A 55,754-nucleotide genomic window follows, 5' to 3' on the forward strand; every position below is an offset into this window, starting at 1 on the left:
AAGAAGCGCGCGCACCCTGTGTTTGAAGGGCAACTCGGGATCCTGCTGCAGGGACAGGCCACTGTCAGCCCGGGGGCTGCCGGGGCTGACGCTTCGGATGCCGGACCCGGCGGCGGGGCACCCGGCAGCGGGGACACGCCCGACGGCGGCGAGGCACCTGAGGCAGCCCCCTCGCCGGGCGAGCCGGAGACGCTGGGACGCTATGACGCCGTCGTCGGTTCCGACTCCGGTACGCCCGAAATCCTGGGCCGGGGCTTCCTGGCCGTCGTGTCGATCGACCGGGTGACGGGCTAGCGACCGGTCACACACAGCGCGTGGCCACAAGCCGGCGACCGGTCACAAGGTAGCGGCGGACGCCTGCAGTTCTTCCCGCGGCACCGGCCGGTCCGCCGGGATGAGCGCTGCGGCGATCACCACGGAGCTCGCCGAGGCCCAGGCCTGCGGCCGGCAGCTCGCGGGGAACGGCACGGGCGTGCGCATGGTGTCCGAGCCGTGGCCGCCAAAGAGCTCCGGCAGCCGCCAGTCGTTGGCCTCGGCCACCTGCAGCAGCCCGGCAGCGAGCTGCGCCGCTTCATCCGGGAAACCGTCGGCCAGCATGCCGCTGATGATCAGCGCTGTGTCATGGCTCCAGACGGCGCCGGCGTGGTAGCGGGTGGGCCAGTAGCCGCCGTTGGTGGTGGACAGCGTCCGGACGCCGTAGCCGGAGAACATGGTGGGGTCCATGACGCGACGCACCACAATCCGCTGCTCGTCCTCGTTCAGGATTCCGGTGCCGAGCAGGTGACCCATGTTGGAGGTCACGCCGTCCACCGGGCGCTTGTCGGCATCCAGGGCAAGGGCGGGGTACGGCCCCAACTCGTCCTCGCACCAGAACTGCGCGCGGAACCGTTCGGCCATGCCGGCCGCGTAGTCGCGCCATTCCTGCGCGCCCGGACGTCCGAAGGCGTCGAGGATCTCCGCGCCCACCACTGCGGCCTCGTAGGCGTAGGCCTGGACCTCGGCCAGCGCGATGGGCCCCTGCGCCAGTGAACCGTCGTGCCAGCGGATGGCGTCGCCGGAGTCCTTCCAGCCCTGGTTCACCAGGCCCTGCCCGGAGGCGTCGAGGTATTCCAGGAAGCCGTCCCCGTCCAGGTCGCCGTGGTCCCTGAGCCACTCGAGCGCGTCCTCGAGGTTGGGCAGGAGTTCCTTGACCTCGGCGTCGGGCATGCCGGCTTTCCAGGCATCGTGCAGGAGGCAGATCCACAGCGGAGTGGCGTCAATGGTGCCGTAGTACACCGGCGGCAGGCGCAGGGCGTGGCCGCTCTCCGCCATGGTCAGGACGGTCCGGCGGACTTCATGCAGGATCTTGCCCGGCTGGACTGCCGTGGTGTGGTCTGTTTCGGTGCCCTGCCGGCCGGCGAGCGCACGCAGCGTTCCGCCGGCAATTGCCGTGTTGATAGGCAGCAGCATGCGCGCCGCGATGATGGAATCGCGGCCGAACATAGTGAAGAACCAGGGCGCACCCGCCGCCAGGAACGTGTCATGCGGATGCGAGTAGTGCGCCAGCCGCAGGCTGTTGAGGTCGCTGACGGACCGTTCCAGGAGGCGGCTGAGCCGGGGATCGTTCGATGCCGGAGCGGCGATGGGTTCACCGTCAGGGGCCAGCATCGGAGAATCCGCATCCGTCAGGTCAACAGACCACTCCAGCTCCACGGGTAAACCGGGAGCCACCTCCACGGCCCAGTCGATGGTTACGGTGCTGCCGTCCAAGCTGACCGTTCCGTTGGCCGCCGTCAGCGCCAGGGTGGTGTCCTGGTCGCGCCAGGACCATGTGGTCCCCTGCGGTTCCACGGGGGCGCCGCCACGGCCGCCCTGCTTGATGTTTTCCATGGTGGTGTTGTCCGCGCCCAGGGTCAGCCTGACCGTCAGCGATACGGGTTCCCGCATGGCGGACTCCAGGCGCAGCGTCTCACCCACGCGGCCGGAGCAGCCGGTGAGGGTCTCCGTGTCCTCACCGTGGCGGATGCGGCTGGACCGGGCCGAGCGTGTGCGCACCAGCGAGAGCAGGGGGTCCGCCACTTCGGCGTCCGCACGCACGAAGTAGATGTAGTCGGTTTCCTTGGAGGACCGCAACTGCGTGGACACCCACTCGGGCTCGCGCCCGTCCACGGTGAGGACGGCAGTGTTGAGGACGCGGTCGTCGCCGCAGTAGATCCCCTGGGCGCCGGTGTGGCGGACCTGTCCATGAGCGTCGGACCACGCCTGGATGGGGGCACTGAAAACGCCGGAAAGATTGTGCAGGTATGGCTGTTCAGAGGCCACGGTAAGACAACTCCTGTGCTGCTGGGTGTGGGGGCGGAGGCTGGCGTCCGCTTTACCGGGCGAGAACCTGGGCGCACAGATTTGATCGATCAAATTTGTGCGGTTAAATCGTCTCACACGTTAGTGTGAGACGGAAAAGACGGCGATTCGGCAGCCCTGCCGGGACGCCCGCCGGCCACTGCCTGCATTCCAAACCGTCCAGTACCGCGCCCTAAGGAGCCCCATTTGGCCCGGCCCACCCTCGCCAGCCTGGCCAGAGAACTCGCCGTATCCCGGCAGACCATCTCCAATGTGCTGAACGCTCCACACAAGGTCAAGCCCGCCACCCGGGAGCGCATCCAGGCGGCCATTGAGGCAGCCGGCTACCGGCCCAGCGCCGCCGCCCGGCAGCTGCGCACCCAGCGTTCCATGAACTTCGGCATGCGGCTCCTTCCCGCGACGGATGGTATCAACGGCGCCGTGCTGGACCGCTTCCTGCACGCACTCACGGAAGCGGCACAGGCGGCCGGCTACCGGCTGACGCTGTTCTGCGCGGACTCGGACAGCGACGAAATCCGCCAGTATGAAGAACTGCTCGACGTCGCCGGGCTGGACGGATTCATCCTCACCTCCAGCACACCGGACGACGTGCGGACCCGCTGGCTGCAGGAACGCGGCACACCGTTCGCCGTCTTTGGCCGGCCCTGGGACGCCGCCGGCGGCCTGACCGCGGCAAGCCACTCCTGGGTGGACATTGACGGTGCGGCAGGAACGGAACAGGCCGTCCAGATGCTGCTGGCGCAGGGCCACTCCAGGATCGGTTTCCTGGGCTCGTACACGGGTAATCCTGTGGGCGCAGACCGCCGCCGCGGCTGGCTGCGCGCCATGGACGCGGCGGGATACGGCCGGGATGTGCCCGGCCTCAGCGTGGAAGCGGAAGAAACCGTTGCTGGCGGAGCATCCGGTGCGGCCCTGCTGGCCTCGAGGGGCGCCACGGCCATTGTTTGTTCCAGCGACTCACTGGCCCTCGGGGCCGCGGAGAAGCTCCGGAAGTTACGGCCCGGCACTGCGCGGCCAGCCGTCGTGGGCTTTGACAACACTCCCGTGGCGGCCGCACTCGGCCTCTCCAGCGTGGCCCAGCCTGTGGAAGAGGCCGCGCGCCACATGATCCGCGTGCTGACCCACGAGCTGGCCGGCGACGGGACCGGCGCGGCTTCGAACCCGCCCGCCGCCCCGCCGGAAAGGCAGCTCCTCCTTGCCCCGCACGTAGTGGAACGGGTCCCGCTGCCGCTCGCGGCAAACGGCAGCAGTCCGGCCTAAAACGGGGGCCTTGCCGTTTCCCCGTCAGTGCCCTAATGTCGCCAGCTACCAGCTGAATCTCTGGAGCCGATCATGAGCGACAAGGAATCCGCACCAGCCTCGCGCGACGCCCGCCCCGCCGTCCATCCGGTCGCGCCCGGCCCCCACACCGCCGCAGTCCAGCGCACCACTGCAGTCCAGCGCACAGGCGCAGTCCATCCAGCTGCTCCGCTCGTCGCGATCGGCATAACCTGCGGCATTGCCTGGGCCGCAGGATTCCGCAGCTACATGGTGGAGCTTGTGGGCCCGGCCTCCACCTTCAGCTGGTGGGGAACCTTCGGCGCGATCCTCCTGCCCGGGGCCATCGCTGGCGGTCTCCTGGGCTGGGCGGAAGCACTCCGGCGGGCAGGCGGCCGGCGCGGATGGCGCTGGCTTGCCCTCGCGCCGCTCGCGTTAGCCATCGCCCCGCTGATCATGCCCGGCGCGGTTGCCGCACTCCTCACCGAAGGCCTCGGCGGCGGCGCAATCGCAGTCTCCCTGATGGGGATCGGCGGCGGCTATGCTTTGTCCCGTCGCGGACCCCTCTGGGCAAGGCTCGTCTGCGGCCTCGTCAGCGCAGCCCTCGCCGCGGCACTCGTCCTGGCCGGCCCCGGGATCGCCGGCGCCCGGCTCGCCTTCACTGAACCGCGCGGGGCGTGGTTTGCCGTCCTGACCGCATCGTTCATCGTTGTGCTGGCCCTCGCCTCGTCGATCCCGCACCGGACCGCCCGCTCCGGTGACCACACCACCCCTGACCGGACCGCCCCTCACCGAACCACCCCTGACCGGACCGCCCCTCACCGAACCACCCCTGACCGGACCACCCAGCCCCCGTGAGCTTAGCCACCAACGGTGGCCCCCGCCGTCGGGCATTGCTACGCTGGGACCAAGGTTCCCCTTCGGAACCTCCGGACGACGGTTCAGTACCCGGCACGCGACAAGACTGGCCAAAGGATCTGTCATGTCGTGGTTAATCCTCATCCTCTCCGGCGCGCTCGAGGCCGTGTGGGCCGCAGCGCTGCACAAGACGTCCCGGGCCAAGGGCCTCCGGCGCATCCTGCCCGCCACAGTCTTCCTCGTCTCAGTCATCGCCAGCACCGGCGGGCTGGCCCTCGCGATGCAGTCCATCCCCACCGGCACCGCCTACGCGGTGTGGGTGGGCGTCGGCGTCGTGCTCACCTCCGCCTACGCGATCGTCAGCAAAGTGGAACGCGCGACGGCGGCACGGCTGCTGCTGCTCGCCGGGATCGCCGCGTCCGTGGTGGGCCTGAAGGTGGTGGCGTGATGACCAAGAACGCGACTGCCTGGCTGGTCCTGCTCGCTTCCGCCGTGCTGGAAGCCGTGTGGGCCACCGCCCTGGGGCTGTCCGACGGCTTCTCCCAGGCGCTGCCCACCGCCGTCTTTGCCGTCACCGCAACCCTGAGCATGGCGGGACTGGGGATCGCCGTGAAGTCGATTCCGCTCGGGACCGCCTACGCCGTGTGGGTGGGCATCGGCGCCGCTTTGACCGTGGGCTGGGCGATGGCCACCGGCGTCGAGCCCGCCAACCCGCTCAAGCTGCTGTTCATCGCCGGGATCGTGGGCTGCGCGGCGGGGCTGAAGCTGCTGCCACAGGAGCAGGCCCGGTAGAGCCGCGAACCACCAGATCGGACGCCAGAACCACCGGCGAGCGCGTGGAATGTTCGCCGGCAATTTCGGCTGCCAGGGCATGGACGGCGGCGTGCGCGATCGCAGCGACGGGCTGCCGGAGCGTGGTCAGCGGCGGATTCGTGAGCGCCATCAGCGGTGAATCATCGAAACCGACGATGGACACGTCTTCCGGCACGCGCAGCCCCCTGGCCTGGGCCGCCCGGATGGCGCCCAGCGCCATCACGTCGGACGCGCACACGATGGCCGTGTGGCCGGAGTCCAGCAGCTCATTTGCCGCACTCTGGCCACCTTCCACCGTGAACATGCTGGTGGCCGTGTGCGGTTCCGGATCCTCAATGCCCAGGTACTCGGCGAGCGCGGCGCGGAATCCGGCCAGCTTCTGCCTGCTGGGGATGAAGCGGTGCGGGCCGATGGCGAGGCCGACTTTCCGGTGCCCCAGGCTGGCAAGGTGCTGCACCGCGGTGCTGATGGCCGCGGCGTCGTCATTGGACACGGAGGCGGCCGGCAGTTCCGGGCGGGCGCCGTTGACCAGGACGAACGGAATGCCGCGGCCGCGCAGCCGGTGGTAGCGCTCCAGGCTGGCCTGGCCGTCGGCATGTGAGCTGCAGATGAAAATGATGCCGGAGGCCTCCTGCGCCACGAGCATCTCGATGTACTCGTCCTCGGAGCGTCCCCCGCCGGGCAAAGCACAGAGGACCGGGATGAAGTCCTCCTGGGACAGGAGCGACACGACCGTTTGCGCGATTGCCGGAAAGATCGGGTTGGTCAGGTCCGGGACGATGATCCCCACCTGGCCGCGGGTGGTGCTGCGTGCGCGGTCCGGGCGCTCGTAGCCGAGGTCGTCCATTGCTGCGAGTACGGCCTGCCGCACCTCGCGCGACACGCCCTTGCGGCCGTTGACCACCCGGGACACCGTGGCGATGCTGACCCCGACCTTCCGGGCCAGGTCCTCCAGCTTGGGTCGCTCCGGGGCGGCCGGATCTGCGCGGCCCGCTGTCGTGCTCATAAGGCTCCTTCACCGGAACGGCTGTCCGGAAGTCATGGTGTCTTCCAGTGTACGTAAACGGCACGTCGCATTGAATGAAAACAGAACGCTCTATTTTCAGTAAATGGTTGACGTGCGTCACAGCAGGTCCTTAGGCTCGTCGGTATCCCCGCTCACCGCCGATGCCGTTCTGGGGCATTGCCAAGGAAGGTCTCCCATGATTCGCCACTCCCGCCCGCCCGGGTCCCCGCCCGCCCTCAACAGGAAACTCCTGGCAGCGCTGGCCGCGGCCTGCGCTGCGCCCCTCACCCTGGGCGGCCTTGCCCTCCCCGCATTTGCGGACCACACCGCCAGTCCGGCGGCTGTGGCGCTGGTGGGTTCGCTGCAGTCCGAAATCGGCTGCCCCGGAGACTGGCAGCCGGAGTGCGCCGCCAGCAGGCTGCTGCCGGTGGACGGATCCGCAACCCTCTACCGGGCCACCTTCGATGTCCCCGCCGCCACCTACGCCATGAAGGTCGCCCTCAACAATTCTTGGGACGAGAACTATGGGGCCGGAGGAGCGGCGGGTGGCGGCGACATCGTCCTCAACGCGCCGGGAGGTCCCGTGACGTTCACGTACGATCACGCCAGCCACGCCCTCACCGACGACGTTCCGGATGCGCTGGGAGCCGACGCCGGCGCGCACTGGCTGACGGCGGACACCATCGCCTGGAAGGCTCCGGCGGCCGAAGGTACGCAGTACCGGCTCTACAGCGCGCCCGACGGCGGCCTGGCGGTTGCGGACGGACAGGTCACCGGCGGCTCCTCCCTCCCGCTCGAGCGCAATGCCGACGGCCTGGACGCCGGGCTGGCGGCCAAATACCCGCATCTGGCGGGCCTTGCCTCCCTGCGGCTGACGGAAGCCGACGCGCTCCGGGCCAAGGAACTGCTCAAGGGCCAACTGCTCGTGGCCGCCGTCGGGGCTGACGGCAAGGTCACGGCCGCTACCGGAGTCCAGGTCCCCGGCGTCCTGGACACCATCTACCCCGAAGCGGCGGAGCAGGAACTTGGGCTGACCTGGCAGGGCAAGCGTCCTCAGCTTTCGCTGTGGGCACCCACGGCCCGGAGTGTCACCGTCCACGCCTACGCCGCCGGCTCCGGCGGCGAGCCCGTGGCCAGCGTGGCCATGAAGCCCGCCGGCGACGGCGTCTGGTCCGTCACCGGGGACAAGGACTGGAACGGCGCCTACTACCTGTACGAGGTGGAGGTCTTCGTCCCGGAAACCGGCAAGGTTGAACGCAACCTCGTCACGGACCCGTACAGCGTGGGCCTCTCCGCCAACTCGGAACGCAGCCTCTTCGTCGACCTCGAGGACAAGTCGCTGGCACCGGCAGGCTGGGCCAAGCTGCAGAAGCCCGCGCTCAGCAAGCCGGAGGACCTCTCCCTCTACGAGCTGCATGTGCGCGACTTTTCCATCACCGACGACTCCGTTCCGGCCGGGCACCGCGGCACCTACAAGGCGTTCACCAACACTGGCAGCAACGGCATGAAGCGCATGCAGAAACTGGTGGACGCCGGGATGAACGCCGTCCACCTGCTGCCCGTCAACGACATCGGCACCATTGAGGAGCGCCGCAGCGAACAGCGCGAACCGGCCTGTGACCTGGCCGCCCTTCCCGCCGATTCCGAGGAACAGCAGGCCTGTGTCGCCGAAACGGCGGCCAAGGACGGCTTCAACTGGGGCTACGATCCCCTGCACTACACAACACCGGAAGGCTCCTACTCCACCAACCCGGACGGGGCCACCAGGATCACGGAATTCCGTGAAATGGTGGCAGCCCTCAACACCACCGGCGCGAGGGTCATCCAAGATGTCGTCTACAACCACACCTCGAGTGCCGGCCAGTCCGGGAGCAACAACCTCGACCGGATCGTGCCGGGCTACTACCACCGCCTGAACGCCGTCACCGGGTCCCTGGAGACGTCCACGTGCTGCGCCAACACAGCCACTGAGAACACCATGATGGGCAAGCTCATGGTCGATTCCCTGGTGACCCTGGCCAGGACCTACAAGCTGGACGGCTTCCGCTTCGACCTCATGGGCCACCACTCAAAGCAGAACATGCTGGACGTCAGGGCGGCCCTCGATCAGCTGACCCTGTCCAAGGACGGCGTGGACGGCAAGAACATCACCCTGTACGGGGAAGGCTGGAACTTCGGCGAGGTGGCCAACAACGCCAGGTTCGTCCAGGCCACCCAGGCAAACATGGCCGGGACGGGCATTGGCACGTTCAACGACCGCCTCCGCGACGCCGTCCGCGGCGGAGGCCCGTTCGACCCCGATCCGCGGGTCCAGGGCTTCGCTTCCGGACTGTTCACGGATCCCAACGATTCGCCGGCCAACGGCACCCGGGAACAGCAGAAAGCCAACCTCCTGCTCGCCCAGGACCTGGTGAAGGTGGGCCTGACCGGCAACCTGAAGGACTACTCGTTCATCGACCGCACCGGCGCCACGGTCAAGGGCGCGGACGTACCGTACAACGGCGCCCCGGCCGGGTACACCAGCGATCCGCAGGAAGCCATCACCTACGTGGAAGCCCACGACAACGAGACGCTGTTCGACGCCCTCGCCCTGAAGCTCCCGCAGGACACGGCCATGGCAGACCGCACACGGATGCAGACCCTCGCGCTCAGCACCACCGCCTTCGGCCAGGGCATCTCCTTCTGGCACGCCGGCGGCGAATCCCTGCGCAGCAAGTCCCTGGACCGCAACAGCTACGATTCCGGCGACTGGTTCAACGTCCTGGACCACACGGATGCCACCAACGGCTTCGGCCGCGGCCTGCCGCCCAAGGCTGACAACGAGGACAAGTACGGCTACATGCGCCCGCTGCTGGCGGATCCGGCCCAGAAGCCGGTGTCCGCGGAGATCGCGGAAGCCCGCGGACGTGCCGCGGAACTGCTGCAGATTCGCAAGAGCACACCGCTGTTCCACCTCGGCGAGGCGGCGCTGGTGCAGCAGAAGGTATCCTTCCCGGCCGGTGGCCCGGACCAGGCCCCCGGCGTGGTGGTGATGCGCATTGACGACTCCGTCGGGACGGACGTGGACCGGAACCTGCGCGGGCTCGTGGTGGTGTTCAACGCCTCGGACGAGGCCACCAGCCAGACGGTGGCCGGTACCGCAGGGGCAACCTTTACCCTGCACCCGGTGCAGGCCGGCGGCATCGATTCCGCGGTCAAGACGGCCACCCATGACACGGCGTCGGGGACGTTCACCGTCCCGGCCCGCACCGTGGCGGTGTTCCAGGCAAAATAGCCGCGGATTAGGCTGGTGCCCATGGCATCTTCCCCTCCGGACGCGCTCCGGCATCCCGACGTGACGGCGGCCGTAGCGGACCTGCGCGGCCGCCTGGCGACGGGGAGCCGGATACTTCTCGGCATCACGGGCTCGCCGGGGTCCGGGAAATCGACCTTTGCGGCCGCCCTGTACACCCTCTTTGGCCCGGACGTTGCCGTGGTAGTGCCGATGGACGGCTTCCATCTGGGCAACGCGATTATTGAGGGCACGCCGCTGCGGCAGCGCAAGGGGGCCATCGACACGTTCGACGTCGGCGGTTACCTCTCGCTGCTGCGGCGGCTGGCGCGCCGGGATGAGGCAGTGGTTTACGCGCCGGATTTCCGGCGCGAGATCGACGAACCGGTGGCGGCCTCCATTGCCGTGCCGGCCTCGGTCCCGCTGGTGATCACCGAAGGGAACTACCTCCTGGCGGACCGCCCGGTGTGGCAACAGGTCCGGGCGCAGCTGGACGAGGTCTGGTTCATGGATACTTCCCCGGCTCTTCGCCTCGATCGGCTGGTGGACCGGCACGTGCACTTCGGTATGGCCCGGCCTGCCGCGGAGGAATGGGCCGCCGGTTCCGACGAGGCGAACGCCCGGCTGATCGAATCCACCCGCGGCGCGGCGGACCGGATCATTCCCTGGTCCTAGGGGTTCCCGTTCGTTGAACTGCTGGCCGGCCGGAGTTTCCCTACGTCTTATTTCCGCGGCAAGCGGCCCAAGGCCGCGCAGCCCTGTTAGCCTGCTCCCTAGGATCACCGGACCATCATCGGGTCTCAGCCGGTGGCTGGATCCCCCATGGTTCCTGGACGCAGAGGACAACAGCACATGGATGCGCACGCGCCGGGCGATGCTTCAGGAACAGCCGCCACACCACCGGAGGACCCCGCAACCGGAGCTGCCCCGTCGGGGCGGACCTGGAGCCTCCGGCGCGAATGGTCCAGGGCGTTCCTGCTCATGCTCGCGGCACTGCTGATCGGCGCCGTCGTCACGATCGTGGGCGTGCGCGGCCTGATGGACCAGGTGCAGGAAACATCCGGCCGGCTCCAGCTCGAGCTCGAAAAAGTCGAGGCCCTGCGGTCAGCCCTCGACGGCCACGAGCAGCTGGGGTACCAGCTGCTCTCCAACGCACCCGTGGACCGCTCCGCGTTCCTCCGGCAGCAGGAGGAGGTTTCCCGCCTCTTCGAGGACGTTGGCGCGGTTCTCCCGGCTGAAACGGAAGTGCGGGAAACGATTGCCGCCGCCCGGCAGTCCTGGCAGGAAGCCTTGACGGAACGTGGCCTGTGGGGCAGCCAGGTGCTTTCGCTCCGGGGCAGCCATGTGGAGGAGACCCCGGCACTGGCCGCCGCCAGCGCGGAAGTCCGCACCCGGCTGGCGGACATCCGCCGCTACTCCCTGGCGGAAATGGACAGCGGACTCGAGCACAGCGCCGAACTCGAACGGTTCCTGTTCATCGCGCGCAGCATCCTGTTCGTGGTTGCGGTGGGTGCGACGGTGTACTTCCGCCGCAGGATGGTCAAGGACCTCATGCGCCCGGTCGGGAGCCTGCACCAGGGGGTCCGCAAACTGCGGGCCGGCAACTACAAACACCGCATCGAGGTCTTCCGCCGGGACGAACTCGGCGAGCTGGCGGACGCGTTCAACGGAATGGCCGCCGCTGTCCACAGCAGCCATGAGGCACTCACCCACCGGGCGACGCACGACCCCCTCACCGGCCTGGCAAACCGGGCGGCCCTGATGGAACGCCTCACCGCATCCTTTGGGGCCGGAAACACCCGCAGGAAGGGGAACGAGGGGCTGCTGTTCATCGACATCGATGACTTCAAGGAAGTCAACGATTCGCTGGGACACGAGCGGGGTGATGCGCTGCTCATCCAGCTGGCCGCCCGCCTGAAAGACTGCGTGCGCTCCGACGACGTGGTTGCCCGGCTCGGCGGGGACGAATTCGCGATTGTGGTGATGGATGACGACGACGGCTCCGTCACCGCCGCGATCGCCGAACGGATCCACGCGGCGTTGCGCGCACCGTTCTTCGTCGGCGACGACCGCCTGACCGTCACAGCCAGCATGGGTGCGGCTCAGCGCCGTCCGGAAACCACAGACGCTGCCGAACTGCTGCGGCAGGCGGACTTCGCGATGTACGTGGCCAAGCACGGCGGAAAGGCCCGGTTCCAGCCTTTTGACGCCGAGGGCTACGACCATATGACGTACCGCGCCGCCCTCAAACGGGACCTGGCCGCCGCGGTGCCCGCCGGCCAGCTCCGCCTCGAATACCAGCCCATTGCCGACCTGACCAGCGGAGCCATCCTCGGGTTGGAAGCGCTGGTGCGGTGGGAGCACCCTGCGCTGGGGCTGCTGGGGCCGTCGGAGTTCATTCCGCTCGCCGAGGAGACCGGCGACATCGACGCCGTCGGCTGCTGGGTGCTGGACAACGCGAGCCGTCAGGCGGCCAGCTGGCGGACATCCCTGCCGCACTGCGAAGGGCTCTGGATTGCCATCAACCTCTCCACCATCCAGCTACCCAACCCGCGGAACCTGGCCGCCATCACACGCATCCTTGCCGACCCCGCGGCGCAGGCGGACAAGGTGGTGCTCGAAGTCACCGAAACAGCGCTTGCCGGCAGCACGGACGGCGGGATCGCCGCGCTCAAGTCCTTGAAGGAAACCGGTGTGCGGGTGGCGATCGACGACTTCGGGACGGGGTATTCCTCGCTGAGCTCCCTGGCAGTGCTGCCGGCGGACATCCTCAAGATTGACCGTTCGTTCCTTGGGCGGCAATCGTCCGAGGTGCAGTCGGCGGCGATGCTCGAAGGCATTCTCGGGCTGGCCCGCATGCTCTCCCTTGAAGTGATTGCCGAAGGGGTGGAGGAGCCCGGACAGCTGGCCCTCCTTCGTGCCCTGGATTGCCGTATGGGCCAAGGCTACTTCCTGGCCCGGCCGGGTTCCGCCGAGGCGATCGAAACGCTCCTGGCCTCGGGTGCCCGACTTCAGCCCGGCCCGGCGGTGCTCGAGCGCGCCGTCGATTGATAAGGAATACTGGCCTTCCCGCGGGAGTTCTTGGCTAGGACGGCACTTCCCGGAATACGCAAAGCAGCGAATTGGAGACCCCCATGGCACCGGCACCCGCACCATTAGTCCACCTCGGCGACGGCTTGAACGTCAGCCCGTTAGGGTTCGGCGGCATGGCCCTCACCCCGGTCTACGGCGAAGTGGACCAGGGTGAAGCCCTGCGCACCCTCCACCATGCCGTCGATGCGGGCGTCAGCTTCATCGACACCGCGGACATCTACGGTGGCGGCAGCAACGAGGAACTGATCGCGCAGCTTCTGAAGGAACGCCGGGGCGAAGTGCAGCTGGCCACGAAGTTCGGGCTAGTGGGCACTCCCGCCAGCGGCTACACCGACGTCCGGGGAGACGCCGCCTACATCCGGCAGGCAGTGGAAGCCAGCCTCCGGCGCCTGGGCACCGACACCATTGACCTGTACTACATGCACCGCCGCGACCTCCGCGTTCCGATTGTGGAAACCGTGGAGGCCATGGCGGCGCTGGTGCAGCAAGGCAAGGTGCGGCACCTCGGCCTGTCAGAAGTGACGGCAGAGGAACTGCGGGAGGCCAGCACCGTCCACCCGATCGCCGCGGTCCAGAGCGAATGGTCCATCTGGAGCCGCGATGTGGAACGCAACGTTGTTCCCGCGGCAGCCGCGCTTGGGGTGGGGTTTGTGCCCTATTCGCCGCTGGGCCGGGGATTCCTCACCGGCACAGTGGACGCTTCAAAACTCGGGAGCGGCGACTTCCGCCGCAATATCCCCCGCTTCGCCGCTGACGCGGCGGATGCCAACCAGGGCGTGGTGGCCGCTGTGCAGGCCGTCGCCGGCGAGCTCACCGTCGCCGGCAAGCCGGCGACCCCTGCCCAGGTGGCTCTCGCCTGGCTGTTTGCCCAGGGCAAACGGCTCGGCCTGCCCGTGGTTCCCATCCCGGGCACGCGCAAAGCGGAACGGATCGACGAGAACCTGGGTTCGCTGGAGCTTGACTTCACTGCCGCGCACCTGGAGATGCTCGACGCCGCTGCGGACGCCGTCGTCGGCTCCCGCTCAGCGGACCCCAACTGGGTGTCCCAGGGCCGTGAGTAGCGCCTCCGTAGACTGAAGCCCATGGATTCCCTCATTCACGACCTGCGTGACATCACCATCCGCCGGATTTCTGTCAGCGAGATGGACAACAACGTGTATCTGCTCACCAGCAAGGCGTCGGGCGCGCAGCTCCTGATTGATGCGGCCGATGACCTGGCCGCCATCCAGGGGCTGCTTGCCGACTCCGCCGCGGACACCGCCGCGACGCCGAAGCTCGCGTTGATTGCCACCACCCACCAGCACTGGGACCACGTCCGTGCGCTGCCGGCCCTGGTGAAGGCCACCGGGGTGAAGACGGCGGCCGGGACGGATGACGCCCCGGAGCTGCCCGTGCCGGTGGATGTGCTGCTGGATCACGGGGACGTCGGCAACTTCGACGGCTTCGACGTGACAGCTGTGCACCTTCGCGGCCACACACCGGGGTCCGTGGCGCTGGTGTACCAGGACCCGGCAGGCCCTGCGCACATCTTCTCCGGCGATTCGCTGTTTCCCGGCGGAGTGGGCAACACGCAGAAGGATCCGGCACGCTTCCACCAGCTGATCACCGATGTCAGCGAGCGGCTGTTCGATGTGTACCCGGATGACACCGTGGTGCACCCGGGCCACGGCAAGCCCACCACCCTCGGCGCGGAACGCCCGCACCTTGGGGAGTGGCGCGCCCGCGGCTGGTAGGTTTCAGGCTGACGCTGCGCTTCGTGATTTACGCTGCGCTAAATGCCGGTCGCTGCGGATATACCCGCAGCGACCGGCATTTTGCGTGTCGCCCGCTACTTTTGGTAGCGAAAACGCGAGCTTAGCGGCTGCGGCGTTCGTTCGACGCCGGAGCTGACGCACGGCGCGGGCCGCCGCTGCGTGCCGGACGGCCTTCACTGGAACGGCCGTTGCCGCCGCCGGAGTAGGAACCGCCCGAGGTGCCGCCGGTGTTGGAGGACCAGACTGCGGCGTTGCCGCCGGCCGAGCCGGACTTGCTGCCGGCAGCGGCGCGCTGGCCGGTTGCCGGACGTCCGCTGCGCTGGCCGCCCGTTGCTCCGCCGGTGCGCGGTGCACCACCGGTGCGGGGAGCGCCGCTGCGCGGTGCACTCGTGCGGGTTGCGCCGCCGCGGGCGTCGCCACGGGCGTCGGTTGCACGTGCGTCAGACCCGCGGCCGGCCGATGCACGGCCACCTGCTGCGGGAACGTCATTGTGGTGCGAGTACGCAGTGGCACGGCCGCGGCCGCGCGCATTGCGGCGCTCGGCGCGCTCGGCGTCGGCGCGGTCCTGGTTCTTTTCCGCCACGCGCTCAGCGGCGTTGCGGGCAGCGGCCTGGCCTTCATAGGCCACGGCGCGTCGCTCGGAACGCGGAAGATCCGTGCGGGGAGCCTCAGTCGAAACCCGGCCGCGTCCGCCACGTCCGCCGCGGCCACCCGCGGTGGGTGCAGCCTGCGTGGTGCGGCGTGCGCGCTTGCGTTCCGCGTTTGCTCCGGTGGAGGTGCCGCCGCCCTGGTTGGACTTGGCAGCCAGCAGTGCGGCGCGGGTGCGCGGATCGATCTTGTCGGCCATTTCGCCCACCAGTTCTGCAACCAGCGGGGAGTTGGCGGTGACGCGCTCGAAGTTGACCTCTACGCCGGCAGCCTTCATGAGCTTCTTGACGTCGGACTGCTGCTCCGGGAGCGTCAGCGTGACCACGGTGCCGTCGGAGCCGGCGCGGGCCGTACGGCCTGAGCGGTGCAGGTATGCCTTGTGCTCCGTGGGCGGGTCAACGTGGATCACCAGTTCGACGTCATCCACGTGGACGCCGCGGGCGGCGACGTCCGTGGCCACCAGGACGCGGACGTCGCCGGAGGAGAACTCGGCGAGGTTGCGGTCACGGGCGTTCTGCGAAAGGTTGCCGTGCAGATCGACGGCGGGAATCCCGGCGTCGGTCAGGGTCTTGGCCAGCTTGCGGGCGTGGTGCTTGGTCCGCATGAAGAGAACGCGACGGCCGGCACCCGAGGCGAGCTCGACGATCAGCTGCTTCTTGACGGTCTGGTCGTTCACCACCAGCACGTGGTGCTCCATGGTGGTCACCGCGGCCTGCGGGTCGTCCACGGAGTGGGTCAGCGGGTTGGACAGGTAGCGCTGGACGATCTTGTCCACGCCGTTGTCCAGGGTGGCGGAGAACAGCAGTCGCTGGCCCTGGCTCGGGGTCATGTCCATGAGCTTCTTGACCACCGGCAGGAAGCCGAGGTCCGCCATGTGGTCGGCCTCATCCAGCACGGTAACTTCAACGGCTTCGAGGGTCAGGATGCGCTGGCGGATCAGGTCCTCCAGGCGGCCCGGGCAGGCGATGACAATGTCGACGCCGGCGCGCAGCGCCTTTTCCTGGCGTGCCTGGGAGATGCCGCCGTAGATCACGGTGGTGTTCAGGCCCATGGCCTTGGCCATCGGCTCGATGGTGGCGTTGATCTGGGTGGCCAGCTCGCGGGTCGGCGCAAGGACGAGGCCCATCGGGCGGCCGGGCTTGCGGAAGTGCTTCGCTTCCCGCTCAGCGAGTCGTGCTACAAGCGGGATGGCGAAGGCAATGGTCTTGCCGGAGCCGGTGCGGCCGCGGCCCAGGACGTCGCGCCCGGCCAGGGTGTCCGGGAGGGTCTTGACCTGGATGGGGAACGGTTCAACGATCCCTTGGGCGGTCAGCGTGTCGGCGAGTGCTTTAGGCGTGCCGAGGGCAGCAAAAGTAGTCATGTGTTTCAAGGTCTTTCAGGCGGTATCCGTGCGGATATCGGCCCCGGTGCCGGTTGGCCCAGGGGTTCGCCGAAGAAAAGTCAGGTGATCAACCGGATTGCTGCCAACCTTGCGGTAGCGGCGGACGGGACCAAATGGAACGCGTTCATCGACGCAGGATGTGCCTCTCACATGAAAAAAACCCACTCCCTGCCGGACAAATCCTTGGGGGGATCCGGTTGATGAACCGAAGCTGTTCAACCGAATACAAAGTGGGCATCACTGCACATCAAGTTCCACCAGTCTAGCATCCGCGGGCCACCCGCCCGAACGGGCACTGACCGGGGCCTCGCTGTCCCCGCTCCGGCCTTCACTTCAGCAAGCACCGCCATGGCGGACCCATCCGGATCCGCTTTGGCTCCGAATCGCAACGGGAAGATCTACCTGAAAGGACATGCCATGGGACTGGAAGACAAGGGACGCAACGTCGTCATCCACCATCTCGGAGGTGTCGAGAACCAGTCCGGCCGGCTCAGCCGGCTCGCCAGCTATGGACAACCCGGCAGGGAAAGTCAGGCGGATCAGGCGGGGGCAAAGCCCGAGGAAGCCGCCGAACCAGCTCCAACAACAGACTACACTTGATGCCTTGAGGCTCGACGTTTGTCGAGGACCAAGCGACCCGGACTGCGGCTGCGCCGTGTTCCCGGGCGATAAAAACGGGGCGGTCCCGCCATCGCCGTTCAGCCCGGCACCGAGCGGGAGAATGCCCTTTCCCACTCCGGCGACAAGTCCGGGCTCAGCAGCGCCCGCCGTCGTCATTCGACAGTCCCGACCGCCGCAACCGGCCGCAGCCCCCCCGCCGGAGGGCCCGGAACCGGACCTAATCTTGATTCACCCCAACTGTTACCTACGTCACATTGTGGCGGCTCCGTGCAGACGGCGGCGCAGCATCCTGCCTGCAGGGCAGGCCGCAGCGACGCAGTCAGCCTGAGACAAGGAAAGAAGCACAGATGTCTGAACGCACCACCACGGTTGCCCGGAACACTGCAACGGAACCCACCAGCGGAGGCCACAGCCAGGAACCGCACCTTGCCCGCGCGCTGAGCAACCGGCACATCCAGCTGCTGGCCATCGGCGGCGCCATCGGCACAGGCCTGTTCATGGGATCCGGCAAGACCATCTCCCTCGCCGGCCCGTCCGTCATCTTCGTCTACATGATCATCGGCTTCATGCTGTTCTTCGTGATGCGCGCCATGGGCGAACTCCTGCTGTCCAACCTGAATTACAAATCCTTCAGCGACTTCGCGGGAGACCTCCTGGGCCCCTGGGCCGGATTCTTCACCGGCTGGTCCTACTGGTTCTTCTGGGTGGTCACCGGCGTGGCGGACATCGTGGCAATTGCCGGCTACGTGGACAAGCTGGCCCCCGGAACCCCGCTGTGGATCCCCGCGCTCATCACCCCCGTAGTGCTGATCCTGCTGAACCTCCCCACGGTCAAGGCCTTCGGTGAAGCCGAATTCTGGTTCGCCATCATCAAGGTGGTGGCCATCCTGGCGCTGATCGGCACCGGCATCGTCATGATCGCCACGAACTTCACCTCCCCCAACGGCGCGGTGGCCAGCCTCGCCAACATCTGGAACGACGGCGGCATGTTCCCGCACGGCATGTTCGGTTTCATCCTCGGCTTCCAGATCGCCATCTTCGCCTTCGCCGGCATCGAACTCGTGGGCACGGCGGCAGCTGAAACCAAGGACCCGGAGAAGAACCTCCCGCGGGCCATCAACTCCATCCCCGTCCGTGTGCTGCTGTTCTACGTAGGCGCCCTGGTGGTCATCATGGCGGTCAACCCGTGGCGGACCATCGACGCCGCCAGCAGCCCGTTCATCGGCATGTTCACCTTGGCCGGCCTGGGCATCGCCGCCGTGGTGATCAACCTGGTGGTCCTCACCTCAGCGGCCTCCAGCGCCAACTCCGGCATCTACTCCACCTCGCGCATGGTCTACGGCCTGGCCCAGGACGGCAACGCCCCGAAGGCCTTCGGCAAGCTGAGCATCCGCAAGGTTCCGCAGAACGCCCTGTTGTTCTCCTGCATCTTCCTACTTGCCGGCCTGGTGCTGCTTTACTCGGGCGACTCCGTCATCGGCGCGTTCACTGTGGTCACCTCGGTGGCGTCCGTGCTCACCATGTTTGTCTGGTCCATGATCCTGATCAGCTACATCATGTTCCGCCGCCGCCGTCCCGAGCTGCACGCGGCCTCGAAGTTCAAGATGCCCGGCGGCGCCTTCATGCCGTACGTGGTGCTGGCATTCTTCGTGTTCATGCTCGTGGCGCTCGCCCAGGCCGAGGACACCCGCCTCGCCCTGGTGGTTGCTCCCGTGTGGTTCCTGATCCTGGGCGCGGCCTGGTACGTCAACCGAAAGACGCCGCTCCAGCAGGCACGGATCGTTGAGTGGAAGGCCGAGTCTGATTCGGACAAGGCGAAAGTCAACGCCCTGAACTAGGACGATTTCCGTGCCGCAACCCGCGGCGCAACAACAACAGCGACGACGGCGATGGCGACCGTGAGGGCGAAGACTCCCGCGAAGGAGGCGCCCGAAACTCCGCCCGCCGTCGTCGTTGTTGTTCCCGCTGTTGTTCCCGATAAAGCAGTGAACACGATCCCGGTGGTGGCAAGGGCCAGCGCGCCACCGAGCGAATCGGAGATGGACATGGCCGAGCTGTTGAAGCCCTCGGTGTCCGGCGTGGACATGGCCAGCGTCATGACGCTGAGCCGCGGATACATCAGGCCCATCCCGAAGCCGGCGGACATCCAGCCGGCAATGGCGACGGCGGCCGGCCAGCCCAGCACCGTGGTCACCAGGGCAAGCACGACGGCGGCAAGCACCATCACCGACCCGGCCTTCATCGCCCGGAGGTTGCTGAGCTTCCCGCCCATCCGGCCCTGGACGGCCGAGGCGCCGGCCCACGCCAGGGCGCCGCCGGTGAGGGTCAGCCCGGCAAAAGTGGGCGAATAGGCGTACCGCTCCACCAGCAGGTACGGAAGGTAGACCTCCGCGCCGAAGAACGCCGCGGAGACAAGTCCCCGGGCCAGGATGACGCTCGGCAGGCCGCGGCGGGCAAGAAGCGTGCCGCGCGGCACCAGCGGACGCACCGCCACAAAAGCGATCACGACGGCGGCCGCCGCCAGGAAGGCTCCGGCGCCGGGAACCTGCGCGGAAAGGTTCAGGCCGAGCACGGCCAGCGCCGCGACAGCGGCCCAGGCGAGTCGGCCGTAAGACCAACGCCCCGGGTCCGAGCTGCCCGCAGGGGCGCCGCGGAGTCCGCGCAGCGCGGGCACGATCATCAGGAGCGCCGGAACCACCAGCCCCACCACACCCAGGAACACCCAGTGCCAGCTGGCCGCCTGCGCCACGATTCCGGCCGCGAAGGGTCCCACCAGGGAAGGAATGACCCACGCCGCGGAAAACGCGGCGAAAATCTTCGGGTGCAGCACGGGCGGATAAACGCGCGCCACCACAACGTACAGCGCAACGGTCATGGCGCCGCCGCCCAGTCCCTGCACCAGGCGCCCGGCCACCAGGACGGCCATGCTTCCTGCCGTCCCGGCGATCAGCAGCCCCAGAACGAACAGGGCCACGGAGGCGTACAGCGGTCCTACAGGGCCGCGCCGGTCGGACCAGTTGCCGGCCGCCACCATGCCGATCACGCCGGTGGCCAACGGCCCGGCGAAGGCCAGCGCGTACAGGCCGGCGCCGTCCAGTTCGCGGCTGACCAGGGGCATGATGGTGGTTACGGCCAGTGACTCAAAGGCGGCCAGGAACACCAGGGCACACGCGCCGGACGTCACGAGCAGGTAGTGGCGGTGCAGGATACCTGCAGCCTCAGGGGCGGCGGCTGGGGCGCTACGTTGCACGATGGTGGCCTGATCAGTCGTTTCGGATGCGTGCCTGCCATTAAACACCTCAGGCCGTGATGTCCGGGGTCATCCCGAACATCACGGCCTGTGCTGCGCGCCGGGAACCCGGCCGAGCGGGAACTATGGCGTTTGGCTTTCTGCCGACTTGGCCTTGGTAGTGAAAGGCAGGAGCAGTCGGGACTGGTGGGCGGCGTCGCGGTAGATCTTATGGGTCACGGGCCGGCCCACGGGGAGGTGGAAGGCGTCCGGCGGGAGCAGCGAATTGTGGTGGTCGGCCAGCGGCTCGGCGTTGGACAGTTCCACCGTCAGTTTGAAGCCCGGCCCGAACGTATTCGCGAACGGGAAGAGTCGAAGCACGTATTCCCCGATCTGCCCCGGTTCCACGGGCACGGAACGGGTGTGCGGGTGGTACGGGTTGCCCTCGGTGGTGCGCTCATCGAGCTCCCGGTGCGAGGCCTTGAGGTATCCGCTCGTGGAGAGCTCGCGCTTGCCGTTGGGGGCGTAGTAAGCGACGAAGGCTAAACCCGCAGCCACTCAACCCGGCAGCCACTCCCCGGGAAACTAGGCATCCAGCCCCAGGCCGGCGGACGGAACCACCGCTCCGGTGGCCGTCGAATCCGGGTTGAGCATCCAGCCCACCCTCTTGGCGGCGCTCAGCACCACAACGCTTTCGGCCAGCTCGATCCCCGGGATCCGTTGCTGGAGCGCGAGCTCGGCGTTCATCACGTCCGCCAGGGAGTGCAGCCACATGACGATCACGAAGTTGGTCCTGCCGGTGGTGGAGGCGGCAAGCCGGACATTGCGGAACCCCCGCAGCTCGGCCCCCGCAGTGTCGTGCTGGCCCGGCGGCACGTTGGCGAACCACTGGCACGTGACCGGGTAGCCGGAGTACTTCTGTGCCATTTCGCAGCGGAAGGACAGCAGCTGGCTGGCCAGCAACCGGTTCAGCTGCCGCTGGACTGTGGCCGGACTGCGCCCGAGGCCGCGGGCGATCTCCGCCGCGGTGGCCCTCCCGTCCTGTGCGAGGAACGGAATCAGGTCAAGATGGCTCTGCGGCAGCGGAGCACCCACCACGGCGGGCGGTGCCGAGCCGGACGCCTCCGGCCCGGCGAGCAGCCTGAGGGCGTTCTGCTGCGCCTTGTCCAGGACATTGAGCCGCCAGGCATAGCCGCCCACGTGCAGCCGCGTGCAGAGCGCGGTCCGATACTTGAGGAGGCCGGGGATGTCCTTTAACTGCGGCACCACCGTGTCGCTGAAATAGGCAAGCGTAGGCGTGATGACCGTCAGCATCAGGTCGCGGTTGCTGGCCGCTTCCTCCACCGTGACCACTTCCGGCATGGCGGCGAGCGCGGCGGTGACGCCGGCGCGCTGCCGCATCTCGCAGTCCACGTCCACCAGCGCCAGGCACATCTGTTTCGGATCGCCGATCAGGTGGGCCGTGGTCCAGGCGGCGCCGGCCTCCCTCAGCCGGTCCCAACGGGCCGCCAGCGTCGTGGCATGCACGCCCAAAATTCCGGCGGCATCGGACCAGCTGATCCGCGGCGCTATCTGCAGCGCGTTAATGATGCGGAGATCGTCCTCGCTGACTTCCATCCGGACACATCCCCTTCCCACCGCACGAATCCTGCACAATCCATCATAGTTTTGATTTTTTTCAGCTATTTTCCTCCTTGTGAACCAGCTCACTCCAGAATGGATAGCAGGTCACTTACCAATCGTTCGGGAAGTAGGAAAACATATGTCGATCACCGCCGATGCCAAGGAGCTGCAGGGCGAAATCGCCCGGTTCCGCCACGAGCTGCATCGGGAGCCGGAGATCGGCCTGGATCTGCCCCGGACCCAGGAAAAAGTACTCAAGGCGCTGGAAGGCCTGCCGTACGAGATCACCCTCGGTGAGAGCACGACGTCGGTCGCTGCTGTTTTGCGCGGCGGAGCGCCGCACGCTTCAGCCGAGAAGCCGGCGGTCCTGCTCCGTGCCGACATGGACGGCCTGCCCGTCCAGGAACGCACCGGCGTCGACTTCACGTCACGCATTGACGGCGCCATGCACGCCTGCGGCCACGACCTCCACACGTCCATGCTTGCCGGCGCCGCCCGCCTCCTGGCCGACCGCCGCGAGCAGCTGGCCGGCGATGTTGTCCTGATGTTCCAGCCTGGCGAGGAAGGCTTCGACGGCGCCTCCCACATGATCAGCGAAGGCGTGCTGGACGCGGCGGGCCGGCGCGTGGATGCCGCTTACGCCATGCACGTGTTCTCCGCCCTGGAACCGTACGCCCAGTTTTGCACCAAGCCCGGCGTCATCCTGAGTGCGTCCGACGGTCTCTTCGTCACCGTCCTGGGTGCCGGCGGCCACGGCTCCGCGCCGCACTCCGCGAAGGACCCCGTCACGGCGGTTGCCGAAATGGTGACAGCCCTGCAGGTGATGATCACCCGCCAGTTCAACATGTTCGATCCCGTAGTCCTCACCGTCGGCCTCCTGCAGGCCGGCACCAAGCGCAACGTCATCCCTGAATCCGCGCGCTTCGAAGCCACCATCCGCACGTTCTCCGACGCCTCCCGGGAACGGATGATGACGGCCATTCCGGTCCTCCTCAAAGGAATCGCCGCAGCCCACGGCCTCGAGGTGGACGTCGACTACCGTTCCGAGTACCCGCTCAGCGTCACGGATGAAGACGAGACGCACACCGCCGAAAAGACCATCCAGAAGCTCTTTGGCGACTCCCGCCTCACCCGCTGGGCCACCCCGCTCAGCGGGTCGGAGGACTTCTCCCGGGTGATGGCGGAGGTGCCCGGCACGTTCATCGGGCTCAGCGCTGTTGCCCCCGGCGCGGACCACACCGCCACCCCGTTCAACCACTCCCCCTACGCCACTTTCGATGACGGCGTTCTCTCCGACGGCGCGGCGCTCTACGCAGAGCTGGCCGTTTCCCGCATCGCAGCCCTCGCGGCTGCAGGCAACTGACCTTCCCTTCACTTTTGGAGCCCCACATGACTTCCACCGTAGGCATGCCAGCCGAGGTCCAGGTTCACAAGTCCCACCTCCGGACCCTCATCGGCACCGGCATCGGCAACGCCGTTGAATGGTACGACTGGGCCATCTACGCCACCTTCTCACCGTTCATCGCCAGCGCACTGTTCAGCAAGGCGGATCCGACGTCGGCCTTCCTGGCCACCCTGGCGATCTTCGCCGTCGGCTTCGTTGCCCGCCCCTTCGGCGGCTTTGTCTTCGGCTGGATCGGTGACCGGATCGGCCGCAAGACGTCCATGACGTTCGCCGTCGGCCTGGCCGCCCTCGGCAGCCTGCTGATCGGCGTCGCCCCGACGTTCGAGGCTGTCGGTGCGTTCGCGTCCGTAATGCTGCTGGTGGCCCGCCTGATCCAGGGCCTGGCCCACGGCGGAGAGCTGCCGTCGTCGCAGACCTACCTTTCCGAAATGGCCCCCAAGGAAAAGCGCGGCTTCTGGGCAACCCTCATCTACACGTCCGGCACCGCCGGGATCCTGGCCGGAACGCTGCTCGGCGCCATCCTGTCCAATGTCCTGAGCACGGCCGACATGAACGCCTGGGGCTGGCGCATCCCCTTCCTGATCGGCGGCGCCCTGGGGGTCTACGCCCTGGTGATGCGGGCCCGGATGAAGGAAACCGAAGCCTTCGAGGCCGAGTCACCCACGGAAAAGCACGAGCCGATGTGGCCGCAGATCTGGCGGCACCGCAAGCAGGCCCTGCAGGTCATCGGCCTGACGGTCGGCCTCACCGTGAGCTACTACATCTGGGGCGTGGTGGCACCGAGCTACGCTGCCACCGCCCTGAAGATGGACCGCGGCGAAGCCCTCTGGGCCGGCGTCATCGCCAACATCGTGTTCATCGCCGCCCTGCCGTTCTGGGGCAAGCTGTCCGACCGCATCGGCCGCAAGCCGGTCCTGATTATGGGCTCCGCCGGTGCCGCCCTGCTGCACTTCCCCATGACCTGGCTGCTGAAGGACTCCCCCTGGCAGCTCGCCGTCACCATGTCCGTCATGCTGTTCTTCATCGCCGCCAGCGCCGCGATTGTCCCGGCCGTCTACGCGGAGCTCTTCCCCACCAAGATCCGCACGGTCGGAGTCGGCGTCCCCTACTCCATCTGCGTCGCGGCCTTCGGCGGCACGGCCCCGTACCTGCAGACCTGGCTGGGCACCATCGGGCAGGCCAACCTGTTCAATGTTTACGCGGTGCTCCTGCTGCTGATTGGCATTGCGTTCGTCTTCACCATCCCCGAGACCAAGGGCAAGGACCTGACGCACTAACTCCCGACGGCGGCTCGGCCGCCTGACACGAACACCGGCGGGGGCCGGGCGGAGCTGCCGCCCGGCCCCCGCCATTGGCGCGTCTGGGAGAATTGGCATGCCCGACGCATCGCGGCATCGTAGCGGGATGCACAGCCTGATCTGCTTACAATCAACCGACAGTCATCTAACAAGGGAACCATGAAGAAACTCACCACGGCCCTGCTCGCCGCCGGGCTCATCATCTCCGCTTCCGCCTGTTCGGCACCGGAAAAACTGACCACGGCGGAAACCTGCGACCGGCTCAAGATCGTTGTGACGGATTCCAGCGCCAACGCCGGCAAGACCGGGATGGTCATTCTGGGCAACCGGCTTCGCCCGATCGTGACGGGTGCCTCGGACGAGCTGAAGCCGGCGGTGCAGGCAATCCTGGATTATGCGGATGAGTCTGCAAAGGAGAACCCGGACGCCGACAAGGTCGCCGAGCTGCAGGCCGGCTACCAGAAGGCCGGCGCCACGTTCGGGCAGCTCTGCACGTCGTAACCCTTCCGCACGCATGACGCTCAAGCGTTCCCGCGAACTCGAGGGATTCCAGCGCGTCCTCATGACCATGCAGGCCAACCCGGCGTTCGAAGACGTCAACCGGGACACCGGGCTCGCCATCACCAGGTAGCACCGCGGTATTGAGTGCGGCAGCCGGCCAGGCCACGGCACCGCTTTGCGGCAGGCTAGCCCCCGGCTCCGATTTCGCGGTTAACGGCCGGCATGATTTCGGTGGCCAGCAGTTCGATGGAACGTGCGGTCTCGGCGAACGGCAGGCCGCCGAGGCCGATCTGCGCCATGTACCGGCTGTTGCCGAGGGTTTCGTGTATTTCCAGGAGCTTCTCAATGACCTGCTGCGGACTTCCGACGAGCAGCCCGCCGCCCGGTTCACTCCAGTCATCAAAGGTGGCGCGCGGGAAATGGTCCACGGCGCGCGGCATGTTCTGCTCGAAATAGGCCCGGTAGTGCGGGTAGAAAGTGTCCCGTGCCTGCTGGGAGGTGGGGGCCGCGTAGAAGTGTCCGCCCACGCCCACGGGCAGGGCGCCGGCGTCGTGGCCGGCGTCGGTGGCGCTCTGGCGGTACAGCTCCGCCAGGCGGCGGAACCGCTGCGGACCGGACAGGAGCGCAATGAACAGGGGAAGGCCCAGCCGGCCGGCCCGGACGAAACTCGCCGGCGTTCCGCCCACGCCAACCCAGACGGGGAGCTTTTCCTGGATCGGGCGGGGCGAAATGTCCATCCCGGGCACGCTTTGGGTCAGTGTTCCCCGCCAATCCAGGACGGCGTTGTCCCGCAACTCGAGGAGCATGCGCAGCTTCTCGTCGAAGAGCCCGTCGTAGTCCTCAGTGCTGTGGCCGAACAGCGGGTAGGACTCGATGAAGGCGCCGCGTCCGGCGATGATTTCGGCCCTCCCGTCGGAAATCAGGTCCAGCGTGGCGAACTGCTCAAAGAGCCGCACGGGGTCCTGGGTGGACAGGACCGTGACGGCGGTGCTGAGCCGGAGGTTGGTGGTTTCGCGGGCGATGGCTGCCAGCACAATCTCCGGGGCGGAGAGGGCGAAATCCCGCCGGTGATGCTCACCCAGTCCCAGGAAGCTGAGGCCCGCCTGGTCCGCCAGCTTGGCCAGCTCAATGATCTCGTGCACCCGCTGCCGGGGTGAGCGTGCGCTGCCGGTGTCGATGTTTCGGGAAAGCTCACCAAAAGTGAAAATGCCAAAGTCCATGCTTGGTTGAACATTCAAGTTACTGATTTCATTCCAGTTACCGCGTGTGACGCCTCGTGACCTTCTCAGCGGCCGTGGCCGCCGATGCGGGCTCCCGGATGACGCTTTGAGTCACTGCATTAACGCCGGTGAACAAGCGCGTCGGGAGCCGTTGTTTGCGCCGAAGTCCGGCCCGTAATCTCAGTGCAATCGCCTGCTGACCGGTGCTGTCACCCTCCGCAGGTAGCGCCGCAATCGTGAAGGAATCCCCATGTCATCGCATCAGAACCCCGAAGGATCCACCCGCATCGTTGCGGGACAAACGCCCAAGCCCCAAAACTCCGCAGGAAAGCGCAAGCGCGCCCTCGGCATCGGCATCGCCGCAGGCCTCGTCGCGCTGATAGCCGGCGGCGCCGCAGTGGCGTCGAACCTCAACCGCAGCCCCGAGGCGCAGCCGGCGGCCGCAGCTGCCGCCGGCACGCCCGCCGCTGAACTAAAGCTGGGCTATTTCGGCAACGTCACCCACGCCCCGGCACTGGTGGGCGTCAAGCAGGGTTTCATTGCCAGGAGCCTGGGCGGGACCAAGCTCAGCACGCAGGTGTTCAACGCCGGCCCGGCCGCGATCGAGGCCCTGAACGCCGGTGCGATCGATGCCACCTACATCGGCCCGAACCCGGCGATCAACTCGTTCGTGAAGAGCAAGGGCGAGTCCGTGAGCATCATCGCCGGTGCCGCGGCGGGCGGCGCGCAGCTGGTGGTGAAGCCGGAGATTGCCGCCGCGGCGGACTTGAAGGGCAAGACCCTTTCGACGCCGCAGCTGGGCGGGACCCAGGACGTGGCGCTGCGCGCCTGGCTGGCCGGGCAGGGCTACAAGACCAACACGGACGGCAGCGGGGATGTGGCCATCAACCCCACCGAGAACGCCCAGACCCTGAAGCTGTTCCAGGACGGCAAGCTCGACGGCGCGTGGCTGCCCGAGCCCTGGGCCTCCCGGCTGGTGCTGCAGGCCGGCGCCAAGGTGCTGGTGGACGAGAAGGACCTGTGGGACGGGTCCCTGACCGGGAAACCGGGCGAGTTCCCCACCACCATCCTGATCGTGAACAAGAAGTTCGCAACCGACCACCCGGACACCGTCAAGGCGCTGCTCAAGGGCCACGCCGAATCCGTGGCCTGGCTCAACTCCGCGGCCGCGGACGAGAAGTCCTCCGTCATCAACGCCGCGCTGAAGGAAGCCTCCGGCGCTGAACTGAAGGCAGATGTCATCGAGCGGTCGCTGAGGAACATCGTCTTCACCGTGGATCCGCTCGCCGGAGCCTACAAGAAGCTGCTCGAGGACGGCGTGAAGGCCGGCACCACCAAGGAAGCCGACATCAGCGGCATCTTCGATCTCACGGCCCTGAACAGCGTCACCGCCGAAACCGGCGGCAGCAAGGTCAGCGCCGCCGGACTCGGCAAGGAGTAGCAGGGAACGAGCGGCCGCATCGGCTGTGGCCAGCGCCTTGGAACCGAACACGCTAACCGCCGATGTAGCGGTCCCGCCCGGCCCGGTAGCCGAACACTGCGGCCAGCGCCCCGACGACGAGGAACAGCACGCCGGCGGCCGCGAAGGAGCCGGTGCCCTGGTGCAGCTGGCCCACCATCAGGGTGCCCGTGGAGCCGAGGCCGTAGCCCACTCCCTGCATCATGCCGGACAGGTGGGCCGCCGTGTGGCCGTCCCGGGTCCGCAGCATGATCATGGTCAGGGCCACGGCGGTCAGGCTGCCCTGGCCGAGTCCCAGCAGGCCGGTCCACACCCAGATGAAGTCCAGCGGCCCGAAGATGCTCAGCGCGAACCCGCCGCCGGTCATGAGCGCCACCACCGTGTTGATGGCCCGCTGGTCGCGGAACCTTGCGGCCAGCGCCGGCGCGAAGAGTGAACCGAGCATCTGCAGGACGATGGAGGCGGAGACGATCAACCCGGCCGTGCCGCCGTCCACTCCGCGTTCCCGCAGGATGGGGGCCAGCCAGGCGAACACGCTGAAGGACATCATGGCCTGCAGCACCATAAAGATGGTGACCTGCCAGGCCACCGCGGAGCGCCACACGTTCACGCCGTCGGCCACGGCCTGGTGCCGCGGGTGCCGCTGCCGGACGGCCAGCGGAAGGAACAGCACAAGGACGACGGCGGCAGGCAGCGCCCAGAACCACAGCGCCGCCGTCCACTCCCCCGATGCGGCGAATACCGGGTACGTGAACCCGGCGCCCAGGGCGGCCGAGGCGCAGATGGCCGTGGTGTAGAGGCCGCCCATGAGTCCCAGCCGGTGCGGGAAGTCGCGCTTCACCAGCCCGGGCAGCAGCACGTTGCACAGGGCGATCGCCGCCCCGCAGGCAGCTGTCCCAGCCAGGAGTGCGGGCAGGTGGCCGGCGCCCGGCAGCTCGAACGGACGCAGCAGCAGCCCGGCAGTGAGCACAGCCATGGCTCCCAGCAGTACCCGCTCGGCACCGAAACGCCGGGCCAGGACGGGCGCCAGCGGGGCGAATACCCCCAGCAGGGTCACCGGCACGGTGGTGAGGACCACCACCGCCCAGCCCGGCAGGCCGGCGTCGGACCGTATTTCCGGGAGCACCGCGGCGAAACTGGAGAACACCGTCCGCAGGTTCAGCCCGATCAGCACCAGGCATGCTCCGAGGTACACCAACCCGCGGCGGCTGCTGACGCGGGTGGGCTCGGCCGCGGGAAGCTCGTCAATCTCGGCGTCCACCAGCGTGCCGGAGGTGTCGCTCCTTGCCCGCCCCGGGGCTTTGGTCTTCGCGGGATCGCCCGCCGGATCGCCCGCGGGTTTGCTCCCGGGTTTGCTCGCGGCGGCGTTCTTGGCTCGGTTCGTGGCTTCGGTCACGCGCCCCATTCTCGCAGGAGTTATCCACATAGGTGCCAATCCCCGCGGCGGTCCCGACCGCCGCCGCTAGGACGTGCTGACGATCAAGTAACGCTCGTCCGTGATCTCCTTGCCCCACAACGCCGGGTCCCCCAGCATGGTCACGGCGGCGTGCTTACGGTGGCAGCGGACCAACTCCAGGCAGCGTTCGGCGGATATTCCGGCACCGGTCCCCCACAGGCCTTCCACGAGGATCATGGTGCCCGAACCGCGAAGCAGCCCGGCCCAGCGGGCCAGTGCCGCGTCCGGATCCGGCAGCGCCCACAACACGTGGCGGGCAAGCACCGCATCGAAGGAGCCCGGCGCCAACGCCGGCGCAGACGCGTCGCCCACCACGAACTCTGCGGGCACTCCCGCGCCCGCAGCCTTCGCCCGGGCGAGGTCCACCATGTTCCCTGACAGGTCCACGCCCCGCACGCGGTGCCCGGCACCGGCCAGCAGCAGCGAAAGACTGCCGGTCCCGCAGCCAAGGTCCGCCACCTCACTGCCGGGTTCCGGAATCAGCGGCAAAAGCAGCGCCTCCCATGCTCCGCGGACGGCGGGGTCGGTTAGACCGTGGTCCGCCTCGTCGTCGAACGTCTCCGCCTGGTTATCCCAATAGCTGCGCACGGCATCAGTCATGCGGGACAGTCTGGCACGTCCGGCACCGGAAAAACTCAACTATTCTGGAAGGGATGAGTGAATCCCCAGAAACCCCTGAGCCTTCCGCTGCCCGGCCGCCGGACACAGCCGCTGAATCAGCGCCAGGGCAGCCGCAGGCCCCCCGCCCGGTGACCCCCGGCACGCAGGCTTCGTTCGGTACCTACGGCGGCCGGCCCGTCAGCTTTGTGCGCCGCGGAACCCGTTTGCAGGGCCGCCGGCAGGTGGCCTGGGAGGAGCACTCGGACCGCTGGGCGGTCGACGTCCCGCGGCACATCGCCAACACGTCCGTGCACCCGGACTACGTGTTCGACGCCGAGGCGGAGTTCGGGCGCAAGGCGCCCCTGATCGTGGAGATCGGCTCGGGCCTTGGCGATGCCGTCTGCCACGCGGCAGAAGAGAACCCGGACTGGGATTTCCTGGCCGTGGAGGTGTACACCCCCGGGCTCGCCAACACCATGATCAAGATCAACAGCCGCGGGCTCAAGAACGTCCGCGTGGTGGAAGCCAATGCGCCGGAGGTCCTCGCCACCATGCTGCCGGCAGGATCCGTTAGCGAGGTCTGGGTTTTCTTCCCCGACCCTTGGCACAAGTCGCGCCATCACAAGCGCCGCCTGATCCAGCCCGAGTTCGCCGAGCTCGTTGCCACCGCCCTCAAGCCGGGCGGCCTGTTCCGGGTGGCCACTGACTGGTCCAATTACGCCGTCCATGTCCGCGACGTGATGGCCGGCTCGGACCGTTTCGTGAATCTGCACGACGGCGAGCGCAGGGGTCCCGAAAGCCCCCTCACCCAGGTGTGGCAGTCCGGCGTCGAGTCCCTGGTGGGCGGCGCTCCGGTCAAGGAGGGACGCGCCCCGGTAAGCACCGAACACACCGGCCCCAACGAGGGCGTGGACGAAACCGGCGGCTGGGCACCCCGGTTCGAGGGCCGGATCCGGACGAGCTTCGAAAACAAGGCCCACGAAGCCGGCCGTCTCATCTTCGATCTGTGCTACCGGCGGTTATGATGCACCATGGCCTCCGCCCAGCCCTCCGCGGCTCAACCTGCCCCGCTGCTCCGGCCCGCTGATTCACGCGGGCTGGCGGCTGGCATCACCAGCCTCGTGTGCGCAGTGCTGGCACCGGTCGCAGCAATGGTGGGCCTGTCCACGTTCATCATGGCGGCGGCCGAGCCGCTCATGGCAAACGTCCCGCTGCCGGACACCAGCGGCTACTGGATCCTGCTGATGATCCTGGTGGGCCTGGTGGCGGGGCTGGTCCTGACCTCGGTGATCACCGGAATCGTGGCCATCAGGAGGTCGGACCGGATGAACGCCGCGAGGATCACCGGCATGCTCGGCCTCGCTTTTACTGCCTTCAACCTGGCGGGCGGCATGTGGACCTGGACCGGTTTGGCCGGGCCCTGGCCCCTCCTCGGCTAGGTCCGGGCTTCGGGCCAGGCAGCCGTGCCCGACGCGGCAGCCGTGCCCGGCGCGGCGTCAGTTGACCTTGATGGTGCCGACCACCTCTTTGAGCAGGCCGATCCGCGGCTCAAGCTTTGGGTCGACGTACGGCCAGATCACCACAACGCCGATGAACCGGTCTTTTTCCCAGACGCCCACCGTGGCGGCCGCTTTCGCGTCGCCCCGCGCGTCGTCATAACCGACGACGACGGCGTAGGCGGCTTTGCCGGGAAGGTTCAGTTCACCCTCGGTCAGCAGGCTGCCGCCGCGCTCGTCAAGATAGTGGGCCGACATCAGGTGGGCCCAACCGTTGGCCTCGGCCGGACCTTCAACGGAGGTGTCGTCCTTGATAACGGTGACAAGTACGTCCCCCAGCAGCCCGTACTGCTCTGTGTTGGGGCCGGCGGTGGAATCGTCCAGGACCAGGGTGTGCTCGGGGAAGTCCGCCGTGAAACCGAGCGGGGATTCGATATGGAGTGTCATGGCTGGTAGTTGCTCCTTCAGCGGTAAGTCAGTGTGTGCAGGGCAGGCTGTGTGTCTGGCGGGCGGCGGCACTACAGCCGGGACAGCCGGGTGTCGTTCGGGACCTTCTGATAGGTGCTGACGTTCGTGCTGACCTGGTTTTCCGTGCTGACCTTGACCTCACCGGCCTTGACGTCGAACCCTGCCTCGTTGGACGCCGTGACCACACTGTTCACCTGGATGGTGGCCGATCCCGCCTCGTAGAGCCTGGCCGCGTCCCGGGCGGCTGCCGCGTCGTTCCCGAGTGCCACGTTCTTCATGTAGCTGTCGATCACGGCGCTGTTTTCCGGTGTGTAGTCGACGTCGATCTTGACGGTGCCCTGCGTGCCGGCTGTCACGCTGGATTCGACGTTCCCCGCCTTTACATCCATGCCCTCCTTGACACCCTGCGCCACGGTACCTTCCAGGGACAGGGACACCGAACTGAGGTTGTTGTCCCGGTCCATGTTCAGCTCCAGGCCACCCTTGCCGGAGGCTTCGAACGTCCGCCCGTCCAAGTCCAGGTTGCCTTCGGCTGAAACTTCCACGCTGCCCTTGGACGTCCCGTCGCTGAGATTCTTTTCATAGGCCAGTTCCAGCTTCGCGGAGCCCGCGGCATCGGCGGATTCGGCCCCGGCCTCAAAGCTCAGCGAGCCCTTGGCTTTGTCCTCGTGCCCGTTCGAACCGTTGTCCGAGGCGGCCTCGTTCAGCGTGTCCAGGATGTAGTCGGGCGGGTTGCCGGCCACGTCCTTGATGTCGCCCACGCTGTCCGGGGGGAGGTCCGCATACATCTGGTTCCGGGCCGCCATGGCCTCTTCGATGCTGTCGAAGGTGTACTCACGGGCTACTTCGCCCGTGAGCGTGGCACCGGCCGACCCGGAGGTGTCGTTCACGCCCAGGCCCATGTTGCCGTAGACCTTCACGGTGGCAGAGCCGTCCGCGTTTTCCACAACCTCCGTGCCCACCTCGGCACCGCCGTGGACCCACAGGACGCGGGCTTCGATGGAGGCCTTCCCTGTCTCCGTGTAGACCGGGATGTCTTCCTTGGCCAGCTCCAGGAGGTGCTCCCGGGCCAGGTCCTGGGCCGACTCCGGGATCCCGCCGTCCATGGCCATGAGCTCCTCGGCCAGCGGACCGTCCGGGCCCTCGCCCTCGATCAGGTACTTCCTGTCCGCGGCGGAAAGTCCGTCCCACCACTTGGCCTGTTCCTCCGGGGTGGCCCCTGCCATCGTGGCCAGCTGGCCCTGGAGCTCCGCCCGGTGTTCGGCGGCCTCACGCGCAGTCTCGAGCTTTTCCTGCACCCAGTTTTTCATCTGCTCGAACAGGCCGGACAGCCCGCCCTGCCCGCCACTGGTGCTGCCCGAGCCGGCCGCCGAGGACCGTTCCTGCTCCGCGGCGTTCTGGAGCAAGATCTTCGAGTTCTGCCGGAGGCTCGCCACCACCCGCTCGATGCTGGGGCGGTGGCTTCCGGTCCACTCCTGCCGGAAACGCTCGCCGTCGCTGCCTTTCCAGGGTGCCGCCAGGATCTGGCTCTGCAGCGAGGACGCCCTGCTGCTGAGCAATGAAGCGGCCTTATCTGCTGCCTTGGCCAAGGCGCGAAGCTGACTGACGTCAGCACCGTAAAAGGTCATGGTGTCTCCCCGGAAGAATGATGCAGCTGCGACGGTGGCGGCTGGTCCATATCGTGCCATGTCGCACCGAGCGGTGCCATGGGCATCACTCCCCATGCCTCCCGCCCGCAGCAGTCCGTGCCGGGGCCGGCATCTGTTCGGAAGCCGGATCCCGTGGCACGATTGGGCTCTAACACGCACGGCGGGACATCCCCGCGGCAAAGAGAACTGCACGAGGATCCGGACATCAAAAAAGAACTGAGAGAGGCCGCTGACACGGCCGAGGAAGTCACCAATTCGCGGCCACTGGAGCTAATGGCCCGTGCCGGATTCGCCGTCAGCGGCATCCTGCACTTCCTGGTGGGTTCCATTGCCATCCGCCTGGCCATGGGCGGGCAGGGCAAGGCGGACGTCAGCGGCGCCGTGCAGGAACTGGCCAGCCAGCCGGCCGGTCCCATCCTGCTGTGGAGCAGCTTCGCCGCCTGCGTTGCCCTGGCCATCTGGCAGACCAGCGACGCGATTTTCGACTACAGCCACCTGCCGAAGCGGGACAAGGTTCTCCGGAAGCTCAAAGCAGCAGGCCAGGCTGTGGTGTTTGCCGCGTTCGCCGTCACGCTTGCCTCGTTCGCGATAGGCACCGGGAAAGACAACAGCCAGTCCACGAGCGACTTCACCATTGCACTGATGAAGGCCCCCGGCGGCGTGGCACTGCTGATCGCCATTGGCGCCGGGGTTGCCATCACGGGAATTGTGTACGGCATCCGCGGTATCCGGAAGTCGTTCGAAAAGCACCTCCGGATGCCTCCGCCAGGCGCCATGCGCACCACCGTCACCGTCCTCGGTGTGGCGGGTTACATCGCAAAGGGTTTCGCACTGCTGCTGGTGGGCTTGCTGATCGTCGTCGCCACCGTTCAGTCGCATCCGGAGGAATCCACCGGACTCGACGGCGGCCTGAAGGCCCTGCGGGACCAGCCGTTCGGACTGTACCTGCTCGCCGCCGTCGGAATCGGGCTCATCTGTTACGGCGTGTTCCAGATGGTGCGGGCCAAACTGGCCAAGATGTAGCCTCCGGCGTTCGCCCGGCTAGGGTGGACGCATGCCCCAGGTACGCGCCGAACGCTTCATCCGCCTCGATCCGGAGACCGCGTTTGCGTTCTCCCAGACCACCGGCGACTTCCGGCTGAAGTGGGATCCCTTCATCTCGGCGCAGGGGTGGCTGGACGGCGCCCGGGCCGCGGGCAAAGGCGTCCGCACCCGCACGGTTTCGAAGATGGGGCTGGTGATGGTGAGCGAATACGTCTCCTACGCACCGCCCCGGAACGTGGGAATGACCATGGTGTCCGGGCCGTGGTTCTTCGGCAACTTTGGCGGCGGGTGGCGTTTCACCGCGGCCGACGGCGGCACCCGGGCGGTGTGGAAGTACACCTTTTCGTGCCGGCCGGCGTGGCTGCGGCCCTTGGCGGAGAGGATCGGCAGCTGGCTGCTGGGCCGCGAAATCGAAAAACGCATCGAAGCCTTCGCGCGGGCGTGCGAGGATCCGCAGCTCGTTCAGGAGTTCCGCGCCCTGCGGCTTTAAGGCCGCCCGCCCTCGAGGGCGGCCCGGACGCGCTCCCCGATGCCCTGCAGCCGACTCAGGGGCTCGGTGGCATATACCAGCCGCACGTACCGCGGTGCCACGTCCTGACCCCACGCCGTCATGGGCGTGGCGGCTATCCGGCCCACGGCCAGGAGCCTCCGGGACAGTTCCGGCGCCCGCATGCCCAGGGCCTCCGCGTCCAGCAGCAGCGACCAGCCGCCCTCAGGCACCACAACGGGCAGCCCGGCCAGCTCCTCGACCACCAGGTCCCGGCGCGACTGCCATTCGCGCACCGCACCGGCGATCCCGTCATCGCTGTTGGTCAGTGCCGCGAGGACGCCGGCCTGGTTGAAGCCGCTGGCCACGGCAGTGTTGTAGATCGCGGCGAGTGCCACGTCTCCCATCACTTCCAGTGGGCCGGCCACCCAGCCCACGCGCCACCCGATCATGCGGTAGTTCTTGGAGACGCCGCCCAAGGTAATGGTGTGCGGGGCCAGCTCCGGGAATGACGCCGGATGCCGGTACGGCAGGCCGTCGAACAGGATCCGGTCCATGGCGGCGTCATAGAGCAGCCAGCAGTCCGCGTGCAGGCAGGCGTCCCGCACAGCGCCCCATTCGGCGTCGTTGAGCACGTGCCCGGTGGGCATCGCAGGGCTCATCAGCAGGATGGCGCGGGTTCGGGCGGACACCGCAGCGGCCAGCCGCGCCGGGTCGAGGCGCCAGCGCCCGCCGGAAACCATCAGCGGGACGAACACCGGCACCGCCCCTGCCAGCCGGACCCTGTTGACCATGCCCGCATAGGTGGGATCCGTGACAATAACTTCGTCGCCGTGGTCCACCGTTGCCAGGAGTACGCTCAGCATCCCGGCGAGCGCGCCGCCCGTAATCACCACCTCGGAGCGCGGATCGTAGGCGAGCCCGGTCTGCTGCCGGAGCCGGTGGGCCACGGCCTGGCGGAGGGCCAGCGTGCCGGTGAAGGGGAGCCAGCTGTTGGCGGCTTTGTTTCCCACGGCCTCCCTGGTGGCAATGACGGCCGACGGCGGCGGCGCGATGTCCGTGTCCAGGTTCTCCATGCGGAGCACGTCGGGATCACCACCGACGGCGGCTGCCACCTTATCGATGCCGAAGGGCTGAATCCGGGCAAACCGCCCGGTCCTGCCGCGGACCATGTGCCCAGCCTCCCACCGGGCGCAGGGTGCGTCAATGGGCCCCGGACGAGCCGTCCACCATGGAAATGACGGCCACGGTCTGCTGCCCCTCGGTGCGCAGTTCCACGCTGCTGATCCGGCTGATCTGGGTGGGTGTGGCCCCGGTGATCCTGGACCGGCCCCCGGGCGTGGCTGACCAGCTGGAGGCCCGGTCCTCGGAGCCGTCCCGGCCTATGACCCACAGGGACAAGGTCCCCTGGGTGGGCAGGCTGGTGCCGGAAAACGACACCTCGGTCCCCCAGGCCTTCTTCATGAGGGCAAGCTGGACCTGGAGTCCGCCGGGGGCCTCCACGGAGTAGCTGGCGTCCGGCCGGGGCGGCTGGTTAAACAGCGGCGCGGCCAGCACTCCCAGCGCCAGGCACGCGGCGGCCACCGCGCCGACGAACGCCGCCCACCGCCGTCGTGATTTCCTCCGACGGGCCGCCAGTTCGTCCAGCAGGGCAGCGGGCTCCGCCGCGGAAGCCACTGCCCCCAACGCAGTGGCCTCCGGTGTTGCCGGCGCCGCGGAGGCGGGCCCGGTCAGGGCGACGGCGTCGGCAACGGGAAGGGCGTCCAGCAGTGCCGGCAGGCTGGCGAGTTCGTCGAGCTCGCGGCGGCAGTCCGCGCACCCGGCCAGGTGCTGCTCGAACCGCGACACGTCGGCCGGCTCCAGGCCGCCCAGCAGGTAGGCCCCCAGCAGGTGGTGCATTTCCGCACTGCTCACCGCTGCACCCCCATTTCGTCAAGGATGGTCCGCAGCGCCCGCACCGCGTAGAAGGCGCGGGACTTCACCGTCCCGGCCGGGATGTTCAGCTCCGCGGCTGTTTCCGCGACAGTGCAGCGGCGGTAGTGCAGTGCCACCAGGACGTCCCGGTGTTCGGTGCTCAGCCGCAGCAGGGCTTCCTCCATCAGCACGCGGTTGAGCAGCTCATCAACCCGTTCGGTGGCTTCCGCCGGGTCCGCCACGTCCCGCTCCGTCGCTTCGATGGGACGGCGCTGGGCCTTGCGGTAGTTGTCGATCATGATGTTCCGGGCGGTCCGGAAAAGGTAGCTCCGCAGGCTCCCGGTGATCTCCGGAGCCTGCTGCCAGACACGGAGCACGGTCTCCTGGACCACGTCGTCGGCGAGCTGCGGATCCCGGGAGGCGCTCAGCACGAAGCGCCGCAGCGCCGGGCCGTGCTCCCGGTAGATCGCCGCTACCACGTCCTCATCGAGCGGCATCCCCGCCCCTCCTGCCGTGCTGATGGTCCCCTGCATTGTGTGTGCTGCCTCGTGCTGCTTCGTGTGCTGCCGCCGGGCAGGACGCCCGCTGTTCCCCCGTTACGACGCCGCCCGGACCCAAACGGTTCACCGGCCCCAATGGCACCGTCCCAAAGGGTTCGCAGCCGCCGGCGGTTCACCGGGCAGCCGTTTGAACCATTCTGCGTCGTTGGACGTCGTACCGGATAGCGCCTGGCCGCTTGGCCGGCACGAATCCAAGGAGCAGGACATGAAAAAGCAATGGGGCATCGGCCTGTCCGTGGTTGCGCTGGCCGCGGCTCTCACCGGCTGTGGCGGCGGCACCGGAACAACGCCCACCACTGCGGCGGGTACGACGTCGGCCTCCGTCCCCGCGGAAAGCTCCGCCCCTGCGGGAACCTCGTCGTCTCCGGTCCCGGCGGGCGCGGCTGAACTGAAGACGGCGTCATCGGCCGCTGGCCAGATCGTGGTGGACGCGAAAGGCATGAGCGTCTACTTCTTCACCAAGGATGTGAAGGACTCCGGCACCAGCGCGTGCACGGGCGCGTGCATTGCCGCGTGGCCGCCGGTCCTCACGGAATCGGCCGCACCCGCTGTTGAGGGCGTGACGGGCACCGTCGGAACCATCTCCACACCGGAGGGGAAGAAGCAGGTGACCATTAACGGCCTGCCGGTGTACTACTACGTCAAGGACAAAGCCGCCGGTGACATCACCGGCCAGGGCGTCGGCAACGTCTGGTATCTCGTGGACCCGGCGGGCGGGATGGTGCAGGCGGCCGCCGGAGGGTACTAACCGCCGCTGTGGCCGGGACTCGGCAGGTCGACCGGGGGCGTGGGCACCAGCCCGGACGGGTCGGGACTCACCGGGGACGTCGGCAACGGCTTCCCGGAAGGCAGCTGGCCTGACCCCGGGAGTGAGCCCAGGTCCCGGGGATCGGGCTTGGGCAGGTTGAGTTCCGGCGCGTGCGTCTGGCTTGGCGACGGGGAGGCCGGCTCGGCCGGCGTCCCCTTACCGGGCTGTACGCCGGGCACGGAACTGCCTTCGGCAGGAGAAGGTGCCGGCGAGGCGGGTGTGGACGCGGGCGAACCCGGCACCGTTCCGGCGGGATCCGTGGCAGGCTGGCCGCCCGTTTTTCCCCCGCTTCCAGAGGTCATGGTTCCCACCACCAGCGTCACCGCGTGGCCGACGTTTCCCAGGGCGTGGCGGAAGTTCTCATCGGAAGCTGCAGCGGCGGCACCGCCGGCAGCCAGGGCCGCGGCAACCGTGAGGGCCGTGAGCGGCAGGCGGCGTTTGCGCCGCCGCCGGGCAGCGAGTTCGTCGATGACCGGTTCGTCAACCGCGGGTTCCGGGGTTGCGGTTGCGTGGACAGCCGGCGCCAGGGCGAGCGTGGCGACGGGGACAGTAGCCGGTGCGGCGGCCCGCGCCATGAGTACGGCCACTGCGGCGGACGGCCGGGGGCTGTCCGCCGCCAGGGCACGAAGTTCCAGCAGTACCGGGCGGAGGTCTGCGGCATCGTCCATGCCGGCGTCGGCCAGCAGGTCGTCGATGATCTGCTGGTTCCGGGATGAGGAGGTGTCACTCATGATCTGCCTGGCTTCCTGTTGAGGCGCGTTCCCTGAGGGCGCTGAGCGCCCTGCGATGCAACTGTTTGACTGCTCCCGGGGTCCTGCCCATGATCTCGGCGGCTTGTTCCACGGACAGGTCCGCGACCACCCGGAGGGCGAGGACTTCCTGGTGGTCCGGGCTGAGCCCTTCAAGCAGGGCTCCTGCCCCGCCGCCATTCGCCTTTGCCAGCGCCAGTTCTTCGGCCGACGCCGTGCTGCGCGCGTCAAGCTCGGATTCGTAGGGGCTGAGCGTCGGGGTGCGCTCATTGCGGCGGTAGTGGTCCACCATCCGTGCGTGGGCGATGGAGAAGATGAGTGACTTGGCGCCCTGGAGCCCGCCGCGCAGGCCGTCAAGCTTCGGATAGAAGGCAAGGAACACGTCCTGGGTGACCGCTTCCGGGTCATCCACGCCGCGCGCCCTCAGGTACCCCAGGACGGCGCCGGAGAACTTTCGGTAGACAAGGGTGAACAGCACGGCGGGGTCGGCCCCGTCCGTGTGCACGTATTCATCTGCCCAAGTGTCGAGCACCCTGAGGCTCCTCCATCCTGCGGGGCACGGTCACATATCTTCCGGGTTCGGAAGGCTGCGGACCGGCCCGTGTTGCACCGCGGGACTCCTGCCAACGGAAGGAGTCCCGCGATCCACCATAGGTAACTGCGTTACGGACGGCCAGCCGAGGTGGGCAGTTCCGGGAGCTGGGTGGGGACTTCGGCGGGGATCTCCGGGGCGGCCGGAACAGCTGCCTGGGTGGGCAGTTCCGGTGCTTCCGGCACCTTCGGAGCTTCAACGTCCACAGCAGCGCCGCCGTTGCCGGAAACTTCGGCCTTGTTGCTGTCAGCCTTGGCCGTTGCGTTGGCCGCGGCCGTGACTCCAGCGCAGTAGCCGCCGATGTTGGCTTCGCCTTCAGCGGCGATGGCCAGCGACTTGAAGCCGGTGGAGGAGGCGTCCAGGCCGCCCTTGGCGAAGGCGGTGCACAGGCCGAATGCGGCCGGGCCGGTGGCGTCGGGGCCGACGGCGCTTGCGGATGCTTCGCCGCTGGCGTTCTCGCCCTCAACGGAGCCGGCGGCATCAGCGGAAGCGGACGGCGTAGCCGAAGCGGAAGCTGCAGCGTCGGCGCTGGCGTCGGACGTGGCAGTCTTGGAAACGCCGCCTACGTGCGGAGCGGGGGCGCCGAGCAGTTCGTGGGCGCTCTGCTGGACGTCAGCAGGAAGGGCTCCGGCAAATGCGGCTGCGCCGGTGCCACCGACCGCCAGCGTGCCGGCCGCCAATGCGCTCGCGGCAATCTTGCTAGAGGCAAAAACAGTGAACAAGGACATGAAACCCTCCGAAAACATATACAACAGTGTCAGTAACGGCCAGGTTGATCCGGCCACTCAAGCGGTGCGGACTCGGTCCGTACTCCCCTTACATCGCCCCGGGCTCCGGAAAAGTTACGCGGTCCCGAAAATTCTTTTGAAACCGCCCGTCCGCCGGCCGAATCGGGTCCGGCGTTAGGATCAGGACATGGGCGAGCCGACCGATCTGAAGAATGCTGCGAAGACCTGGCAGACCATGGTGGACAGCAACCGTGCGCTGCTCCTGCGCAAGTCCGGCCGCGATGCCGGCTGGTGGGCTGCCCGGGGCCGTGAGGCCGGGCTGCGGAATGATGCGGAACTCCGCGACTGGATGCGGGACAAGCACGGCATCACCGGTTACGCGCAGTATGCCGTGTCCTGGGAGATGTTCGGCTACCCCGAATTCATGCTGCGCGACGCCGACGAACTGATCGACGCCCAGTACGCCGGCCACCCCGGGCTGCGGCCGATCGCGGACGCTCTCCTGGCCTGGGCAGCTGAAACGGAGGGCGTGGAGATCCAGCTGAGGAAAGGCTACGTGTCACTCCACTCGCCGCGGCGGAAGTTCGCCCAGGTCACACGGGCCAACAACACGAGCGTGGACATCACGCTCCGGCTGGACGCTCCGGCGGAGGGCCTGCTCAGCGCCGTCAAAGTGCGCGATGGTGATTCCTTCGGCCGCAAGGTGAGGCTGGCGTCCGTTGAGGACGTGGACGACGCCGTCCTGGGCTTCCTCGCGGAAGCGCTCCACCAGAACAGCTGAGCAGGTATCAGGCGTCGGCGGCGGGAAGGACGAAGGACACTGTGGTGCCCTCCCCCGGGGCGCTGGTGAGGCTGATGGAGCCGCCGTGTCCTTCAATAATGGTCTTGCTGATCGGAAGGCCAAGGCCTGCGCCCGGAATGGCGGTATCGCGGGACCTGGCGGATCGGAAAAACTTGGCAAAGGCCTGTTCCTGATCCTCCTTCGTCATGCCTGTGCCCGTGTCAGTGATGGAGCAGACCAGTTCCTTGCCGTTCCTGCGGGCCCGCACGGTAATGCGTCCGCCGTCCGGCGAGTACTTCACCGCGTTCGATATCAGGTTGCCCACCACCTGCCGGATCCTGACCGGGTCCACCCGGGCAGTCAGCGGTTCTTCCGTGTCCAGCACCAGGGCCGCTCCGCAGAGGGCAGCCTTCGCGTGGTGGGCGGCCACGGCGGCGCCCAGGAGCCCTGCCATGTCCGTCTCCTGCAGGACGAGCTCCACGTTTTCAGACGCGACGGCGATCAGGTCATTCACGAGGCCCAGGAGGTGGACGGCGTTCCGCTCCACGATCCGCAGCTCAGCCTGGATGTCTTCGTGGCCCGGTTCGTCAATGACGAGTTCCATGTACCCGAGTATTGACGTCAGCGGCGTGCGGAGCTCATGCGATACCGTGGCGACGAAGTTGTCCTTGGCAGCGAGGGCATTGATCAGCGCGGTCACCTCGGCGAAGGTGACAACAGCTCCCGTGTTGGTCCCGTCCAGGGACCGGATGGCGCGGCCGCTGACGGAATAGGCCCGCTGCCCGGTAGCTTCGCCGGCCCAGTACAGCTCATTGGTGAACGCCTCACCGCGGGATGCCCGCACTGCAGGGAAACCGTCCGGCGGCACCGGAGTGGTCCTGTCGCCATAAAAAAGCTCGGGAGATCCTGTGGCTGGCGTCAGGCGGGCCAGCGAAGGATCGGTCCGCATCGCCCTGTTGGTCAGCACATCCTGACCGCTTGCGTCCACCACCCAAACGCCCACGTCAACAGTTGAAAGCACGGCATCAAGCAGCCGCTGGCGCCGGACGCTCTCGGCGAGGGTTGCTGCCAGGTCACGGTCCTTCCGGACCAGCGTCCCGCGTTGCCGGTACAGCGCACCCGCCACCACGTGGGCCGTCACCGCGATCGCGGCCATTACCAGCGGCAGGAAGATTGTCCGGATCATTGACCCCTGCAACGGGTCCGCTCCCAAGGCGACGGCAGGGACGACCGTGCTAAGCACAGTGGCGAGAATCGCCAGGACAACCCGGTGCCGGTGCCGGCTGACGGACAGCCATACCACCGGGAAAACCAGCAGCAGGCTCAGGACATTGAAGCTGGGGCCGCCTGCTTGCCGCGTGAATCCGATGGCCACGCAGTCAAGGACCGGTATCAGCGTGAACGCTTCAGGGTGCAGCTTCCCCCAGGGAACGGCAAGGCAGAGTCCGAGCAACGCGGCATGTGCCAGCACGGCGATCCTGAAGGTGTCGTCCGCCAGCGCTTCCGGGCTGAAGATCGCAGCAGCAACCACAACCAGGAACAAGGTAACGGACAGCGGCAACTGGCCCATCACCACGCGGCCCCGGACCCCGAGCCGGCCGAAGAACCGGTCGATCCAGTCGGCCAGCAGCGCGTCCCAGGCCGGCCGTGCGGCCTCCGCCGGCGGCCTGTCATTGCCTGGCCCTGCCGCACGCTCGTTCATGTCGATCGGGCCGCTTGCTTGGATACGTACCATCCGTCTGTCCCCCCGGCACAGAAAAGAATCCCCCCGGGCTGCTTCAAGGGCGCTGACCACAGTGTAGACCGCCCGGACGGGGGATCGGGGTTGCGGCGTTGCCCCGCACCGTTCGGAGCCTGTGCCCTAAGCCGCGGGCTGTGAAAAGATCAAGCATGCGTCCCATGCAGCACTCCAGCAAACTCCAGAACGTCCGCTACGAACTCCGCGGGCCCATCCTCCAGGCGGCCAAGGAGATGGAAGCCGAAGGGCACCGGATCCTCAAGATGAATCTTGGCGACACGGCACCGTTCGGACTGGAAACCCCCGAGTCCGTAGTGGTGGACATGATCCACCACCTGCGCGGGGCGCAGGGCTACAGCGATTCCAAAGGGATCTTCTCCGCGCGCACGGCGATCTCGCAGTACTACCAGACCCGCGGCCTGATGCAGATCGGCGTCGAGGACATCTTCATCGGCAACGGCGTGAGCGAACTTATTTCCATGTGCCTCCAGGCGTTCATGGAAGACGGCGACGAGGTCCTCATCCCGGCCCCGGATTACCCGCTGTGGACAGCCGCCGTCACCCTGACCGGCGGCAAGCCCGTCCACTACCTGTGCGACGAGGACGAGCACTGGTGGCCGGACATGGCCGACGTCGAATCGAAGATCACCAAGCGCACCAGGGCAATCGTGATCATCAACCCGAACAACCCCACGGGCGCCGTCTATCCGCGGCACATCCTGGAGCAGTTTGCGGCGCTGGCACGCAAGCACCACCTGGTGCTGTTCTCGGACGAAATCTACGAGAAGATCCTGTACGAAAAGGCCCAGCACATCCACACCGCCTCCGTGGCGGAGGACATCTGCGTCCTGACGTTCAGCGGCCTCTCCAAGGCCTACCGGATGCCCGGCTACCGCGCAGGATGGGTGGCCGTCACGGGCCCGCTCGCGGCAACCCAGGCGTACCGCGAAGGCCTGGAGCTGCTGGCTTCCCTGCGCCTGTGCCCCAACGTCCCCGCCCAGCATGCCATCCAGACCTGCCTTGGCGGCTACCAGAGCATCGAGGCCCTGGTCCGGCCCGGCGGCCGGCTGCGCGAGCAGCGGGACCGCGCCCACCAGCTGCTCACCGCGATTCCCGGCGTCACGTGTGTACCGGCGGCCGCCGCCATGTACCTGTTTCCCCGCCTGGACCCGGAGCTCTACCCGTTCAAGAGCGACGAACAGTTCGTCCTGGACCTCCTGCGTGAACAGAAAATCCTGGTTTCGCACGGCACGGCGTTCAACTGGCCCAGGCCGGACCACTTCCGCTTCGTCATCCTTCCCTCAGTCGAGGACATCGAGGAAGCAGTGCGCCGCATCGCGGCCTTCCTCGCCTCCTACCGGATCGGTGTGGAGGACGAGGCCTAAGCCAGGACCGGACCGCTCATCACCGGGAGGATCAGGACGCGGCGGCCATCGGCGTGTAGCTGAAGGACTTCAGCGTCAGTGTGCCGTCCTTGGTCAGCGCCTTCAGGCCCGTGGGCGCGCCGGACGGATAGACGAGGGACGTGAGGGTACGCTCCCCGCCGTTGACGAACACTTCCACGGTGCTGTGGTCCACATAGACCGTCAGCTCGACCTTGCCGTCACGGGGTGCGGAGGCCGCCCGGCGGACCACGCCGTAGTCGGGCGCGAGTCCGGCGGTTTCCTTGGCGGCGCCGTCCCGGGAGACGAAGGCCGCTTCCGAGGCGAAGTCATAGCCCACGGTGGCGAAGACGCCGTTTTCGGCCAGCAGCTCCACCTTGGCTTCGCTGCCGTCGTCCCCGGCAGCCTTCTCAAGGGTCAGATCGAGCCGGTAGCCCCCGCCGTCGGGGGCAGGCAGTCCGCCGGCGCCGCCGGGGGTGAGCTTGCGGTCCGTCACGGTGGCGGTGTCGCCTTGCAGGGATTTCAGGGCGTTGGTGGGGGTGGAGACGAGCGTGGGCTTTCCGGAGACGGTCTTGAGACGGATGTCCCGCACCACGGTATCGGCGCCGCCGTGCCAGTCTTCGGTGGGCAGTTTCCGCGCATAGGCCCAGTTGTTCAGCCAGGCGACGGTGTGGCGGGAAGCCATGCGCTGGGCTTCCGTGAGCCGGGGATCGTCCCAGGTCACGGCGGCGTAGAAGTCGGCGCCGTCATCCATCCACTGGTGCTTGTCGTCCGCAGGCTCGAACCGGGTCCCGTCCCAGTTCCCCGTCCAGTAGGCCACGCCGGTGGACCGTCCTTCCCCGGCGCCGTTGGCGCTGGCAGCGAGGACCCAGGTCCGTTTGGCGGGATCGCCGTCGACGTCGAGCTGGAAGAGTTCGGGGCACTCAAGGATCCCCAGGCCTTGGCGTTCAAAGCCTGAGAGGTAGCGCCATTCCTTCAGGTTGGCCGAGGCGTACAGCCCGATCTTCTCGCCCTCGGCCAGCGCCATCACCCACTGGTTGTTCGCCTCATCGCGGATGATCTTCGGGTCGCGCCAGTGCTGTTCCCCCGGGTTGTCCATGACGGGGTTCCCGTCGAAGGCCTTGAACGAATAGCCCTTGTCGGTGGAATAGAAGAGCGACTGCCGCTGGATGCCCTCGTCCTGCTGCGTCATGACGGCGACGACGGCGCCCTTGCCGAACCCTGCAGAGTTCTCGTAGTCCACCACGGCGCTGCCCGTTTCAATGTCGCCCAGCCCGTTCTTGTATTTTTCAATGGCCACCCCCTCGTCCTTCCAATGCACCAGGTCGGTGCTGGTGAGGTGGTACCACTCGGTGCCGTTTTCCTCCGGGTAGCCGGCGTTGTAGAGGTAGTAGTAGTGCCAGAGACCGTCCAGCAGGAACGGCCGCTGGGGATCGTTCATCCAGTTTTCGCGGGGTGTGATGTGGTAGCCGGGCCGGTACGCGGAGGCACCGTCCGGACGCGCGAATGCGGGCTCCGCCGGTGCCGGCAGCTCCGGACCGGCTCCCAGGTCGGCCAGCATCGCATCCACCGCTTCCGGAGTAACGCAGTCCGGCCGGGAAATGTCCGCGGAACCCGCGCGCACTGCCTTTGCCTGCACGGCGGAGTCCTGTTCGCTGGACCGCACCATCACGTCCTGCGCGTCGCGGGCGGCGGCCACCCAGCCGTCGGCGCATTCGATGGCGCGGAGGTCGGAGACGCCGTCGGTCCGCAGCGGGCGGGCGAGGTTCTCCAGGCTGCGGTCTCCCCCGGCCAGCCAGTACGAGCCGTAATGTCCCGAGTCCTTCCTGGCTTCAGCCTGGGCGTCAGCAACGTCGGCAAGGGCCTCCGGGGCGGGACCGGCAGGGTCCGGCTGCTGCCCGGAGCCCACCACAATGGCCACGGCTACCAGCACGAGAGCCAGGGCGGCGGCCGCTGCGGCCCATAGGGCCCGTGGCGTGATTTTGCTGGGAAGGAACCTGAGCGACATGTCCACCGATCATCGGGATGCACAAACGCCGGCGCCGGTTTTTGGCCGGCGCCGGCGTTCATGTTGGTCTGATTCCGCTCAATTTTACAGGGTTTGCGCCGCCGAGGTCCCGCCGGAGTCCCGGCAGGACCCTGGCGGCGCCCCGGCACGGCCCTGGCGTCGGCTTAAGGCGGCGGCTTTAGGCGTCGGCTTTAGGCGTCGGCTTCTTCGAACTCCACCGCGGCCACGATCTCCTTGGTCGAGGGGCTGATCATGTAGGCCTCGTCGTCCTCCTCCACCATGATGAAATCGCCCTGGTCCGTGGTGAAGTGCCAGGCGAGGACGGTTTCGCCGTTGTGTTCGTAGTTGGGGTCGCCCATGGTGATTTTCCGGAGTTCCTGGCCCGCCACGTCGCACAGTTCGCGGATGATCAGTTCGAACTCCGGCGCGTTCTCGAGGGCTTCCTCAGCCGCTTCGGCCTGGCGCTCCGCAAGGTTGGGGATCTGGGCCACACGCTCGGCGATGTGCAGTTCCAGCTGCTCGTCGTCCAGCAGCAGCAGGCCTTCCTGGCGGCGGAGCCAGGCGGCGTTGAGCTCGAGGATGTCCTCGGTCTCAAGCAGCGACTCGAAGGTTTCGTCGAGCTCTTCGAGCTCCCTGACGGCTTCCGGGGAGCTTGTCCCGCCGTCGGCCTCGCCGAAGCCTTCGGTATCCCCGTCCAGGTACCTGTCGGCGTCGTCCTCGCTGAGTGCGTCAAAGGCCGCGGCGGTGCGGTTGAACAGCGCCAGGTGGGCGGTGGCGCCCATGCCTTCCAGGCCTTCGCGGACGTAGGCGTCAATCTCGTCGCGCTCCGGCACCGTGAAGACGTACTGGGCGAAGCCGCCGGCCAGCGCCTGCGTGAGGTAGAAGTCGACGTAGTAGCTGCGGAGTGCGTTGGGCGCGATTTCCGGGGCGTCGAGGAGCTCCGCGTACATGGCGTTGACCACGGTCACGTTGGAGTCGACAACGTCTTCGTTGGCCGCTTCGGCGCTTTCGAGTGCCAGGACGACGGGGTGCTTGCTGGCGGGCTGACCGGTGCTCATGGGAAATCCTCACTGCTGAAAGCGGGTGGTGCTTGGGACCCTTTCACGCTACGCGGCGCACCGGTCCGCGGGTTGAGGCGGAGTTGAACGTTGGGCGAAGTTTCAGGGCCTCTTCCGGCTCGCTAAGATGGATCAGATAACCTGCAGATTTTTGACCTGCTGAAAGTAGCGCGCACCATGCCATCCCAACCGGACGAGAGTGCGGCACTGGCAATACAGACCCCCGCGATCAACGACCGCTCCCTCGCGGCCGGACTCGCCTACGCCATGGGCAGCCGGGTTTCGGGGATCTCCTTTGATGCCGCCACCGGCCTGATGCTCGGCAAGGTCCGCGGCGGGCAGGACGTGCCGTATTCCACCACCGCGAAGCTGGTCCGTAAGGCCGGCGGCTGGAGCTGCACCGTCGGGGTCTGCAGCTGCCCCGTGCGCAAGGACTGCAAGCACGTGGCCGCGCTGCTCTTCGCGGCGGAGGACAATCCGGCCACCCGCGTCCAGCTCCTGGCCCCGGCTGAAAGCACCCGCCTGTCGCGTGAGCCCCTGGTGAAGGAGATGCCGGACTGGGAACAGGCCCTGGGGCCGCTCATTGCCCGGCCGGGAATCACCCCGTCCACCAACGGCATCCCGCTGGCCCTGCAGTTCGATATTGAGGAACCGGCCCCGCACTTCTCCTACACCGGCCGGCGCGATCCGCTCCGCAGTGTCCGGCAGCTCAAGGCCCGCCCGGTGATCATGGGCGCCAAGGGCAAGTGGATCCGCGGCGACGTCTCCTGGAACACGCTCAGTTACCTGAACTACCGGCGCGAATGCAACGAAGCGCATGTGGAGTGGATGCAGGAATTCCTCGCGTCCCACACCGCCCTCGCCAACCGCCAGCACAATTCCACCGCGCCCTGGCTGGGGCTGAACACCTATGCCGGCAAGAACCTCTGGAGCCTGCTCGCCCAGGCCCGGAAGATCGGCGTCGCGCTGGTCCACACCGGCAGCCAGGAGCCCGTCCGGTTCGTGGAGGAGCCGGCCGCCGTCGGCCTTAACCTGACCCGCTTTGGTACTTCCGGCGGGGGAGGCGCCGCCGCCGTCGAACCCGCCGCCGTCGAATCTGCCGTCGTCGACAGCGGAAAAACGTCCGACGACGGCGGGCTGACGCTGGCCCCCACCATCACCGTTGAGGGGGAGGTGGTTGATCCGGCCTCCGTGGGGACGATCGGCCGGCCCGCCCACGGGATCTTCCTGACGTCCGGTGCGGACGCCCTTCCGGGCGTGGGCAGCGGGTCGATCATCACCCTGGCTCCCCTGGAAACCGGCCTCAGCGAAGAACTCCTGACGTTCGTCACGGCCGGCAGCACCCTGCATATTCCGGCCCGGGACGAGACCCGCTTCCTCACCGGCTTCTACCCCAAGCTCAAGCAGGCTGCCCGGGTCACGGCGTCGGATGAATCCGTGGAGCTGCCCTCTCTGGCCGTTCCCACGTTGTCCCTCCTGGCCAATTACGGCAGCGACCACAAAGTGCGGCTGCACTGGGAATGGCACTACACGTCCGGGAACCTGGTCACGGCACAGCCGCTGTGGCGGCACCCGGGCGACCACGGCTACCGGGACGATCCCGCGGAGGCCCGCATCCTCGAGGCTCTGGGCCAGCCCTGGGAAGTGGTCCCCAAACTGGGCGAATCCGCTACCGGCGGCTGGGGCACCCCGCGGCTGGCGGCCTCGGCCGAACTGAGCGGGCTGGACACCCTGGCCTTCACGGAGGAAGTCCTTCCCCGGCTCCGCAACACCCCGGACGTTGTGGTGGACACCGCGGGGGACATCGCCGACTACCGTGAGGCCGAAGAAGCGCCCGTGGTGGCCATCTCCACCAAGGCCACCGACCAGCGCGACTGGTTCGACCTCGGCATTGTGATCACGCTCGAAGGCCAGCCGGTTTCCTTCGCTGCCCTGTTCTCCGCGCTGGCGGCCGGCGAAACCCGGATGCTCCTGCCCAGCGGCGCGTACTTCTCCCTGGACCTGCCCGAGCTGCATCAGCTGCGCGCACTCATTGACGAAGCACGCTCCCTGCAGGACAACAAGGACGCGCCGCTGCAGATCAGCCGGTTCCAGGCCGGGCTCTGGGACGAGCTCGCGCACCTCGGCATCGTGGACCAGCAGGCCTCCGCCTGGCGCGAAGCCGTGGGCGGGCTGCTGGAAGGCGGCATCAAGGGACTGCCCCTTCCGGACACCCTCAACGCCGAGCTGCGCCCGTACCAGCTGGAAGGCTTCAACTGGCTCAGTTTTCTCTACAAGCACGGGCTGGGCGGGGTGCTGGCGGACGACATGGGCCTGGGCAAGACCGTTCAGGCGCTGGCCCTGGTCTGCGCTGCCAAGGAGGCCGCCGCGGCACCGGCCCCCGCAGCGGGCTCCGCACCGTTCCTGGTGGTTGCCCCCACCAGTGTGGTGGGGAACTGGGAAGCCGAAACCGCGCGCTTTGCCCCCGGGCTTACGGTCCGGGCAATCGGCGAAACGTTCGCAAAAAACGGAGCGGACCCGGCCGAGGCGATGGCCGGAGCGGACATCGTGATTACGTCCTACGCCCTCTTCCGGATCGACTACGAGGCGTACGCGTCCCGCGAGTGGGCCGCCCTGGTGCTGGACGAGGCCCAGTTCGTTAAGAACCACCAGTCCAAGGCCTACCAGTGCGCGCGCAAGCTGCCGGCCGCCTTCAAGCTGGCCATCACCGGAACGCCGCTGGAAAACAACCTGATGGAGTTCTGGGCGCTGACCTCGATTGTGGCCCCGGGCCTCTTCGCGAGCCCCAGCCGGTTTGCCGAGTACTACCAGAAGCCGGTGGAAAAGAACGGTGACAAGGGGCAGCTGGACAAGCTCCGCCGTCGGGTCCGTCCGCTCATGATGCGCCGCACCAAGGAGCAGGTCATCCACGACCTCCCGCCGAAGCAGGAGCAGATCCTGGAGGTGGTGCTGAATCCGCGGCACCAGAAGGTGTACCAGACCCACCTGCAGCGCGAGCGCCAGAAGATCCTGGGCCTCATCGAAGACGTCAACAAGAACCGCTTCACCATCTTCCAGTCGCTCACCCTGCTGCGCCAGCTCAGCCTGGATGCTTCCCTGGTGGACCCGTCCCTGTCCGGTGTCCGCTCAAGCAAGCTGGACGTGCTGTTCGAGCAGTTGGAGGACCTGGTTGCCGAGGGGCACCGGGCGTTGATCTTCAGCCAGTTCACCGGCTTCCTGGGCAAGGTCCGGGAACGGCTCGTCGAGGAGAAAATCGAATTCTGCTACCTCGACGGCGGCACCCGCAACCGTTCGGATGTGGTGAACGAGTTCAAGAACGGCTCCGCCCCCGTGTTCCTGATCAGCCTGAAGGCGGGCGGTTTCGGCCTGAACCTGACCGAGGCGGATTACGTGTTCCTGCTGGATCCGTGGTGGAACCCGGCTTCCGAGGCGCAGGCCGTGGACCGCACCCACCGGATCGGCCAGGCGCGCAACGTGATGGTCTACCGGCTGGTTGCCAAGGACACCATCGAGGAAAAGGTCATGGCCTTGAAGGCGAAGAAGTCGCAGCTGTTCGCTGACGTGATGGAAGGCGATGCGCTCTCCGGCGGTTCCCTGACGGCGGAAGACCTGGCCGGCCTGTTCAACGACTGACGGCCGGGCCGGCTGTTCACGGACCGCGGCGAACGTTCAGCTGGCGAACCGTCAGCCCATGGCCGGGGCCAGGGACCTTCCCGTGGACAGCTGTTTCCGGGCCCAGCGGGCGAGCTTCTTGCCCTTGCCCTTCCACCAGTTGTCCTCGTCCTTGTCGTGGTGCAGCCGGAAGATGATCATCACCATCACGAAGACACCCATTGCCACATCCAGCCAGGACCAGAAGACGGCATCAACCAGGACGCTGATGCCCATCACGAGGACCGACGGCAGCGCCAGCGTCCGGAAGACGGTGCTGGCCACGTAGCGTCGGTGGGACCTGGGCACGGACAGGGCACGGACCATGTCGAAGCAGAGGCACGCCACCACCATCGCCTGGCCCAGGGACAAGATCACCAGCCCTGCCAGCGAGCCGGCGAACATGGCGACGGATTCCATTCCCGCGCTCATCGGACGCCGCCCGGCGTGGCAGGGCGGGGCAGGGACACTTGGGCATTGCAGAACAGACACATAGGAAACCCCCAGAGAACAGAGACCACAGCTGTGAGACCCAGCTGGGCTCCATTCAAGCCGCTGCCGCTCCGGTACGTCACGAGTAGTGAGTACTCTATTCTGTTCGCCGGTCCCGGGGCCCGCGCCTAGGTACCCGGTCGGTCAGAGGGTGATCCTGCGGCCGATGACTTTTGCGGCGGTTTCGTAAATGGTCTGGTTGTGGGCACGGGCATAGTCGCGAAGCATCGAGAAGGCCCGGTTCATGTCCACGTTTGCCGTGTGCGAGATGACACCCTTCGCCTGTTCAATCTGGATGCGGCTGTTCAACGCGTGCTGCAGCTGTTCGTTGATGAGGGCGTTTTCCCTGGCCGCGCGCTCCTGCAGCAGGGTGATGGTGGCGACGTCGGCAAATGCCTGTGCAATCGCAGCATCATCCGCGCTGAGCGGACCCGGCTCCCGGCCGAAGAGGTTCATGGCACCGATGGTCCGGCTGCGCAGGCGCATCGGAACAGCGTGCAGGGACTTGAAGCCCTGGGCAAGGGCGGAAGCCTGGAACAGCGGCCACCGGGACCCGTCCGTGGCAATGTCGTCAATGGCCACAACAGCGCCGGTGCGGTAGCAGTCAACGCACGGACCCTCGCCGGCCTCCAGCTGGAGAACCTCCACCAACTGGCTTTCCTCGCTCGTGGAAGCCATTACCTGGAGGTCACCGCCCGGGTCAACGAGCACCAGCCCGGCCGCGGCGGCGTCGAGTATTCCCACAGATTCGTCCACCAGGGTGTGCAGGAGGTCGAAAACGTCGTAATCCCCCACCAGGGTGTCCGCTATCCTGACGAAAGCGGCACTTACGCGTCCGGCGCGGCTCATCATCGCCATATTGGGATTCTACTGCACGTCATGGGCGGCGGGTCACCCCGTCGGGAGGCGTGAAATCCAGGGTCCTGGCGACGACGTCACGGGCCACTTCCCGGACCGTGCGGCCCTGGGAGAACGCGTGCGCACGCAGTAACAGCAGCGCATCGGTGGCGGAAGCCCCTGTCTGGGCAAGGACCATTCCCGTGGCCTGATGCACCTCGCGCCGGGAAAGCGGCGAGCCGTCCTGCGGTGCATCCGTGCCGTCCGCCGGGGCCAGGGTGAGGAGCTCCCGGAGCAGCTGCCAGGTCGCGGCATCGGCGAGCTGCAGCGCCGTCGAATGGTCGGCCGCACTGAGCGGGCCGGGGTCTGAACAGTAGAGTTCCGCAACCCCGATGTCCATGGCGCCGAGCACCAGGGGGAAGACGAATAGGGCGGACACGTCAAGGTCCCGGATGGCCTTCGCGAAGACGGGCCAGGCGGCATGCGAACCCGCGCGCACGTCGGGCAGGAGCACCGGCCTCCGTCGCTCCAGGGCTGTCCAGCGGGGCCCCTCACCCAGGTCGAACTGGAGTTCGTCAATCCGCGCCGAAACCCGGTTGCTGGCGCACACCGTGGTCTCCGGAGCCAGGCCCGAGAATACGGAGATCGAAGCGCCGGTAATGGGCAGCGACTCCAGGAACACCGTACAAAGGCCGGTGTCCAGCCCCTCAGCCATCGAACAGGAACCGTCAACCATGACGGCCCCGCGCGGCGACAGCCGGATCCGGGAAACGGAAGGACGTCGCTTGAACCATCGGAAAGGCACCTTCCATGCATCAACTGCTGTTCGTACAGTTTATGCCCGCTCCCGGATCAACCGGTTGGCAGCGCCCCGTGGGAGTTTGATCCCGGTTGGTCGGGCCCGGACCAGCCGGTTCAGCGGTCCCTGTTCACGTCCCGAGGCGCCGGATACACTTAATTTAGTTGCCCCAGACCCTGGTAGCGCCATTTTGTCGGCGAAAAATCCAGGAGGAGTCCACCCGATGCGCGGCAACCCATCCCTCGAAGTCTCGCTCACGCATGTGGCATCCCAGGACCATAGCGAGCTGCTCAGGGCCGCCATGGCAACGAGCCAGTGGAGGCAGCCCGATTTGCGCCTGAACCGAACCCCGTCCGACGCAGGGGACCCCGGTGTGGCGCAGGAGTTTGACTCGCAGGATTCCGACCGGTGGAACGACCCGCTGTTGGCGGAGATCGAGGACCTCGTCGCCGAGCTGAAGGCGAAAGTGGCACGCTACTCGCTCCTCCGGTCCGACCCGTCCCTCACGGGTCCGGCCCTCACGGGTCCGGTCCTCACGGGCGCCTCCCATCCGGGCGCGTCCCATCCGGACAACAAGACCGCCACAGACTGGATGTACGAAGCCCTCGAAGACATCGCCGCGACCGCCCTGGGCATCGAGCTGGCATCGCAGGAGCGCATTTTCCGGGCGATCTCAGACGCCGCACGGAGTCCCAGGGTCGAAACCAACCCGATCAAAACCACCAAGGAACCAAAGTCAGGAAACGCAGCATGATCAGCACCATCGAGGCCGGACGTACCTTTTTTGTCGAAGCCACGGATCCACGCCTTATCGACGCGGAGCTAAGCACCGCAGTTGAACAAGCACGGCAGCACGCCATGCAAGAGGGCCGCTGCGGCATCCTTGTAACGCGGCTGGGGAACACCACCTTCACCGTTGCCGTCAGCGAAGACGTCCCGTTCGGGGAGACGCTCGAACGACAGGCACCGCCCACAGCGGGCAACCCCCAGGGCGAAGCCGCTCGTTCACACTAACGGTCCGCCTCCCCTGCGCCAGCCCGGTCAGACGCCGGGCCGGGTTTCCCCTGCGCCAGCCCGGTCAGATCAGCATTGCTTCGCGCACCTTTCCTGCGGATTCGGCCCCGCCCGTGCCGCGGGAACTGACCCGTCCGGCGGCCAGCACGTAGTAGCTGTCGGCCGCGTTCAACGCAAAGCCGATGTGCTGTTCCACCAAAAGGACGCGCATGCCGCTGCGCCGGGACAGCTTGATGATAGTCTCCTGGATTTCGGCCACCACATTGGGCTGGATCCCTTCCGTGGGCTCATCCAGGATGAGCAGCGTCGGTTCGGTGATGAGTGCCCGGGCGATGGCCAGCTGTTGCCGCTGCCCGCCGGACAGGAGGCCGGCCCGGCGGCCCAGCAGCGGGTTGAGCGCCGGAAACATGTCCAGCGCTTCCGCCACGCGTTCCTTCGCGTTCCGGCGGCCGTCTGCCACCAGCTGGAGATTCTCCAGGGCGGTCAGCTGCCCGAACGACTGCTGCCCCTGCGGAACATAGGCCATGCCACGCGCCACCCGCTGGTGCGGCCGGAGGGCGGAGATGTCCTCCCCGTCCAGCGTGATGGTGCCGCGGGTGGGCTTGAGAAGCCCGACGACGGCGCGCAGCAGTGTGGTCTTTCCCGCACCGTTGTGGCCCAGGAGGGAAACCAGCGACCCGTCGGGGACGGTGATATCCACTCCGGAAATAACCTGGGTGCGCCCGTAGCCGGTCTGCAGGTCCGTGATTTCCAGCATCAGTGCCCTTCCATTCCGGCCGTGCCGAGGTAGACTTCCTGCACTTTTTTGTCGGCCTGGACCTGCGCCACGCTGCCCTCGCTCAGGACCTTCCCGGCCGCGAGGACTGTCACCGAAGTGGCGAACTCCCGGACGAAGTCCATGTCATGTTCAATCACCAGGGTGATGCGGCTGGCCGCGATCCGGCGGAGCAGCTGCCCGGTTTCGTCGCGCTCGTCCTGGCTCATTCCGGCGATGGGTTCGTCCAGGAGCAGCACGTCCGAGTTCTGGACCAGCAGCATGCCGATTTCCAGCCATTGCTTCTGACCGTGCGCCAGGGTGCCGGCCTGCTTGTCCGCGGCCCGGGTCAGCCCGATGATTTCCAGGGCTTCCTGGACGGCGGGGTCCACGCCCTTCCGTCTCCTCAGCAGCTCCCGTGCCTTCCTGCCCGGCCCGGCAGCGATATCCAGGTTCTGAAGCACCGTGAGGTTCTCGAAAACGCTCGCCGTCTGGAACGTCCGGCCCACGCCCAGCCGGGCGATCTTGTGCACTTTCCGGCCCAGGATCTCAGTGCCGGTGTGGTTCACGGATCCGGTGGCGGGAACCAGCCCGGTGATCGCATCGATGATGGTGGTCTTGCCGGCACCGTTGGGGCCGATGAGGAACCGCAGGTCGCCCTGGATGACGTCGAGGTTGACGCTGTCCACGGCGACGAAGCCGTCGAAGGCCACCGTGAGGCCGCGGACCTCGAGGTACTTCGGCCGGCCGTGGCGGAGCCCGCCGGCCCGTGGCTCGCCGTCGGGAAGCAGCGTGGGGGTGGTCATCGGCTTGCCTCTTCCGGGACGGTGGTTGGGGTGGTTGCTGCAGTTGCCGGGGCCGGCACGGCGGAGGCGGGAACCTGCGGCGAGGACGCCGGTGCAGCGCCGCGGG

The 55,754-nt window shown here is 67.5% G+C and carries 52 protein-coding genes and 1 riboswitch (2 of these 53 cut by a window edge); of the genes, 26 read left to right on the top strand and 26 right to left on the bottom strand.

Annotated features, from left to right (window positions below; translation table 11 throughout):
* Positions 1-294, top strand: the 3' end of a protein-coding gene (locus PV761_RS08860) for a HutD family protein (protein WP_347895984.1). It extends 381 nt beyond the left edge of the window; the window shows 294 of its 675 coding nt (coding positions 382-675); its start codon lies off the left edge, out of view; the stop codon is at positions 292-294.
* Positions 295-336: 42 nt separating this feature from the next.
* On the opposite strand, the gene PV761_RS08865 is transcribed toward PV761_RS08860, so the two are convergent.
* Entirely contained in the window at positions 337-2,301 is a 1,965-nt protein-coding gene (locus PV761_RS08865) for a glycogen debranching N-terminal domain-containing protein (protein ID WP_347895986.1), read from the bottom strand.
* Between the two features lie 225 nt (positions 2,302-2,526).
* On the opposite strand from PV761_RS08865, the gene PV761_RS08870 reads away from it, so the two are divergent.
* From PV761_RS08870 to PV761_RS08885, 4 genes are all read left to right on the top strand, one after another.
* Positions 2,527-3,600: a LacI family DNA-binding transcriptional regulator gene (locus PV761_RS08870; protein ID WP_347895988.1), complete on the top strand. Its 1,074-nt coding sequence runs from the start codon at positions 2,527-2,529 to the stop codon at positions 3,598-3,600.
* A gap of 72 nt (positions 3,601-3,672) precedes the next feature.
* Positions 3,673-4,455, top strand: coding sequence for a hypothetical protein (locus PV761_RS08875; RefSeq protein WP_347895990.1), 783 nt, complete (start codon positions 3,673-3,675; stop codon positions 4,453-4,455).
* A 49-nt stretch (positions 4,456-4,504) separates the two neighbouring features.
* Positions 4,505-4,570: riboswitch (guanidine-III (ykkC-III) riboswitch) on the top strand.
* A gap of 9 nt (positions 4,571-4,579) precedes the next feature.
* Positions 4,580-4,903, top strand: a complete 324-nt coding sequence (locus PV761_RS08880) for an SMR family transporter (protein ID WP_347895992.1) — start codon at positions 4,580-4,582, stop codon at positions 4,901-4,903.
* Complete coding sequence (locus PV761_RS08885; protein ID WP_347895994.1) at positions 4,903-5,247, top strand: multidrug efflux SMR transporter; 345 nt, start codon at positions 4,903-4,905, stop codon at positions 5,245-5,247. Before PV761_RS08880 ends, PV761_RS08885 begins: the two co-directional genes overlap by 1 nt.
* On the opposite strand, the gene PV761_RS08890 is transcribed toward PV761_RS08885, so the two are convergent.
* Positions 5,183-6,274, bottom strand: a complete 1,092-nt coding sequence (locus tag PV761_RS08890; protein ID WP_347895996.1) for a LacI family DNA-binding transcriptional regulator — start codon at positions 6,272-6,274, stop codon at positions 5,183-5,185. The genes PV761_RS08885 and PV761_RS08890 overlap by 65 nt on opposite strands.
* Before the next feature lie 196 nt (positions 6,275-6,470).
* On the opposite strand from PV761_RS08890, the gene pulA reads away from it, so the two are divergent.
* The 5 genes from pulA to PV761_RS08915 all read left to right on the top strand — a co-directional run bounded on the left by pulA (position 6,471) and on the right by PV761_RS08915 (position 14,371).
* Complete coding sequence (gene pulA, locus PV761_RS08895) at positions 6,471-9,548, top strand: pullulanase-type alpha-1,6-glucosidase (protein ID WP_347895998.1); 3,078 nt, start codon at positions 6,471-6,473, stop codon at positions 9,546-9,548.
* 21 nt (positions 9,549-9,569) lie between these two features.
* Positions 9,570-10,220 (top strand): nucleoside/nucleotide kinase family protein, encoded by a 651-nt coding sequence (locus tag PV761_RS08900; RefSeq protein ID WP_347896000.1) that lies wholly within the window; start codon positions 9,570-9,572, stop codon positions 10,218-10,220.
* 177 nt (positions 10,221-10,397) lie between these two features.
* Complete coding sequence (locus PV761_RS08905; protein ID WP_347896002.1) at positions 10,398-12,596, top strand: EAL domain-containing protein; 2,199 nt, start codon at positions 10,398-10,400, stop codon at positions 12,594-12,596.
* Positions 12,597-12,679: 83 nt separating this feature from the next.
* A complete protein-coding gene (locus PV761_RS08910) occupies positions 12,680-13,699 on the top strand; it encodes an aldo/keto reductase (protein ID WP_347896004.1) in 1,020 nt (339 codons plus the stop codon).
* 21 nt (positions 13,700-13,720) lie between these two features.
* Positions 13,721-14,371 carry an MBL fold metallo-hydrolase gene (locus PV761_RS08915; protein ID WP_347896006.1) on the top strand — a complete coding sequence of 217 codons (651 nt, stop codon included), beginning with the start codon at positions 13,721-13,723 and terminating at the stop codon, positions 14,369-14,371.
* 121 nt (positions 14,372-14,492) lie between these two features.
* Here the strand turns inward: PV761_RS08915 and PV761_RS08920 are convergent, their stop codons facing one another.
* Complete coding sequence (locus PV761_RS08920) at positions 14,493-16,400, bottom strand: DEAD/DEAH box helicase (protein WP_347896008.1); 1,908 nt, start codon at positions 16,398-16,400, stop codon at positions 14,493-14,495.
* A 438-nt stretch (positions 16,401-16,838) separates the two neighbouring features.
* Here PV761_RS08920 and PV761_RS08925 point away from each other — a divergent pair, with 438 nt between their 5' ends.
* Both PV761_RS08925 and cycA read left to right on the top strand, forming a co-directional pair.
* Entirely contained in the window at positions 16,839-17,021 is a 183-nt protein-coding gene (locus PV761_RS08925; protein WP_347896010.1) for a hypothetical protein, read from the top strand.
* 368 nt (positions 17,022-17,389) lie between these two features.
* Complete coding sequence (gene cycA, locus PV761_RS08930; protein WP_347896012.1) at positions 17,390-18,880, top strand: D-serine/D-alanine/glycine transporter; 1,491 nt, start codon at positions 17,390-17,392, stop codon at positions 18,878-18,880.
* On the opposite strand, the gene PV761_RS08935 is transcribed toward cycA, so the two are convergent.
* The 3 genes from PV761_RS08935 to PV761_RS08945 form a co-directional block, all read right to left on the bottom strand.
* The gene (locus PV761_RS08935) at positions 18,877-20,292 is read right to left on the bottom strand and encodes an MFS transporter (RefSeq protein WP_347896014.1); all 1,416 of its coding nucleotides are present in this window, start codon (positions 20,290-20,292) and stop codon (positions 18,877-18,879) included. The two genes, cycA and PV761_RS08935, sit on opposite strands and share 4 nt — an antisense overlap.
* Before the next feature lie 123 nt (positions 20,293-20,415).
* Positions 20,416-20,829 carry a CocE/NonD family hydrolase C-terminal non-catalytic domain-containing protein gene (locus tag PV761_RS08940; RefSeq protein ID WP_347896016.1) on the bottom strand — a complete coding sequence of 138 codons (414 nt, stop codon included), beginning with the start codon at positions 20,827-20,829 and terminating at the stop codon, positions 20,416-20,418.
* A gap of 27 nt (positions 20,830-20,856) precedes the next feature.
* Positions 20,857-21,888 carry an Lrp/AsnC family transcriptional regulator gene (locus tag PV761_RS08945; RefSeq protein ID WP_347896018.1) on the bottom strand — a complete coding sequence of 344 codons (1,032 nt, stop codon included), beginning with the start codon at positions 21,886-21,888 and terminating at the stop codon, positions 20,857-20,859.
* Between the two features lie 145 nt (positions 21,889-22,033).
* Between PV761_RS08945 and PV761_RS08950 the strand changes: the two genes are divergently transcribed.
* The 3 genes from PV761_RS08950 (at position 22,034) to PV761_RS08960 (ending at position 25,098) form a co-directional block, all read left to right on the top strand.
* Complete coding sequence (locus tag PV761_RS08950; protein WP_347896020.1) at positions 22,034-23,257, top strand: M20 family metallopeptidase; 1,224 nt, start codon at positions 22,034-22,036, stop codon at positions 23,255-23,257.
* Between the two features lie 26 nt (positions 23,258-23,283).
* Positions 23,284-24,576 (top strand): MFS transporter, encoded by a 1,293-nt coding sequence (locus tag PV761_RS08955; protein WP_347896022.1) that lies wholly within the window; start codon positions 23,284-23,286, stop codon positions 24,574-24,576.
* A 180-nt stretch (positions 24,577-24,756) separates the two neighbouring features.
* On the top strand, positions 24,757-25,098 hold the full coding sequence (locus PV761_RS08960) for a hypothetical protein (protein WP_347896024.1): 342 nt from the start codon (positions 24,757-24,759) through the stop codon (positions 25,096-25,098).
* A gap of 185 nt (positions 25,099-25,283) precedes the next feature.
* Here PV761_RS08960 and PV761_RS08965 read toward each other — a convergent pair whose 3' ends face one another.
* The gene (locus PV761_RS08965; RefSeq protein WP_347896026.1) at positions 25,284-26,318 is read right to left on the bottom strand and encodes an LLM class flavin-dependent oxidoreductase; all 1,035 of its coding nucleotides are present in this window, start codon (positions 26,316-26,318) and stop codon (positions 25,284-25,286) included.
* Between the two features lie 250 nt (positions 26,319-26,568).
* Here PV761_RS08965 and PV761_RS08970 point away from each other — a divergent pair, with 250 nt between their 5' ends.
* Positions 26,569-27,759, top strand: a complete 1,191-nt coding sequence (locus PV761_RS08970) for an ABC transporter substrate-binding protein (protein WP_347896028.1) — start codon at positions 26,569-26,571, stop codon at positions 27,757-27,759.
* A gap of 52 nt (positions 27,760-27,811) precedes the next feature.
* Here PV761_RS08970 and PV761_RS08975 read toward each other — a convergent pair whose 3' ends face one another.
* Positions 27,812-29,182: a CynX/NimT family MFS transporter gene (locus PV761_RS08975; RefSeq protein ID WP_347896030.1), complete on the bottom strand. Its 1,371-nt coding sequence runs from the start codon at positions 29,180-29,182 to the stop codon at positions 27,812-27,814.
* A 57-nt stretch (positions 29,183-29,239) separates the two neighbouring features.
* Positions 29,240-29,833: a class I SAM-dependent methyltransferase gene (locus PV761_RS08980; protein ID WP_347896032.1), complete on the bottom strand. Its 594-nt coding sequence runs from the start codon at positions 29,831-29,833 to the stop codon at positions 29,240-29,242.
* Positions 29,834-29,886: 53 nt separating this feature from the next.
* On the opposite strand from PV761_RS08980, the gene trmB reads away from it, so the two are divergent.
* Positions 29,887-30,858, top strand: coding sequence for a tRNA (guanosine(46)-N7)-methyltransferase TrmB (gene trmB / locus PV761_RS08985; RefSeq protein WP_347896034.1), 972 nt, complete (start codon positions 29,887-29,889; stop codon positions 30,856-30,858).
* A 6-nt stretch (positions 30,859-30,864) separates the two neighbouring features.
* On the top strand, positions 30,865-31,272 hold the full coding sequence (locus PV761_RS08990) for a hypothetical protein (protein WP_347896036.1): 408 nt from the start codon (positions 30,865-30,867) through the stop codon (positions 31,270-31,272).
* A 57-nt stretch (positions 31,273-31,329) separates the two neighbouring features.
* Here PV761_RS08990 and PV761_RS08995 read toward each other — a convergent pair whose 3' ends face one another.
* Together PV761_RS08995 and PV761_RS09000 are read right to left on the bottom strand one after the other, a co-directional pair.
* The gene (locus PV761_RS08995) at positions 31,330-31,776 is read right to left on the bottom strand and encodes a hypothetical protein (RefSeq protein ID WP_347896038.1); all 447 of its coding nucleotides are present in this window, start codon (positions 31,774-31,776) and stop codon (positions 31,330-31,332) included.
* Positions 31,777-31,847: 71 nt separating this feature from the next.
* The gene (locus PV761_RS09000; RefSeq protein ID WP_347896040.1) at positions 31,848-33,425 is read right to left on the bottom strand and encodes a hypothetical protein; all 1,578 of its coding nucleotides are present in this window, start codon (positions 33,423-33,425) and stop codon (positions 31,848-31,850) included.
* Between the two features lie 237 nt (positions 33,426-33,662).
* Here PV761_RS09000 and PV761_RS09005 point away from each other — a divergent pair, with 237 nt between their 5' ends.
* Positions 33,663-34,469, top strand: coding sequence for a DUF1206 domain-containing protein (locus tag PV761_RS09005; protein ID WP_347896095.1), 807 nt, complete (start codon positions 33,663-33,665; stop codon positions 34,467-34,469).
* A gap of 31 nt (positions 34,470-34,500) precedes the next feature.
* A complete protein-coding gene (locus tag PV761_RS09010) occupies positions 34,501-34,980 on the top strand; it encodes an SRPBCC family protein (protein WP_347896042.1) in 480 nt (159 codons plus the stop codon).
* Here the strand turns inward: PV761_RS09010 and PV761_RS09015 are convergent.
* From PV761_RS09015 to PV761_RS09025, 3 genes are read right to left on the bottom strand one after another with little or no spacing between them, the layout of a single operon-like run.
* The gene (locus PV761_RS09015) at positions 34,977-36,149 is read right to left on the bottom strand and encodes a pyridoxal phosphate-dependent aminotransferase (protein WP_347896044.1); all 1,173 of its coding nucleotides are present in this window, start codon (positions 36,147-36,149) and stop codon (positions 34,977-34,979) included. The two genes, PV761_RS09010 and PV761_RS09015, sit on opposite strands and share 4 nt — an antisense overlap.
* A gap of 31 nt (positions 36,150-36,180) precedes the next feature.
* On the bottom strand, positions 36,181-36,891 hold the full coding sequence (locus PV761_RS09020; RefSeq protein WP_347896046.1) for a zf-HC2 domain-containing protein: 711 nt from the start codon (positions 36,889-36,891) through the stop codon (positions 36,181-36,183).
* The gene (locus tag PV761_RS09025; protein WP_028270872.1) at positions 36,888-37,388 is read right to left on the bottom strand and encodes a sigma-70 family RNA polymerase sigma factor; all 501 of its coding nucleotides are present in this window, start codon (positions 37,386-37,388) and stop codon (positions 36,888-36,890) included. Before PV761_RS09025 ends, PV761_RS09020 begins: the two co-directional genes overlap by 4 nt.
* A gap of 268 nt (positions 37,389-37,656) precedes the next feature.
* On the opposite strand from PV761_RS09025, the gene PV761_RS09030 reads away from it, so the two are divergent.
* Positions 37,657-38,199 carry a hypothetical protein gene (locus PV761_RS09030; RefSeq protein ID WP_347896049.1) on the top strand — a complete coding sequence of 181 codons (543 nt, stop codon included), beginning with the start codon at positions 37,657-37,659 and terminating at the stop codon, positions 38,197-38,199.
* On the opposite strand, the gene PV761_RS09035 is transcribed toward PV761_RS09030, so the two are convergent.
* From PV761_RS09035 to PV761_RS09045, 3 genes are all read right to left on the bottom strand, one after another.
* Positions 38,196-38,990, bottom strand: a complete 795-nt coding sequence (locus tag PV761_RS09035; RefSeq protein ID WP_347896053.1) for a hypothetical protein — start codon at positions 38,988-38,990, stop codon at positions 38,196-38,198. The genes PV761_RS09030 and PV761_RS09035 overlap by 4 nt on opposite strands.
* Positions 38,983-39,540, bottom strand: coding sequence for a sigma-70 family RNA polymerase sigma factor (locus tag PV761_RS09040; protein WP_347896055.1), 558 nt, complete (start codon positions 39,538-39,540; stop codon positions 38,983-38,985). Before PV761_RS09040 ends, PV761_RS09035 begins: the two co-directional genes overlap by 8 nt.
* A gap of 131 nt (positions 39,541-39,671) precedes the next feature.
* Positions 39,672-40,328, bottom strand: coding sequence for a protein tyrosine phosphatase (locus tag PV761_RS09045; protein WP_347896057.1), 657 nt, complete (start codon positions 40,326-40,328; stop codon positions 39,672-39,674).
* A 187-nt stretch (positions 40,329-40,515) separates the two neighbouring features.
* Here PV761_RS09045 and PV761_RS09050 point away from each other — a divergent pair, with 187 nt between their 5' ends.
* The gene (locus PV761_RS09050; protein ID WP_347896059.1) at positions 40,516-41,109 is read left to right on the top strand and encodes a DUF5655 domain-containing protein; all 594 of its coding nucleotides are present in this window, start codon (positions 40,516-40,518) and stop codon (positions 41,107-41,109) included.
* Positions 41,110-41,116: 7 nt separating this feature from the next.
* Here PV761_RS09050 and PV761_RS09055 read toward each other — a convergent pair whose 3' ends face one another.
* Positions 41,117-42,844, bottom strand: coding sequence for a HAMP domain-containing sensor histidine kinase (locus tag PV761_RS09055; protein WP_347896061.1), 1,728 nt, complete (start codon positions 42,842-42,844; stop codon positions 41,117-41,119).
* Between the two features lie 155 nt (positions 42,845-42,999).
* Here PV761_RS09055 and PV761_RS09060 point away from each other — a divergent pair, with 155 nt between their 5' ends.
* Complete coding sequence (locus PV761_RS09060; protein ID WP_028270879.1) at positions 43,000-44,232, top strand: pyridoxal phosphate-dependent aminotransferase; 1,233 nt, start codon at positions 43,000-43,002, stop codon at positions 44,230-44,232.
* Positions 44,233-44,263: 31 nt separating this feature from the next.
* On the opposite strand, the gene PV761_RS09065 is transcribed toward PV761_RS09060, so the two are convergent.
* Together PV761_RS09065 and PV761_RS09070 are read right to left on the bottom strand one after the other, a co-directional pair.
* On the bottom strand, positions 44,264-46,237 hold the full coding sequence (locus tag PV761_RS09065) for a glycoside hydrolase family 32 protein (RefSeq protein WP_347896063.1): 1,974 nt from the start codon (positions 46,235-46,237) through the stop codon (positions 44,264-44,266).
* Between the two features lie 191 nt (positions 46,238-46,428).
* Entirely contained in the window at positions 46,429-47,295 is an 867-nt protein-coding gene (locus PV761_RS09070; RefSeq protein ID WP_347896065.1) for a hypothetical protein, read from the bottom strand.
* Positions 47,296-47,472: 177 nt separating this feature from the next.
* Between PV761_RS09070 and PV761_RS09075 the strand changes: the two genes are divergently transcribed.
* The gene (locus PV761_RS09075; RefSeq protein ID WP_347896067.1) at positions 47,473-50,928 is read left to right on the top strand and encodes a DEAD/DEAH box helicase; all 3,456 of its coding nucleotides are present in this window, start codon (positions 47,473-47,475) and stop codon (positions 50,926-50,928) included.
* Between the two features lie 51 nt (positions 50,929-50,979).
* Here PV761_RS09075 and PV761_RS09080 read toward each other — a convergent pair whose 3' ends face one another.
* The 3 genes from PV761_RS09080 to PV761_RS09090 form a co-directional block, all read right to left on the bottom strand.
* Complete coding sequence (locus PV761_RS09080) at positions 50,980-51,366, bottom strand: hypothetical protein (protein ID WP_028270883.1); 387 nt, start codon at positions 51,364-51,366, stop codon at positions 50,980-50,982.
* Positions 51,367-51,582: 216 nt separating this feature from the next.
* On the bottom strand, positions 51,583-52,296 hold the full coding sequence (locus tag PV761_RS09085; RefSeq protein WP_028270884.1) for a GAF and ANTAR domain-containing protein: 714 nt from the start codon (positions 52,294-52,296) through the stop codon (positions 51,583-51,585).
* Between the two features lie 19 nt (positions 52,297-52,315).
* Positions 52,316-53,011, bottom strand: coding sequence for a GAF and ANTAR domain-containing protein (locus tag PV761_RS09090; RefSeq protein WP_347896070.1), 696 nt, complete (start codon positions 53,009-53,011; stop codon positions 52,316-52,318).
* A gap of 286 nt (positions 53,012-53,297) precedes the next feature.
* Here PV761_RS09090 and PV761_RS09095 point away from each other — a divergent pair, with 286 nt between their 5' ends.
* Together PV761_RS09095 and PV761_RS09100 are read left to right on the top strand one after the other, a co-directional pair.
* Positions 53,298-53,828, top strand: coding sequence for a hypothetical protein (locus PV761_RS09095; protein ID WP_347896072.1), 531 nt, complete (start codon positions 53,298-53,300; stop codon positions 53,826-53,828).
* The gene (locus PV761_RS09100; RefSeq protein WP_051628857.1) at positions 53,825-54,088 is read left to right on the top strand and encodes a hypothetical protein; all 264 of its coding nucleotides are present in this window, start codon (positions 53,825-53,827) and stop codon (positions 54,086-54,088) included. Before PV761_RS09095 ends, PV761_RS09100 begins: the two co-directional genes overlap by 4 nt.
* A 64-nt stretch (positions 54,089-54,152) precedes the next feature.
* On the opposite strand, the gene urtE is transcribed toward PV761_RS09100, so the two are convergent.
* The 3 genes in view from urtE to urtC are tightly spaced (each overlapping or abutting the next) and all read right to left on the bottom strand, a layout consistent with a single transcriptional unit that may run on beyond the window.
* A complete protein-coding gene (urtE, locus tag PV761_RS09105; protein WP_347896074.1) occupies positions 54,153-54,845 on the bottom strand; it encodes an urea ABC transporter ATP-binding subunit UrtE in 693 nt (230 codons plus the stop codon).
* The gene (urtD, locus tag PV761_RS09110) at positions 54,845-55,648 is read right to left on the bottom strand and encodes an urea ABC transporter ATP-binding protein UrtD (RefSeq protein ID WP_028270888.1); all 804 of its coding nucleotides are present in this window, start codon (positions 55,646-55,648) and stop codon (positions 54,845-54,847) included. The genes urtE and urtD overlap by 1 nt, the downstream gene beginning before the upstream one ends.
* On the bottom strand, positions 55,645-55,754 hold the end of the coding sequence (gene urtC, locus PV761_RS09115; protein WP_347896077.1) for an urea ABC transporter permease subunit UrtC. 1,063 nt of this gene lie beyond the right edge of the window; the window shows 110 of its 1,173 coding nt (coding positions 1,064-1,173); its start codon lies off the right edge, out of view — the gene reads right to left on this strand; it ends in the stop codon at positions 55,645-55,647. The genes urtD and urtC overlap by 4 nt, the downstream gene beginning before the upstream one ends.

It is taken from the genome of Arthrobacter sp. CC3 (genome assembly GCF_039907775.1).
Taxonomy (GTDB): domain Bacteria; phylum Actinomycetota; class Actinomycetes; order Actinomycetales; family Micrococcaceae; genus Arthrobacter.

Bases quoted from the DNA above. Each gene is read 5' to 3' on its own strand.
- PV761_RS09010 (WP_347896042.1), top strand. From the start codon at position 34,501: ATGCCCCAGGTACGCGCCGAACGCTTCATCCGCCTCGATCCGGAGACC.
- PV761_RS09000 (WP_347896040.1), bottom strand. From the start codon at position 33,425: ATGACCTTTTACGGTGCTGACGTCAGTCAGCTTCGCGCCTTGGCCAAG.
- PV761_RS08905 (WP_347896002.1), top strand. From the start codon at position 10,398: ATGGATGCGCACGCGCCGGGCGATGCTTCAGGAACAGCCGCCACACCA.
- PV761_RS08995 (WP_347896038.1), bottom strand. From the start codon at position 31,776: ATGACACTCCATATCGAATCCCCGCTCGGTTTCACGGCGGACTTCCCC.
- PV761_RS08885 (WP_347895994.1), top strand. From the start codon at position 4,903: ATGACCAAGAACGCGACTGCCTGGCTGGTCCTGCTCGCTTCCGCCGTG.
- PV761_RS08875 (WP_347895990.1), top strand. From the start codon at position 3,673: ATGAGCGACAAGGAATCCGCACCAGCCTCGCGCGACGCCCGCCCCGCC.
- PV761_RS09025 (WP_028270872.1), bottom strand. From the start codon at position 37,388: ATGCCGCTCGATGAGGACGTGGTAGCGGCGATCTACCGGGAGCACGGC.
- trmB (WP_347896034.1), top strand. From the start codon at position 29,887: ATGAGTGAATCCCCAGAAACCCCTGAGCCTTCCGCTGCCCGGCCGCCG.
- PV761_RS09100 (WP_051628857.1), top strand. From the start codon at position 53,825: ATGATCAGCACCATCGAGGCCGGACGTACCTTTTTTGTCGAAGCCACG.
- PV761_RS09015 (WP_347896044.1), bottom strand. From the start codon at position 36,149: ATGGTCCGCGGCAGGACCGGGCGGTTTGCCCGGATTCAGCCCTTCGGC.
- PV761_RS08890 (WP_347895996.1), bottom strand. From the start codon at position 6,274: ATGAGCACGACAGCGGGCCGCGCAGATCCGGCCGCCCCGGAGCGACCC.
- PV761_RS09090 (WP_347896070.1), bottom strand. From the start codon at position 53,011: ATGGTTGACGGTTCCTGTTCGATGGCTGAGGGGCTGGACACCGGCCTT.
- PV761_RS08915 (WP_347896006.1), top strand. From the start codon at position 13,721: ATGGATTCCCTCATTCACGACCTGCGTGACATCACCATCCGCCGGATT.
- PV761_RS08920 (WP_347896008.1), bottom strand. From the start codon at position 16,400: ATGACTACTTTTGCTGCCCTCGGCACGCCTAAAGCACTCGCCGACACG.
- PV761_RS09070 (WP_347896065.1), bottom strand. From the start codon at position 47,295: ATGAGCACCGGTCAGCCCGCCAGCAAGCACCCCGTCGTCCTGGCACTC.
- pulA (WP_347895998.1), top strand. From the start codon at position 6,471: ATGATTCGCCACTCCCGCCCGCCCGGGTCCCCGCCCGCCCTCAACAGG.
- PV761_RS09045 (WP_347896057.1), bottom strand. From the start codon at position 40,328: ATGTCCTTGTTCACTGTTTTTGCCTCTAGCAAGATTGCCGCGAGCGCA.
- PV761_RS09055 (WP_347896061.1), bottom strand. From the start codon at position 42,844: ATGGTACGTATCCAAGCAAGCGGCCCGATCGACATGAACGAGCGTGCG.
- PV761_RS08900 (WP_347896000.1), top strand. From the start codon at position 9,570: ATGGCATCTTCCCCTCCGGACGCGCTCCGGCATCCCGACGTGACGGCG.
- PV761_RS08975 (WP_347896030.1), bottom strand. From the start codon at position 29,182: ATGGGGCGCGTGACCGAAGCCACGAACCGAGCCAAGAACGCCGCCGCG.
- PV761_RS09060 (WP_028270879.1), top strand. From the start codon at position 43,000: ATGCGTCCCATGCAGCACTCCAGCAAACTCCAGAACGTCCGCTACGAA.
- PV761_RS08965 (WP_347896026.1), bottom strand. From the start codon at position 26,318: ATGGACTTTGGCATTTTCACTTTTGGTGAGCTTTCCCGAAACATCGAC.
- PV761_RS08945 (WP_347896018.1), bottom strand. From the start codon at position 21,888: ATGGAAGTCAGCGAGGACGATCTCCGCATCATTAACGCGCTGCAGATA.
- PV761_RS08925 (WP_347896010.1), top strand. From the start codon at position 16,839: ATGGGACTGGAAGACAAGGGACGCAACGTCGTCATCCACCATCTCGGA.
- PV761_RS09095 (WP_347896072.1), top strand. From the start codon at position 53,298: ATGCGCGGCAACCCATCCCTCGAAGTCTCGCTCACGCATGTGGCATCC.
- PV761_RS09065 (WP_347896063.1), bottom strand. From the start codon at position 46,237: ATGTCGCTCAGGTTCCTTCCCAGCAAAATCACGCCACGGGCCCTATGG.
- PV761_RS08910 (WP_347896004.1), top strand. From the start codon at position 12,680: ATGGCACCGGCACCCGCACCATTAGTCCACCTCGGCGACGGCTTGAAC.
- PV761_RS08960 (WP_347896024.1), top strand. From the start codon at position 24,757: ATGAAGAAACTCACCACGGCCCTGCTCGCCGCCGGGCTCATCATCTCC.
- urtE (WP_347896074.1), bottom strand. From the start codon at position 54,845: ATGCTGGAAATCACGGACCTGCAGACCGGCTACGGGCGCACCCAGGTT.
- PV761_RS09035 (WP_347896053.1), bottom strand. From the start codon at position 38,990: ATGAGTGACACCTCCTCATCCCGGAACCAGCAGATCATCGACGACCTG.
- PV761_RS08880 (WP_347895992.1), top strand. From the start codon at position 4,580: ATGTCGTGGTTAATCCTCATCCTCTCCGGCGCGCTCGAGGCCGTGTGG.
- PV761_RS09030 (WP_347896049.1), top strand. From the start codon at position 37,657: ATGAAAAAGCAATGGGGCATCGGCCTGTCCGTGGTTGCGCTGGCCGCG.
- cycA (WP_347896012.1), top strand. From the start codon at position 17,390: ATGTCTGAACGCACCACCACGGTTGCCCGGAACACTGCAACGGAACCC.
- PV761_RS08980 (WP_347896032.1), bottom strand. From the start codon at position 29,833: ATGACTGATGCCGTGCGCAGCTATTGGGATAACCAGGCGGAGACGTTC.
- PV761_RS09080 (WP_028270883.1), bottom strand. From the start codon at position 51,366: ATGGAATCCGTCGCCATGTTCGCCGGCTCGCTGGCAGGGCTGGTGATC.
- PV761_RS09085 (WP_028270884.1), bottom strand. From the start codon at position 52,296: ATGGCGATGATGAGCCGCGCCGGACGCGTAAGTGCCGCTTTCGTCAGG.
- PV761_RS08990 (WP_347896036.1), top strand. From the start codon at position 30,865: ATGGCCTCCGCCCAGCCCTCCGCGGCTCAACCTGCCCCGCTGCTCCGG.
- PV761_RS09050 (WP_347896059.1), top strand. From the start codon at position 40,516: ATGGGCGAGCCGACCGATCTGAAGAATGCTGCGAAGACCTGGCAGACC.
- urtD (WP_028270888.1), bottom strand. From the start codon at position 55,648: ATGACCACCCCCACGCTGCTTCCCGACGGCGAGCCACGGGCCGGCGGG.
- PV761_RS09075 (WP_347896067.1), top strand. From the start codon at position 47,473: ATGCCATCCCAACCGGACGAGAGTGCGGCACTGGCAATACAGACCCCC.
- PV761_RS08950 (WP_347896020.1), top strand. From the start codon at position 22,034: ATGTCGATCACCGCCGATGCCAAGGAGCTGCAGGGCGAAATCGCCCGG.
- PV761_RS08955 (WP_347896022.1), top strand. From the start codon at position 23,284: ATGACTTCCACCGTAGGCATGCCAGCCGAGGTCCAGGTTCACAAGTCC.
- PV761_RS08970 (WP_347896028.1), top strand. From the start codon at position 26,569: ATGTCATCGCATCAGAACCCCGAAGGATCCACCCGCATCGTTGCGGGA.